This window comes from Isoptericola sp. NPDC055063 (genome assembly GCF_053608125.1).
This window is the reverse complement of record NZ_JBSGUW010000013.1, coordinates 1-55056: the sequence shown is the minus strand read 5'-3', so window position 1 is coordinate 55056 and position 55056 is coordinate 1. Positions and strand designations below refer to the sequence as shown.

The window sequence follows — 55056 nt, the reverse complement described above, 5'->3', positions numbered from 1 at the left end:
AGCAGCGTCGCGTGCCGTTGGCGTCTGGGCTTCCGAGCGTGTCGATGGGCAGCATGCCGCGCGATGGAGGCCACTTGTTGGTCACCCCCGATGAGTACGCGGAGGTCGCCGCCGATCCGATCGCGGCGAAGTACCTTCGCCCATTCCTGATGGGCAAGGAGTTCATCAACGACCTCAAGCGGTGGTGCCTGTGGATGGAGGACCTCGATCCGGCCGACGTTGCGAAGTCTGAGGTGCTTCGCACCAGACTGAAGCTGGTGGCAGACGTCCGTCGTGAGTCGTCCGCGGCATCGACACGAGAGATGGCACAGACTCCGTACCTCTTCGGGCAGCGTTCCCAACCGACCGTTCCCTACGTCGGAATCCCGTCGGTATTCACCGAGTCGCGCCGCTGGGCGACAGTTGCCTACCTCAGTCCTGACATCGTCGCCGGAAACAAGGTCTACAAGTGCGAGGACCCTGACGGGTTCGCGTTCGCCATACTCTCGTCGTCCATGTTCATCACCTGGCAGAAGGCTGTCGGGGGCCGGATCAAATCCGATCCGAACTTCGCGAACACCCTGACTTGGAACACGTTCCCGCTCCCCGCGGTCGACGCCAAGAGGCGTGAGGCGATCTGCGAGGCGGGTCGCGGTGTGCTCGTTGCTCGCGAGCGGCACCCCGAGCGGTCGCTCGCCGAACACTACAACCCGCTCGCGATGGCAGCAGAACTACTGAAGGCCCACCGCGCGCTCGATGCGCACGTCGACCGAGCATTCGGTCTTACGGCGCCGGTCAGCGATGAGGCTCGGCTAACGGCGCTGTTCTCGGCGTACGCGAAGCTCACCGCGGCCGAAACACTCCCTCTACCGAGGGCTCGCCGGAGCAAGCGGGCGTGACCACGCCGACCGCCCGTGGGCCGCGTCGAAGACACCAGTCCGACAGGCGATGGTGCAGGTCGCGGACGCAGTCTGCACCTCCTCAGGAGAAACACAGTGCTGAAGAAACGCTCCGCATTGTCCCTGCATGCAGAGCGCTGGAGTCAAACGAGTAGGGTGTGCCCGCTCCGACGGCAGGAAGCTACATCTCGCGCATCCTGGCGGCATTCCCCGTCGGCTCTTGACCCTCGCCCGTCCACTCAATTCGGTACCCCATCTGCGCTAGTTCTTGAATCGCGTGGCGAGGCGAGTCGTGAACGGCGGCTCGCAACTGAATGGAGCGATAGCGCTCACGCGAGTCTGCGAGCGCATCTCGCCAGCCATCGACACATCGAATCCCGAACTCGACAATCAGGACCTCAAGCACGTCTTCTAAGCATGGCCGGAAACGCCTGCCCCCAACCGGGAAATGCAGTTCTGAGGCCTCGGGAGATTTGCCGCTGTCAACCCTCTTCTTTCGCTGTTTGCCGCGCCGGGTGCCAGCATCTGCACGCGTCATCGCTTGCTCGAGCTCAGGATGTGGTGCATGAAACTGAACGTGGGCCGCCGGAACGTCGCCGATCGGGTCCTCAACAAAGTCATAGCGCACAAGCGGTCGGGCCGGGCCATCCGTCGCCGGAAAAACCTTGATCTCCGACTTGAGGGTCTTCATTTGCCGATCTTTGCCACCGAGGCGGCAGTCGAACTTGGCCTGTAAGGAGAGGACGAGTTCCCCGTCTGTGCGAACAAGCGGGATGGAGGATTCCTTCTGCTTAACAAAGAACACGCCGTTTCCGAGCATGCCATCCGCAACAAACTCAGGGCAGGGAGTTAGAATCACCCTGCTAAGCAGTGATGTGCAACTTGACGCGAAGCATTCGGCTTCGTGCGCTAGTTGCACATCTGGATCGAAAGTCACTGCTCGCTGGTTGCTCCGAGAAGGTACGTCAAGCCCTCGACTTCATCTGCAACGTCGCGCTCGGCGATCGTGAGCTCGTAACGCCGCGCTCGGCCCATGAGCTCCTCTTCGGTCAATCCAAGGCGGCTCAGCAAGTCTGCCCGCCGCTCGACTGCCTGATCCCGCGTTAGCAGTGTGACGCTCACTCTGGCCTCCTGGTCGGATGAGTTCATCATGATGCACGTACCGTCCGACACTCGCCAGAGGGCCAGGCGTGTCCGCGCCGGGTCGTCGGGTGAATTCCCGCCCGGATGAGGCTCCTCAGCTGGGTAAGCCGGTCTCAAGGGTGTCTCCGCGGCTTCGGGTGCGTCTTCCCGAACCCGGGGGAGGGGCAGGTCAGGTCCAAGTCTGCCTTGAAGCGGGACCTGCTTGACGCCGTCATGTCGTGAGGACTTTCTCTACTGACTCAAGGCGCGGCATGCGCCGCGCTCGGCACGCCGGCCGGAGCAGACGTCGGGGCCCCGCGCTTCGCTCGCTCCGCTCGCTGCGCGCACCCCACCGCCCGCTCCGGCCGGCGTACCTCACAGGAACAACGCGGCCTGGCGCTACTTGCGAGGGTCGCTTCCGTGGTTCCGCCGTGGTTGCGCGCCGTACGTCGCGTGCGGGTCACGGCGCATCGCGTTCGCCTAACACTGGCCCGCGTCGAACCGCGCCCGCGCGTGGCCCGCACCCTAAGTGCCGGCGAGCCCCACGATGGCTGTGGCCACGTACCCGGCGATGACGATCCATTCCCACCACGCAGGTCGTATCAGCGACCTGCGGGAGATGTTGTCGCCAGGCTCGGGGACCGAGACCGAGGTGGCCCTGGCATGACGGAGCTCGATTTCACCGACGACCCGGTCGACCCGGGAGCGCCGATTGAGCATTCCAGCGATGTTCGCTCGCTGGACCGCCCAGCACCACCACGTCTGACCGTCGCGCTTGACGATGCCGACCTTCGATCCGGACTCGAGGGCCTCCACCTCGTTCCACGGGACCCACGTCGACGTCAAGATGTTGCGGGTGCTGATCCCCTCATCAGAGACGCGGATCCATCCGCGACCGATCAGGAGGGCGAAGACACCGCCGCCCCCGACGAGGGTGTACCCGAACAGGATGCTGCCAAGCGTGTCATCGGGGTGAAGGGGGACGGTGGTGAGGGCAAGGAACAGGAGTATCCACAGCGGCGCGGCCACAGCGGTGCCCACTCGGAGGCCGGGTGACACGCGATAGATCACGTCTCCGTTGGCAAGCTCCGCACCTCCGGCGGCACCGAGGTTCGCCGACCTTGGCTCGGGACCAGCTTGCTCCATGTCTTCTGTCAACCTTTGCTCCGGGTCCAGGACACCGCGTGTGCTGCTCGAAAGAGGAACTTGCGCGTCTGCGGTGGCGTGCACTGCCTGGGGATCATCGCGGGACCAGCGTCGAGCGTCAATCGCCGGGAGCAGGGCTATGACTCCGGGACCTCGCTCGACGGTGATGCCAAGCGTGTACCGTCCGCAATTCGTGGCTGAGTACGTGCGGCGTCTCGCTGTCCGGCCCCGTACCGACCGCCGAGCATCCGGCCGCCTCCGGCCCGCGTCAAGGGCGCCTGCGGCGTCGCTACGCGATGGCCTGCGGCCACCCTTGACCCGGACCTCCGACGACCTCTTATGCTCCGCTATCGGTACGGCGCCTCCCTGTGCACCGGGCCTCCTGCTGGCGCTGCACGACGGCCGCGGCGTGGGCTCCGACATGGCCCATGTCGGCAGTACTCTTCGCGTCATGCCGATGGACGGGCCGAGCCGGTTGCGCAACGTTTGGCGGCACGTCTTGCTGGGCATGTTCCTCGTCGCCTGGTTCCTCATGATCTGGTGGACCGAAGGAGTCCTGACGGACTGGATTCGAGCGCCCCTCACTGTGCTCTGGCTTCTGGCGGTCATCGGTGCCGTCGGGATGACTGTGGAGTCGCTGATCGCACGACGGCGCGGTCGCAGCACGGACAGCAGCTCGTAGCGGCTAACGGTCGGTAGGTCGCCGAATTGCCTCCTTTTTGGACGGCAGATCGGAGCCGGCGGGTGCAACCCGATCCAACGGACGAAGCCGTAAAAGACCAGGTCAGATGCCAGAACACCCCGAGCGAGCAGGGCGAACCAACGCGCCGTTTTGGAGCCCACCGCTACCGCCACCTGAAGGGCCCACCCGCATCACGCGGGCGTGGGGCCCTTCGTCGTTCTCCGGGGTGTCCAGCGGCGCGGCCAGCGCACGTACGCGCACGAGAACGCCAGCACGACCCAGCCGGCCAGCAGGAGAACCCACTGCGGTTCGTACACCGCCAGCTCGACGCCGTCCGCGTTCACGGTGCCGGGATGCCCCGCGACGAAGGCACCGACGACGAGGGCGACGCCCACCAGCACGCCCAGCAGCATGACTTCCCCGTTGCGCTCCCACCACGAGCGCAGGGGCCGGGCCAAGCGGAGCGGGAGCCCGACGACGAGGACCGCCCCCGTCGTGACGACGGCGAAGACAGCGCTCCAGAACACCCACCCGACCACCGAGAGCAGGTCCTCGTACGGGCCCGACACCACGCAGACCAGCAGGCCCGTCCCGAACATCACGCCCAGGCTGATGACCGTCTCCACCCCGAGCAGGGCGACGGTCGACAGCGCCGCGCGGGCCCGCGTCCAGTCCACCGCCAGCGGAGGAGCCGGAGGGTAGGCGGACATCTCCTGACCTTGCACCGGAGCTCCTGGTCGGTCCACGCTCGCGAGCCTATCGACGTCGGTGCCCCACCGATCGCCGGATCACTCGTCGCACAGCAGCGCGAGCTCGTCCTGGAAGTCCGACGAGTCGCTGGTCAGCGGGCTCTGCCACAGGGTGCCGAGGAGGGCGATGTCGACGTCGCGGGGGACGCCGAGCGACCAGACGGTGACAGGCGCGCTCTCGGCACCCTCCCGGTCGTTGGAGCGCGTCTGGCCGAACACCATGGCGCCGTCGACACGCCGGAACGGGTCGATGATCCACATCGACGCCTCCCGGCCGGGCGGGATGGTGACACGGTCCGACGTCTCCGACTCCGGCGGAGCCCCGTCGGCCGGATCGGCGGGGAAGATCGAGTCGTCCCGGAAGTCGGCCGGCGGCGGGCTGAAGCGGAAGGCCTCTGGCCGCCGGCTGACCACCACGACGGGCCACCGCCCGTCGTTGCGGATGGTCTGGACCGCCACGGGCGCCTCGTCCTGGGCGTACAGGGCCCAGAAATCGTCGTCGGCGTACTTGCACTGGTCCCAGTGCCCCACGCCGGACGACGCTGCGGACCCCATCGCCACCGCCGCCGTTCCCGAGACCGTCCACCACGTCACGAGGAGCACCAGCACGGCGGCGACCGCGATGGCGATCTTCCCGGTCCGTCGGCGGAAGCGGACCTTCAGCTCGACCACGTCGTCGTTCACGACGCGAAGAGTAGCGGTACCACGGGCCGTCGGTGGACGCTACGGTTCGGTCCCATGCCGCAGCAGCTCCGCCTCCGACCGGCCGTCGTGCTCGTGAGCGCCGTCGTGCCACCCGTCGCGGTGACGGCCGCGGCCTTCGGCCTCGCGGCCCTGGTGGGGCCGTCCGGGGTCGCGGGAGCCGTCGCCTTCGGCGCGGTGATGCTCCTGTCGGTCCCGTTCGCCTGGGCGCGGGCCCGGCGCCGCACCCTCACCGTCTCCGACGACGGGCTCGCGGTCCAGCGGGACCGCTACCGGCTCCAGGTCCCCTGGGACCACGTCACCGGGGTGGCGCGTCGGCGCCACCAGCTGCTCCTCGTCGTCGACGAGCTGCAGGTCCGCGACCCCGAGATCCTCGCGCTGGACTCGCGCGGCCGGGCGACGGTCCTTCCTCCCGGTCTGGGCGCGCACCCGGCGACGACCCGCATCCAGGTCAGCCTCTATGACCTCGACTGGCGGGACGGGCCCGTCGGAGCGCACCTCGGACGCGAGGGGATCGTCACCGCGCGCTGACGGCCCGGGCGACGGCTCCCGGTGCGGGCCCGACGCCCCTCAGGGCGTCCGGCCGGACAGCAGGATGATCTGCTCGAGGACGCCGGCGCCGGGGCGGGCCGCACCGCGGACCTCGGCGAACGCGCGGCCGGGGCCGCGGGAGGTGTCGGGTCCGGCCTGCATGCGCCGCAGCACGCGCTGCGCGAGGGCGGGGTCGACGTCGTCGTCCTCGAGGCCGAGGGCGCGGGCGAGGTCCCAGGTGTGGATGACGGTGTCGCACAGCTGCATCTCGTAGAGGTCGGCGACGGCGCGCTCGCCCCGCACGCCTGGTACGGGTCGCCGCTGCTCGGGATCGGTGACGTCGGCGAAGGCGCGCTCCATGAGGCCGGCGGTGCGGCGGTAGGTCGTCTCCAGCCCGGGCCAGGCGGGGCCGACGCGGTCGAGGCCGGGCGGCTGCTCCAGGTCCGACGGCGCACCCTCGGTGCCCGCGACGGCCTGGCCGAAGTGGACGTTCTCGGTGACGACGTGGCGGTAGAGGTCCGCAACGTCCCAGCCCTCGCAGGGGGTGGGCGCGGCGAGGTCGCCGGGCGTCACCTCCGAGACGAGGGCGGCGAACGCCTCGGTAGCCGTGTGCAGCGCGGACGTGTCCATGATCAGCCTCTCGGTTCGGGCCGCGCCCCGACGTGCTCGAGGAGCGACTGCAACGACGCGCGGCCGCCCGCCGGCAGGTGGGCCAGCAGCTCGTCCTCGGCGGCCCAGATGGCCCCCTGGATCTCGGCGACCGTGGCGACCCCGGCGGGGGTCACGTGGATGGCGTTGCGGCGCCGGTCGGCGCCCGCGCGGCGCTCGGCGAGGCCGCGGGCCTGCAGGACGTCGAGGTCGCCGACGATCCGGTTCCGGCTGTACCCGAGCCGGTCGGCGAGCTGGGTCTGGCTCAGCCCCTCCTCCCGCGCGGCGACGGACAGCACCGCGTACTGCCACATCGACAGCCCGGCCGCCTGCGCGCAGCGGTCCTCCGCGCGCCGCAGGCTGCGGTAGAGCGGGCCGAGCAGCCCGAGGAGGTCACGACGTTCCGGCGAGGCCATGACACAAAATTATCACCACTTGGTGATCATTGTCAGGAGGTGACGAATCTCGCCAGGATGGTTGTACTTTCGCGCCTCCGCGCCGGACACTGGTCGGCCAGGCGCCGGCGACCGGCGCCACCCACGACCAGCGGGAGACCACCGACGATGGCAGCGCGACGCACGGACGGCTACGAGCTCGCCGGGGCGGACGCCGACGACCGCGGCGACCGGCTGCTGCGGGCGGCGGCCGTGACGGGCCTCGCGCTGATCCAGGCGGGCGTGGCCGGCCTCTTCGTCAGCGCGTGGTGGCGGCACGTCCTCACCGTCGTCGACGCGCCCTCCGTGGGCGGCGTGGTGTGGCGGCTCCTGACCCTCGTGCTCTTCGTCTGGGTGCTCGGCGCGGAGGTCGGCGCCCTCCGCCGGCGTCGCCGGGCGCCCGTGCTGGTCATCTCGTTGTCGCTCGCCGGGATGGTCGGCGCCATCCTGCTCGAGACGCTCGCGCCCTTCTAGACCGCAGCGAGTCCGCGCTGGTCAGTGGCCCGCCAGTAGCGCGAGCCGTCCGCCTCCCGCTCCAGGATGCCGGTGTCCACGGCGAACCGGCGCAGCCCGGACGGGTCGAAGAACAGCATCGCCAGGCGCGCGTTCAGCTCGACCTCGGTCATCCAGCCGCGTCGCTCGCCCACGAACGCCCGGTCGACGACGGCGCGCGCGAGCCCCGGCCGGTCCTGCTCCCGCGCGGGCCACTCCGAGATCGGCCCGTACGCCAGGATCCCGTGCTCCGACAGCAGCCTGCCGAGCGCCGCGGCGTCATCGGCCAGCCGACGCTGGTCGGGATCCCCGTCGTCGAACCAGCGCAGCGCCGCGACCTGCGGGCCCACGTCCGCGCCGCCGTCGAGCGCCGACGCCAGGTCCTGGCGCAACTTCGGCGCGCGGACCGCACCGATCAGCATCCGACACCGCTTCAGCGTGTCGCGCACGCCCTCGTCGTCCAGCACCCGATCTCCTCCGCTCGTTCCCGGGTCAGGGTATGGGGCGGGCGACGACGACACATGGGCGCAATCGCAGCCTCGACGTAGCACCTGGCGCCACTTCAGCGCCGCTCACCGTCATCGGGTACTACGTCGTGCTCCCGTACGCGAAAAGGACCTGACGGCGTGGGTTGCACCGGCCGATGCTGGGGCCGTGCTCCCGACGATCGACCCCGACGCCACCGCCGACGACGCGCGCGCTGTGCTCGAGGCGCACAGCTGGAGCCTGATCGGTACGGGTGACTGGGCGTGGGTGCTCGCGTCCCCGGACGGTTCCCTGGCCGCGCGGGTCACGCCGTTCGACCCGGCGTACCGGCTCTTCGCCGACGAGTTCGCCGCTCGGCCGCACCCGCTCGTCGTGCGGATCGACGACGTGGTGCCCCTGCGCCACCGCGGCTACGTCGTCGTCATGGAGCGCCTGCACCCCGCGGACGAGGGCCGGGCGCTGGGCCTGGTGAAGTCCCTCGGCATCACCAGCGCCACCGACGCCGCTCCGTCCGACGACGTGCCCGCCGACCTCGCCGACCACCCCGACGTCGTGGACCTGCGCCGCCGCATCGAGGACCTGCTCGCCGCCGGCGCCCGCCGTTACCGCCTCTGGGGCGGCGCCGACATCCGGCCCGGCCACATCCTCCAGGCCGCCGACGGCGGGCTGCGGCTCACCGACCCGGTCTTCGTGCATGGCCCGACGGTCTTCGAGTCCATCCGCGACGGCCGCGCCGACCGGCTCGGCGACTTCTCCCGCGCCGACCTCGAGGACTTCCTGCGCATCCCCGCGTTCGAGCCCGGCCCGGGCACCGCCGCCCTGCGGCGGGCGCTCGCGGACCTCGTGCTCGACGGCGATCAGCGCACGGGCACGCGGGCGTCGACGTCGTAGACCACGTGCACGGCCGTCGTCGACGGCGTCACGGTCCGCTGCACCAGGGCGTGCCGTCGGCCGCCGACGAACAGCGGTGTCCCGGACCCGAGGACGACGGGGGACAGGTGCAGCACCAGGGCGTCGAGCAGCCCGGCGTCCAGCGCCGACCCGACGGTGAGCCCGCCGCCCATGAGGACGACGTCGCGGTCGTCGCCGGCTTCCGCGGCCACGTCGTCGGCGGCAGCGCGCGCATGCTCAACGGCGTCGTGCAGGCCGGTCGTGACGAAGGTCCAGAACGCGAGGCGCGTGCGCGCGGGCTCGTGCCGCGTGACGACGAAGAACGGGGGCGTCCCCACCTCGAGCGCGCCGTAGCCCACCTCGTCGTCCCAGCCCTGCGGCCCGTCGACGACGTCGAACAGGTGTCGCCCGAGCACGACGGCGCCGCTGCGCGCGGTGGCCGACCGGAGCTGCTCCCGGTCGACCGGGTCGTCGCTGAACGCCCACGTGTGGAGGGCCTCGCCCCCGTCGCCCAGCCCGTTCTCGGGGCCCGGGTGCGGCCCGGTGACGTACCCGTCCAGGGAGATCGAGATGTCACCCACCACTCTGGTCATGACGGGTGGACCGCCCCGGCGTCATGGAGTCATCGCCCCCGTGGATCAGCGGACCTCGGGACCAGCCGACCTGGGCTCAGCGGGCGGCCGCGAGGAACGCGTCGACCGCGCCGCGCGACCGCAGCCGGTGGAACTCCAGGTGCGCGTGCGCAGGGTCGGCCATCGCCGCGCCGTACCGCTCGGGGTAGCGCCCCACCTGGTCCCACGACCAGCGCACGATGCCGTCCTTGCGCCAGGGTGCGAAGACGTCGCGCCAGCGCTGCCGGTTGCCGGTGCCCGGCCAGAGCTCGGTCCGGTCGACGGCGCGGGCCACCGTGCGCCGGTACACCTGCGCCATGACGACCCGGCGGGGCGGGTCGAGCCAGACCACGGCGTCCGCCCGCGCCCAGACCTCCGGCAGCAGCGCGGAGTAGTTGCCGTCGATCACCCACGCGTCGCCGGCGACCTCGCGCCGGACGTCCGCCTCGAAGGCGTCGCGCGGGCGGGGGGTCCAGTCCGGCCCCCAGAACAGCGCGTCCACCTCGACGCGCCGCACGCCGAGCCGCACCGCCAGCTCCCGGGTGAGCGTCGACTTCCCGGACCCTGCCGCCCCGACCACCGACACCCTGCGCACCCGCGGCAACCTAGCAGGGCGTGCGGCCCGGGCCGCTCACTCCGCGATCTCGATCAATGCGAACGGGTCCGGCGCGCACGACATGCTCGGGTCGATCTCGCACACGGTCATGGCGTTCTCGAGGTCCACCGAGATCGTCGCCGGGCCGGGCGGCATGTCCTGCGGCACGGCCACGGTGCTGCGCGCGGCGCCGTCCTCGTCCGGGTCGAGGGTGGCGAGGTCGGCTGAGTAGTAGTGGGTGCCGAGGTCGTCGTCTCCCGTCCCGTCCACGCGCGACATGATCCAGATCGTGTACCGGGCGTGGTCCGGCAGGTCGGTCGAGCAGTCGACGCCGCCCCCGCCGGTGATCCGGACGTCGAGCTTGTCGCCGGGTGCCGCCCTCGTGGGCGTGACCACCGGGTCGCTCGAGCCGCAGTACGCGGTCTGCGGGAAGACCCCGCACCCGGCCGACATCCCCGTCGTCACGAGGAGGGCGACGACGCCGAGCACCCGGCCGAGGGCGGAGCGAAGCGTCGTGCCTGGGTGCCGTCGTCGGGCCGACATCACGGACTCCCCGGTGCCTGGACCATGATCGTCACGTCGGTCAGGCCGCCCCCGCCCTGGACGTCCACCTGCGAGGGCAGCGACGTCACCTCGCCCACGTGCGCGACGACCTCGAACGTGCCGACCGAGTCGAGCTCGAACCGGGTCATGCCGTCGGCGTCGGACGTCCCGCGGTCGACGGGGTCCGTGCCGAGGAGCACCTCGACCTCGGCGCCGGCCGCGGGGGCGGTCGTGCACCCGTCGTCGCACCAGGTGGACAGCACCTCGACCTCGAGCGAACCGCCTGCGTGCGACGGGAGGGCGGTGCATCCTGCCGGAGCGAGGACGGCGACGAGCAAGGTCGCGCCCAGGACGGCGCGGCGGGCGGGGCGGAGAGGCGACGGCGGTGTCGGCACGCGCCCAACGTAGCGGTCCGCGCCGCCGTCGTCCCGACCGGCCCGCCGCTTGCTAGGGTCGTCATCTCCGGTCAAGGAACGGCCGGTGTGCTTCATGTGGTCGGAGGCGACCTTGCCCGTAGACACCGTGGCAGCCGAGGGGCAGACGCTCGAGCCCCCGCGCCTGGTCGGTCAGTTCAGGCTCGAGCCGGCGTCCGGCCTGTGGGCCTGGACGGACGAGGTGTACGTCCTGCACGGCTTCGCCCCGCGCGAGGTGGTGCCCACCACCGAGCTTGTGCTCTCCCACGTGCACGCGGAGGACCGCGACCGCACCCGCGAGGCCCTCGAGGCGGCGACGCGCACGGGCGAGGCGTTCTCCGTGGTGCACCGGCTGCTCGACGCGCGTGGCCGCGAGCTCACGATCGCCGTCGTCGGGCGGGGCGTGCGTGAGGAGGCGGCCGGGCCGTTCGTGCTCGAGGGATTCGTCGTCGACCTCACCGCCGTGGTCGCGGAGCGCGCCGACGCGCGCGCGTCGGCCGACATCCGCACCGCGGCCGAGAGCCGCGGGGTGATCGAGCAGGCCAAGGGCATGGTCGCCGTGCTCTACGACGTGGACCCCGACACCGCGTTCGGGATGATGCGCCGTACCTCCAACGACCACAACGTCCCGATCCGCGAGCTGGCCCGCGAGATCGTCGCGGTCGCGCACCGGCAGGACCTGGACCGTCGCGCCACGGTCCAGGGGCTGCTCACGCCGCTCCGGACGGACTGAGCCCCTCAGGTCTCGTCGGAGCGGCGCGACTCGACGGTCTCGGTGCCGGCGAACGACAGCCGCCGCGTCACGACGTCGTGCGCCACGGCCTCCAGCGTCGCCCCCTGCGCGAAGGCGTGCGCCCGGAGCACGGCCAGCGCGTCCGGGGGCGGCAGCCGCAGCTGGATGGCCGCCATCCCCGTGGCCTGGTGCACCTGGGCGCGGGCGGAGGCGCCGTCCTCGTCGGCCTCGCCGAGCACGGCGGTCCCCACGGCGTCGGCGAGGAACTGCGCCTCCTCCAGGCTGCGGGCGAGCGACGACCCCGCGACGTACAGCCCGAGCGCACCGACCGGGATGCCGCCCACCCGCATCGGCACGGCGTACCAGGTGGCGTCCTCGCTGCCCCCGCCGGCGAACAGGGAGAAGACGTCGTCCGGGACGGCGCCGGGCCGCAGGGGCGTGACCACGATCCTGTCCTCGGCGATCGCCACGTGCCCGGGCCCGTCGCCCAGCACCTCCTGCATGGCGCCGAGCTCCGCGGACGTGCCCCCGGAGGTCGTGATCGTGAGCTGCTCGCCGGGCGACGCCGCCACGGTCACGGTGCCGCCCTGCGCCCCCAGGACGGCGACGCACGCGCGGCCGAGGCGCGTCGCGGGGGAGAGGTCGGCCCCTTCGACCTCGGTGAGGGCGCGGGCGAGGAGCCCCAGAAGCTCGGAGGTGTTCACCGCTGGCTCCGTCCTGTCGCGCCGGGGCCAGTTTTCCACCGATGGCCGGTGCTCGTCGTCGTGCCGCGATGTCGGCCTGCGGTGTCAGTGATCGGTCTCTCCGATGACGTCGCCCTCACCGCCGAGGACGAGCGTCCGCACGATCGAGTCGGCCACCTCGCGCAGGGGGAGGTCGCGCGCCTGCGAGGCGGCCCGGAGCACCCGCCGGGCGTCGTCGTCGGTGCAGTCGTTCGCGGCCATCAGCACCCCGACGGCGCGCTCGACGGCGACGTCGTCGGCGATCCTCCGGTGCAGGGCCGCGACGGCGGCCTCGAGGTCGGCGAACTGGAGCTGGAGGCGCACCGCGTCCGCGGTCAGCAGGGCGTAGGCGGTGCAGGTCGCGACGAAGTCGGCGGGCCAGTCCCCGCCGGTGCGCGAGTACACGTTGAGCGCGACCTGGACCCCGGGGCCGACGACGGCCGGCGCGCCCAGCGCCTGCACGAACCCGGCGTCCTTCGCGGCCGTGGCCCACGCCTCCCAGCGCGCGGGCGCCGTGGCGACGTCGGTGGTGAGGGCCTCCCGCACGCGCATCGCGTCGATGCAGGGCCCCGTGTCAGCGCGGGCCTCGGCCTGGTCGCAGCGCGCCGCGGCCCGGGAGCTGCTGCCCGCCTTCAGGGAGATGCCGTGCTCGCGGACCGTCACGCTGACCTCGATCTCGTGCCCGAGGACCAGCGCCGCACGGGTGGCGCACTCGTCCAGGTACTGCGAGAGGGTCATGACAGGCACGGTACTCGGCACCCGGGGCCGCCGGTGTCCCGGGCCGCGTGGTGCGGACCCGGGACGCCGACCGCCCGGGGGTCAGCGGCGCCCGGTGAGGCGGTCGACCTGGAAGAACGTCGTGGTGCCGGACACCTCGTTGGCGACGGCGAGCAGCGGCCGGTGCGTCGGGGAGTCGGACGCGGGGACGAACGCCAGCCCCTCGGGGCCTAGGTCGCCGGCCGAGGCGAGCGCGGTGCCGGGGTCGGCGCCGTCGTCGATCGCGTCCTCGACGGACACCGAGTAGTCGCGGTTCGAGACGTAGGTGACGAACGCGGCCCGCTCGGGCCGCGTGATGTCGTAGACCATGACGCCGCCGGCGCGCTCCAGCCCGACGAAGGCGTAGGTGCGGCCCGACACCTCACCGATCGCGAGGTTCTCCGGTTCGGGGCCCTTGTCGTCGCTGCGGCCGTCGCCCTTGGTCTCGGTGTGGTTGGTGTTGAACGCGTCGCCGAGGGCGTCGGCGGTCACCTGCTCGAACTGGTCGCCGGAGTCGAAGACGAGCTCGCCGCCGGTGCTCCAGATCGAGAACGACCGGCCGCCGAACGCGAAGAGCTGCTCGTAGCAGGAGCCGTCGGCGCGCAGCCCGGACGCGGTGGTGACGGTGAGGCGGCCGAGGTCCTCGTCGCCGAGCAGCCCGGCGGCGGGGGAGTCGGCGCAGACCGGCGCGTGCCCGTCCTTGCCGAGGTCCTTGACCCGGGCGGGCTCGGCGTAGTCACCCCACTCGCGGGCGTCGCCCTCGTTCGCGGTGACGAGGTACGTCCGCCCGCGCGAGGTGTACGAGGCGATCCCGTCGGGCATGTAGAGCCCGCGGACCGGCACCTCGCGGATCGCGGCGACGCCGTCCTTGTCGGACGGGTCGATGCCCTGGCCGGGCTCGGAGTGGTCCTTGCTGCCGAGCGACCACAGGTCCATGGTGCGCGCGCTGCGCAGGTCCACCTCGGCGACGGCGTTCGCCTCCTGCAGCGCGACGTACGCGGTGCGGGAGTCCTTCGACACCGTGACGTACTCCGGCTCGAGGTTGCGCGACACGCGGTGGGCGAGGGACCCGCCGGGTCCCGCGACGTCCGGGCCGAAGACGCGCACGCCGTCGGGCAGCGCGTCGCCCTCGAAGGCGTGGAACGTCGCGGCGCGTACGGCGGACTGCGTGACGGCCGGGAGCTTCTTGCCGGACACGCGGTCGGGGAGCGCGACGACGGAGACGGAGCCCTCGGGGTCGACCGAGAAGTCGTCGGCGGGCTCGCCCTCGTTGGCGACGACGGCGCTGCGCCCGTCGGGCGTGATCGTCACCATGTCGGGCAGGGCGCCGACGCGCCACGCGCCGAGGGCCCGGCCGTCGCCGGCGGCGTCGAACAGCACGAGCCAGCCGTCGGAGACCTTGTCGGGGGACTCGACGGCGACGACCCCGAGGCCGTCGGGCCGCACGGCGACCGAGTTCGCGACCGCGCCGTCGGGCACGGTGCTGCCGTCCGCGGCCCGCACGCCCGTGGTCCGCAGCGCGAAGAGCTTGCGAGGAGCGGACGGCGCGGCGACGTCGAGCACGGTGACCTCGCCCGCCTGCGCGTTCACCGAGAACAGGCGCTGCGAGCGCGCGTGGTAGGCGACGATCTCCGCCGCCGACTCGTCGAAGACCCCCGTGGCGTGCGAGCCGAGGGGCGACAGCGCGATGCGGGCGTCGTCGGCCGAGGTCGTCACCGGCTGCGTGACGACGCCGGCGCCGGGCCGCGCGAGTCCGGTCGTCGTGTCGCGGTGGGCCGACGCGGTGAGCGCGACGGGCACGGCCAGCGCGACGGCGAGCGTCGTCGCGCAGGCGCCGACGACGGTGCGGCGCGGGAGCCGGGGTGCGGGGTTCCGAGGAGCAGAGGGTCGCGGGGTGCGGGCGATGCGCAAGGGGTCCTCCGTGGCGGCCGGTGGCGCGCACCTGCGCGCCCTCGGGGTGACCGTAGGGAGGACGGATGGCGGCCCGGGAAGACCGTGGTGAACGGGTGCCGACCTGCCGGTGAACGCCTGGGACGCGCCTGTTCAGGCGGGCACGTCGTCGCCCACGACGTCCCGCACGCCGTCGCGCCCGAGCTGCGCGATGCGCCAGACGGCGCCGACGAGCAGCACGACGAGCGCCAGGTTCCGCAGCCCCTCGACGACGATCATCGCGGGCTCGCCGGCGAGGAACTCGCCGTAGGCGACGGGGTAGACGATCTGCGTGCCGAGCGCGGCGAGGAGCGCCCCGACGGCGGGCGGCCCCCACAGCCGGCGCGTGCCGCGTCCGGCCAGCGCGAGCGCGGCGGCCAGCGGCGGCCCGATCCACGCGACGAACTGGGGCGAGCCCACCTTGTTGAACACGATGAGCGCGAGCAGCAGGGCGGTGGTGCTGAGCAGCAGGATGTCGCCGGCGTGGTCGGGGCGGCGGTGCGCCGTCCACCAGGTGAGGGCGGCGAGCAGGAGGACGGCGACCGGCAGCAGCACGTCCAGCGTGGACGCGACCTGGCGGGCGGCCTCGCCCTGTACCTCGTAGGTGTAGATGACGTCGTTGTACTCGATCCGCACCGTCGGGTCCCACAGCCGCGCCACGCTGAACCAGGTGGCGAGCACGGACTCGGCCTGCAGCGTGCGCGCCTCCTGCTGGCCGAAGACGGAGAACGCGCGCTCGCCCGCGCCGCCCGCGAGGGCCAGCCCGACGACGACCACGCTGACCGCCGCGCCCGGCACGACGACGTGCCGCAGCAGGTCGCGCCAGCGCGCGCGGGTCGCGGCCAGGGCGACGACGACGGCGCCCGGCGCGATCTTGATCCACGCCCCGGCCGTGGCGATCGCCGTCGCGAGGGCGGGGCGGCGGGAGGCGACCACCAGGGCGACGAGGATGAGCGGCGCGACGACGCCGTCGAGCCGCCCGACGAAGATCGGGCCGAGCGCGACGAGGAACGCGAGCCACCACCAGGCGCCGAGCACGCCGCGCGGGGCGGACCGCACCAGCACGACGGTGGCGACCGCGTCGAGCGCCACGACCATCGCCGTCCAGACGATCTCGTACCCCAGGACGCTCGTCGACAGGAGCGCGGGCAGCGTGACCGGGACCAGCGCGCCGGCGGGGTACACCCAGTCGTAGTCGAGCACCGGCCACTGCCCGGTGGTGAGGCCGTGGCGGGCCCACCACTCGTACAGCGTGACGTCCCCGTAGATGGTGTTTCCCCAGGTGATGGCCTGCTTCACCACCCACGCGTGGACGACGACGAAGCCGAGCGCCAGCAGCCACCGGGACCTGAGCGCCGCGCCGACGGGACCGGGGGCGCTCGGCGCGGAGAGGGGCTGCGTGGTGGGCACGACCGACATCGTGGCAGACCTCCCTCCGCGGCGGCCGCGGAGGCGGGCGAGGATGCGAGATGCGGGTATCAACGTCTAGAGTTTCGGCTACCCGAAAAGATCCGACCGAAGGAGACGTGTGAGCCGACGTGGCCAGGGTGCGCGCCCGGCCCGGATCGTGGCGCTGCTCGGTCCGGCTTTCGTCGCGGCCATCGCATACGTGGACCCGGGGAACGTCGCCGCCAACCTCACCGCCGGCGCGCGGTTCGGGTACCTGCTCGTGTGGGTGCTGGTGGCCGCGAACGCCATGGCGGTGCTGGTGCAGTACCTGTCCGCGAAGCTCGGCGTGGTCACCGGGCGCTCGCTGCCGGAGGTGCTCGGCGAGCGCCTCTCCCGGCGCGGTCGCGTCGCCTACTGGGTGCAGGCGGAGGTCGTCGCGATGGCCACCGACGTCGCCGAGGTGATCGGCGGCGCCATCGCCCTGCACCTCCTGTTCGGCGTCCCGCTGGTGCTGGGCGGCCTCATCACCGGCGGGGTGTCGATGCTGGTGCTCACGGTGCAGCAGCGGCGCGGGCAGCGCGTCTTCGAGTCGGTCGTGACGTCGATGCTCGTGGTGCTCACGATCGGGTTCTGCGCGGGCCTGTTCTTCTCCCCGCCCGACCTGGGCGCCGTGCTGGGCGGCCTGGTGCCGCGCCTCGCCGGCCCCGAGTCGGTGCTGCTGGCGGCGTCGATGCTCGGCGCCACGGTGATGCCGCATGCCATCTACCTGCACTCGTCGCTCGCGCGCGACCGCGTGCGGCACGACGCGCGCGTGCAGCGGCAGCACCTCCTCGCCGCGGGCGTCGCGGGCGTGGACGACATGCCGGACGACGAGCCCGCGCGGCCGTCGCCCGCCGCCGTCCGCCGGCTGCTCGCCGCCACGCGCTGGGACGTGGTCGCGGCGCTCGTGCTGGCTGGCGGGGTGAACATCGCGATGCTGCTGCTCGCCGCCGCGAACCTGCCCGGCCGCACCGGCACCGACTCGATCGAGGGCGCGCACGCCGCCATCGAGTCGTCGCTCGGCCCGGCCGTGGCCGTGCTCTTCGGCGTCGGGCTGCTGGCGTCCGGGCTCGCGTCGACGTCGGTCGGCGCCTACGCGGGTGCCGAGATCATGGCGGGGCTGCTGCGCGTGCGCGTCTCCCTGCTCACCCGCCGGCTGGTCACCCTGGTGCCCGCGCTGGTGCTGCTGGCGACCGGGGTGTCGCCCACGTGGCTGCTGGTCGTGAGCCAGGTGGTGCTGAGCTTCGGCATCCCGTTCGCGATGGTGCCGCTGGTGCGCATCACCCGCGACGCCGGCCTGCTGGGCGGGTTCCGGAACGGGCTCGCCACCCAGGTGGCCGCGTGGGCCGTGGCCGCCGTCATCGTGGCGCTCAACGTCGCCCTGCTCTGGCTGACGTTCACCGCCTGACGCGAGGTGGTCCACCTCTCCGCGAGGTAGTCCCCAACTTCGCGAGGTAGTCCGCAACTTCGCGAGGTAGTTCGCGCTAGGGCCGGAGGGCGGTCTCGAGGCGGTCGACGAGCGCGGCCTGCGCGCTGACGACGACGCGGCGCGCGTCGTCGGGCCCGAACCAGGCGACGCGGTCGATCTCCGGCACCTCGATGCGGCGCCCCGAGCGCGGCGGCCACTCGATCTCCACGGTGTTGCTGCGGACCTGGTCCAGGTCCGGGCCGGGCGGCGGCCACTCGCGGGCCCACGCGACGACGCGTTTGCCGGACTTCTGCCGCACCTCGCCGAGGTCGACGTCCGGGGACGGTGGTGCTGGAAGGGGCAGCCCGAGCTCCTCGGCGGCCTCGCGGAGTGCTGCCGCGTGCGGCTCCTCGTCCGGCTCGAGCTCGCCCTTGAGCACGGTCCACGCGCCCTCGTCCTTGCGCGCCCAGAACGGCCCGCCCATGTGCCCGAGCAGCACCTCGAGCCCGCCGTCGGGCGTGGTCCGGTAGAGCAGGAGGCCTGCGCTGGTCGTCGCCATGGCCACAGTGTGGCCCGCTCCGGGACTACCTCGCCGAGATGCGGACTACCTCGCGGACTTGCGAACTGCCTCGCAGGGATCCGCACTACCTCGGCCGACGGCGGTGAGACGGAGTATCGCTTGACCTGAGACGCCGTCGCGGGTGACGATGGGAGCAGGTCGGCGTCGCCACACCACCAGCCTCGTGGCGGCGTCGGCCCTCCTTCTCCGGGCCCGGAACGCCGGACCCCCGCGCAGAGAGAGGTCGTCGATGACCCGCACCGCCCCCGTCATGCCCGGCGTGACCGCCCCCGACTACGACGTCTCGCAGCCGCTCGACCTCGACTACGTCGGCGCCTTCGCCGACGTCAAGCCCGAGGAGCGCGCCCACCAGCTCGCCGTCCGCGAGTTCGTCCAGGACGAGGTGCTCCCCGTCATCGACGGCTACTGGGAGCGCGCCGAGGTGCCGTTCGACCTCGTGAAGAAGCTCGCCGAGCGCGACCTCCTGCGCGACGGCGTCGACGTCGACGGCCGCCCGAAGATCTCGTTCATGGCCGAGGGCCTGGCGAGCATGGAGATGTCGCGCGGCGACGGCTCCGTCGCCACGATCTGCGGCGTCCAGGGCGGCCTCGCGCTGCGGTCGATCGTCATGCACGGCTCGCCCGAGCAGGTCGCGACCTACGCCGAGCCGATGGCGCGCGGGGAGATCCTCGGCGCGTTCGCGCTCACCGAGCCCACACACGGCTCGGACTCCGTCTCGCTCGAGACCACCGCCCGCAAGGAGACTCGCGACGGCGTCGAGGGATACGTCCTCGACGGCGAGAAGAAGTGGATCGGCTTCGGCTCCTGCGGCGACATCACCGTCGTGTGGGCCCGCCTCGTCGGGGACGACGGCGACAACCAGGTGCACGGCTTCATCGTCCCCCAGGACGCGCCCGGCTACACCGCCACGACCATCGAGGGCAAGGTCTCGCTCCGCGCCATCTGGCAGGCGCACATCGTGCTCAACGACGTGTTCGTCCCCGCGAGCGCGGCGCTGCCCGGCGCGACGTCGTTCAAGGCGACCGCCGCCGTCCTGTTCGCGACACGCCTCGCGGTGGCCTGGTCCGCCGTCGGGCACGCCGTCGCCTGCTACGAGGCGGCCGCCGCGTACGCGACCCAGCGCATCCAGTTCGGCCGACCGCTGGCCAAGAACCAGATGGTGCAGGAGCGGCTCACCCGCATGCTGTCGCTGGTCACGCAGATGCAGCTGCTCGTCGCGCAGATCACGCGCCTCGCCGACGCCGGCACCCTGACCGGCGAGCAGGCGTCCCTCGCCAAGTACACGACGACGCGTCAGGCGCGCGAGGTCGCGTCCATCGCCCGCGACATGCTGGGCGGCAACGGCATCCTGCTCGGCAACCGCGTTGCGCGGCACTTCGCCGACCTCGAGGCGCTGCACACCTACGAGGGCACCGAGTCGATGCAGGCGCTCATCGTCGGCCGCGACATCACCGGGGTCTCCGCCTTCGCCTGAGCCTCCACCTGTTGAGCACGACGGGGACCCGCGCCACCGCGCGGGTCCCCGTCGTCGTCCCCGGTGGTGTCAGAGGTCCAGGTCCACGGGGACGACGTCGGGGAGCCCGAGCCGGGCCCAGAACACGCCCGCGGGCGGCCCGCTGGGCACACGGCCGAGCGCGACCATCCACGCGGTGAGGACCATGCCGTGCGTCGCGACGACGAGGTCGCGCCCGGCGGCGTGCTCCCGCACGGCGTCGCCGAACCGGCGCGCCGCGGCGTCCGGCGTCTCCCACCCGTCGTGCCGGTCGTCGAGGGCGCCCTCGACCCAGGCGCGGCGGGCCGCACGGAAGCCCGGTGCCACGGGCTCGGGTGGGCGCCGGACCTCCCCGAACCTCGGGTCCATGGGGACGTCGGCGACGCCGAGCGCGAGGGCCAGCGTCTCGACCGCCTTGCGCTCGTCGCTCGCGACGGCGGGCGTGCCGGTCGGCAGGCAGACGGCACGGGCCGCCGCGCGGCCGGCGGGGGAGAGCGGCCAGGCGCCCGGTGGCGCGGAGCCGGAGACGGCGGGCGCCGCGTGCCGGACGACGGTGACGCGGACCGTGGCCCGTGCCGTGGCCCGTGCTGTGGCCCGTGCCGCGACCTGCTCCACGGCGTCAGGTCGTCGTGGCGGTCATGGCAGGGATCATGACCGCGACCATCACGGCCGCCTGGACCTCGTCCACGGCCTTCTTCACCGCGGCGCTCGCCCAGCTCCGCGAGGCGAGCTCCTTCGCGCGCGCCTCCGCCCGTCGCCGGTCCTGGGGCGGGACGAGCCCGCGGACCAGCGGGGAGCCGTTCGCCATCGCGAGCAGCGCTGCGGTCCGGGCGTCGGGGTCGCGGCCGCCGAGCAGCACGTCGCGGCACGTCGCGCGCAGCTGCGTCTCGTGGGTGGCGTCGGCGGCGGGCCAGGACGTCGTCGGGAAGACCCAGAAGACCGTCTCGTCCTCGCGCCGCAGCACCCCGCGCTCCGCGAGCCCGGTCAGCAGCTGCGTGCGCAGCCCCTTGGCCAGCGGCGCGACGAGGCTCTTCGGCGTGCGGGGCCGGGTCTGCGCGAAGGCCAGGGCGTGGTCGAGCGCCGGGTGCCCCGTGGGGGACGCGTCGAGCACGGTGACCCGGCCTGCCCCCACCCGCCGGCCGGCGGCGTCCGCGCCCGCGGTCGTGGTGACCTCGACCCGGCCGTCCAGGGCGAGCTCGACGAGCAGGGCGCCGGCCAGTCGGTAGTCCAGCTGCAGGCGGTCGAGCCGCGGTCGGCCCGAGGCGTCGTCGTACGCGAGCAGCAGCAGGTCCTCCGCGATGATCACCCGTCGATCCTCGCGGACCGGGGCGCGGAGAGTCCAGGGTGCGGGGTGCAGAGCGCGAGAGTGGCGCGGGGATCGACGATCCGTCGGCACTCGTGACCACCGGACGCCGGGCGCCGGGCGCGGTCCCTAGTCCGTGTCCTTGCCCGCGGGCAGGTTCGCTCTGAGCGAACAGGCAGAGGGCGCCCGACGGCGGCGCACCGCGCGGACGCTGCGGGCTGCCTGTGGACGGCGGCGGCGCGGCACGAGCCCTTCATTCTTCGAACATGCGTTCGATAGCGTCGTCCGTGCCGGGCGAACGACCCGGCACGTGGCGGACGGAGGGGAGGGGGACCGATGATCGACGTGCTGGATCGTGCCGACGCGACGCTTCCCGCGCCCAGGTCGGGCGCCGACGACGTCACGTCGGCCCTGGTGCTCGTCGCGGCGGGCGTGGACCGCCTCGCGGCGGCGGTACTGGAGGGCGGGCTCGGCGAGCTCGACGGTCGCTCGGCCGCGGACGTCTCCCGGACGCTGCGCGCGCTCGGGCAGCGCCTCGACGCCGCACGCCTGCGCGTCCTGCCCGTGGTGGAGGGCGAGGGGTGGTGGGCGGTCGACGGCGCGCGCTCCTTCGCCCATTGGCTCGCCCTCGCCGAGGGGGTGTCCCCGGCCACCGCCCACCGGGACGTGCGGACGACACGCACCCTGCGCGACGTGCTCCCCGCGACGGCGTCGGCGGCCCTGGCCGGGGAGATCGGCGCCGACCACGTGCGCGCGATGGTCGACGTCGCGCCCACGTCCGAGGCACGACGCGCAGCGCTTGCGGCCGCCGTCGTCCAGCCGTCGCCGGAGGCTGATGCCCCGGAGGAGCCAGGGCCGGTGCCGGGCGTCCCGGCCGGCCCCACGGGGGAGGAGCTGCTCGTCTCGCTCGCCGATCGCCGGTCGGCGGGGCAGTTCCGCCGTCTCGTGAAGCGGTTCGCGCACGTCGCGGACCCGGAGTCGGACGAGCGCGGGTACGCCCGGGCGCGGGAGAAGGAGTTCCTGGAGGTCTCGCCCACCTGGGACGGCTACCACGTCGCCGGGTTCCTCACGCTGGAGCACGGCCAGGCGGTGCGCGCGGCGCTCGACGCGGTGGTCGGACGTCCGGCGGCCGACGACCCGCGGACGCCCACCCAGCGGCGCGGGCAGGGCCTCGCGGACCTCGCGCGCATCGCCCTCGACAATGCGGCGGTCGGTTCCGGGGCGTCCGTGCGCCCGCACCTCCAGGTCTCGGTGTCGTTCACCGAGCTGCAGGCGCTGGCCCGTGAGGTTCGCGGTGCGGACGGGGCCGACGGTCTCGTCGTGACCCGGGCCGGCGAGGGCGGCGCGACCGCGGGCACGCCCGCCGGGATCGACCCGCGGCGGCTTGCCGGCCCCGAGCAGGACTCGCTCCCGACGTTCCCCGACCATGACGCACCGCTGCCGCCCTCCTTGCTGCGCCGCCTGGCCTGCGACAGCGAGGTGACCCGGGTGGTGTTCGGTGCGGACTCGACGGTGCTGGACGTCGGGCGGTCGCGGCGCACCGTCACGGGGCAGTTGCGGCGCGCCGTGATCGCCCGCGACCGTCACTGCTCGTGGCCGGGCTGTGACGAGCCGCCGCAACGGTGCGAGGTGCACCATGCCGTCACGCACTGGGTGGACGGCGGGCGGACCTCCGTCGAGAACGCGGCCCTGCTGTGCTGGCACCACCACGATGTCGTCGACTCTCGGGGCATCACCATGCGATGGGACGCGGAGCCCGCACCAGGTGGGCGTGCGGGCACCCCGGAGGCCGGATGGGTGTTTCGCGACCGGCATGGCCGGCCGATCGTCGCCTGCCCGCGGGGGGCGACGTGACCGGCGTGCCGGGCCGCGCGCCCCGGGGCTCAGGCCGCGATCGTCGAGTCCGCGCCGGCCTTCTCGCGACGGTTCACGCGCCACCAGACGAAGAAGCCCGTCAGCGTGAACGCGCCGTAGAACACGTACATCAGGGCGGTCGCGTAGTACTGCGCCGACCAGAGCAGCGGCACGCCCACGAGGTCCACCGCCACCCAGACCAGCCAGAACTCGACCCAGCCCTTGGCCATGCCGTACGTGGCGATCAGGGATCCCATGAAGATCCAGGCGTCCGACCACACCGGCTCGTACGAGCCGAGCGCGCGGAACAGCGGGGTGAGCAGGAGGGTGCCGCCCACCATCACGACCACGATCCCGACGCGCTCCCGCCAGGACGCCCAGTGGGGGTGCACCGCGGTGCCGCCGTCGGCGGGGATCCGACCGTCCGCGCGGACGTCGAGTGCCGCGCGCTGGGTCCGTCGCCACTGCACCCAGCCGTAGACCGACACGATCAGGAACATCACCTGGCGGCCCGCCTGGCCGAGCATGTCCGCACGGCTGGAGTCGCCGAACCACGAGCCCATGAACACCGTGAACAGGAGCAGGTTCCCGACGATGCCGACGGGCCAGGCCCACACCTTGCGGCGCATGCCGCCCAGCGCGGACGCCAGGCCGAAGCCGTTGCCGACGATCTCGCGCCACGACATGTGCTGGTCGCCGATGGTCAGCGTGGCGTTGAAGAACGCGTCGATCGCGTCCATCGTTCACTCTCCCGGTCCGAGGGTGCGGCGTCCGGGGTGAGGGCTGACGGCCGCCGAGGCCGGGCCCGGGGCCCGCCGTCGACGACACGACGCCCGGCGGCACCCACCCGTGACCGGGCGCGTGCCGCACGTGCTTCCTCCCATCCGGACTTTGACCGTCGGCCCTGGAATCTCACCAGGTCAGCCGGCCCCACCTGCGTAGAGCAGAGGAGGCCGGGTCGCGGGCTGTCACCGCCGGCTCGGAATTTCACCGACCCCGGAGCACGTACGTGCGTGTTGTCTACCGCCGGAGGTCCCGGCGGCGTCCTGCACAACGCAGGATGCCACAGGCGCATTCCAGCGTGCGGTCAGAGGCGCGCGGTCACAAGAGGGCGTCGCGGACGGCGCGGGCCACGTCGTCCGGCCCCGCACCCGGCTCCAACACGGTGACGACGACACGTCGGCCGTCGGTGCCCGTGGTCGTCGTACGGCCACGGTCGGCATGGTCGGCACGGTCGGCACGGTCGACACCCGTTCCGGCAGCGTCGGCGCCGTCGCCGTCGGGGGCGTCGCGGTCGGCACGACCTGCTCGGGCGCCGTTGTCGTCGGTCACCGGGACCTCGGTCGCGGCAGCGAGCTGGTCGTCGGTGTGCGGGAAGGGGGCGATCGCAGCGCGTCGGAGGTCGGCGAAGGCCTCCTCCAGCTCGGGGCGCAGGTCCAGGTGAGGGTTGCGCAGCCAGCGCCGCAGGATGGCGTTGTGCACCGCGACGACGGACGCGGCGAACGCGATCGACATCGTCGTGGTGGAACGGTCCGGGGGGAGGGTGTCGCGCAGGTACGCGGTGAAGGCGCGCTCGTAGCGGTGCGTCGTGACGAGCTCCCGGTCGCGCAGCGCCGGCACCTGCTGCAGCAGCTGGTGGCGGGCGATCGACGTCTCGCGCTGCCCCACGTGGTGGTCGAACACGAGGCGGGCGGCCCGGCAGACCTCGAGGTACGGATCGGTCGTGGGGTCCCACGCACGCTCGGGCGCACGCCCGGACTCCTCGCTGGCGCGGGCCTCGGGCCGGGTCTCGGCGAGCATCACCACGACTTCCTCGAGGAGCAGCTCGTGGTCGGCGAAGACCACGTCCTCCTTGGAGCGGAAGCGGCGGAAGAAGGTGGCACGGCTGACGCGGGCCGCGTCGGCGATCTCCTCGACGGTGGTCTGCTCGTAGCCCTGCCGGGAGAAGAGGTCGATCGCGGCGTCGACGGCCTGGGCGTGGGTGTGCGTCCGGACGGCGGTCATGCCACGGAGGTTACTCCGGCCGAGGGCCCGCACCTGCTGGCGTCCGCCCGGCGGGGACCCTGTGTGGGGCGCCTGATCGGTCGGGCTCAGCGGCGTCGCGCGTCGGGTCCGGGCCCGGGCTCGTCACGCTCCGGTGCCCCGCGCCGCGGCTCGTCGAACCCGGCGTCCGCGGGGCGGCGCGTGCGCTGCAGGTAGCGGATCTCGCGGACGGCTACGGCGGCGGCGATGATGAACGGGATCCAGGCCCACATCCGCCCGCGGAGCACGATCGAGAGCATGGCGACGGCGACGGCGCACGCGCCGAAGACCGTCCAGACGCTCGACCACCGCACCCTGCGCACGGGGTGAGGCTACCGCGCCGCCCTCGCCGCCTGGGTAGGGTGGCGGGCGTGACTTCCGGGACCACCACCGCGCCTGAGACCACGCCCACCTCCTCGACCGCGCCGGTCGTCGACGTCTACGTCGACCCGCTGTGTCCCTTCGCGTGGATCACCTCCCGGTGGGCGCTCGAGGTCGCGGAGCACCGCGACGTGCGCCTCACGTTCCGGCTCATGAGCCTGTACCTGCTCAACGCGGGCCGGGACCTGCCGGCGGACTACCGAGCCAAGATCGATGGGTCACGCGGCATCGGCCGCGTCGCCGCCGCCGTCCAGACCGAGCACGGCCCGGAGGCGTTCAGCGCCTTCTACACGGCGGCCGGCACGCGGATCCATCCCGGCGGCCGGTCCGACCTCGACGCCGTCGCGCGCGAGGCGCTCGCGGAGGCCGGGCTGCCCGCCGAGCTGGCCGACGCCGCGTCGTCGGACGCCTACGACGCGGCCCTCGCCGTCTCGCACGAGGAGGGCATGAAGCCCGTGGGCGAGGACGTCGGTACGCCCACGATCCACGTCGACGGCGTGGCGTTCTTCGGTCCGGTGCTCACGCGCATCCCGCGCGGCGAGGACGCGGTGCGGATCTTCGACGGCGCGGTCGCGCTGGCGTCGTTCCCCGACTTCTTCGAGCTGAAGCGCTCGCGCACCTCCTCGCCGACCTTCGACTGACCGTCCGGCGCCGCGCCGGCCCCCCGCTCCTCCCAGACCCCCGCTCCACCCGAGAGGCGAACCATGACCCTCGACCTGCGTGTCTTCACCGAGCCCCAGCAGGGCGCGTCGTACGACGACCTGCTCGCCGTCGCGAAGGCGACCGAGACGCTCGGCTTCAGCGCGTTCTTCCGCTCCGACCACTACCTGGCGATGGGCGGCGACGGCCTGCCGGGGCCCACCGACGCGTGGACGACCCTGGCCGGCCTGGCCCGCGACACGTCGACGGTGCGGCTCGGCACCCTGGTCACGTCGGCCACGTTCCGGCACCCGGGCGTGCTGGCGATCCAGGTGGCGCAGGTGGACCAGATGTCCGGCGGCCGCGTGGAGATCGGCCTGGGTGCCGGCTGGTTCGCGCGCGAACACGAGGCGTACGGCATCCCGTTCCCGGCGAAGCGGTTCGGCCTGCTGGAGGAGCAGCTCGAGATCCTCACCGGGCTGTGGGGCACGCCGGTGGGTGGCTCGTACTCCTTCTCGGGCGAGCACTACACGCTCACCGACTCCCCGGCGCTGCCGAAGCCGGCGCAGGCCAAGATCCCCGTCATCGTGGGCGGCGGTGGTCCCCGCCGGACCCCGGCGCTCGCCGCGCGGTTCGGCGACGAGTACAACCAGGCGTTCCCCGAGCTCGACACGGTGGCGCCGCGCATCGGCGTCATCAACGAGGCGCTTGCCGAGGCCGGCCGTACCCCGGACTCGATCGTGCAGTCCGTGGCCCTCGTGCTGGCCGTCGGCAAGGACGAGGCGGAGTTCGCGCGCCGGGCCGCGGCGATCGGCCGCGAGCCGGCCGAGCTGCGCGAGCACGGCGTCGCGGGCACGGTCTCCGAGGCCGTGGACCTCCTCGGTTCCCTGCGCGACCAGGGCGTGCAGCGCGTGTACCTGCAGACGCTGGACCTGCACGACCTCGACCACCTGGACCTCGTGGCACGCGAGGTCGCGACGCAGCTCTGACACCGACCCCCGACCCTCGCGCCCAGTACGCTGTGCGGCGGCAATCTTCACCGGACGTTCACTGTCGAGCATCCAGAGTGAGCACGGCGGCCCGCCTCAGGGCCCGACGGACGGAGCACCATGACCCTCGGCTGGACCAAGCACGGCGACGGGAAGCACGTCGGACCCGGCGACGTCGTCGCCCCCGACGAGCGGTTGAGCTGGCCGCGCACCATCGGCATCGGCATGCAGCACGTGGTGGCCATGTTCGGTTCCACGTTCATCGTGCCGCTGATGACGGACTTCTCTCCCGCGACGACGCTGTTCTTCTCGGCGATCGGCACGGCGCTGTTCCTGCTGATCACGCGCAACCGGCTGCCCAGCTACCTGGGGTCCAGCTTCGCGTTCATCGCCCCGATCGTGGCGGCGACGGCGTCGCACGGGCAGTCCGTGGCGGTGGGCGGCATCCTCGTGACCGGCCTCGTGCTGGCCGCGGTCGGTGTGCTGGTGCACTTCGCCGGCGCCCGGTGGATCGACGTCGTCATGCCGCCGATCGTGACGGGCACGATCGTGGCGCTCATCGGCCTCAACCTGGCCCCGGCCGCGTGGGGCAACTTCCAGAAGGCGCCGGTCACCGCGGTGATCACCCTGGCCGCGATCATCCTCGTGACGGTGCTGTTCAAGGGCATCCTCGGGCGGCTGTCGATCCTGGTCGGCGTGCTGGTCGGCTACGTCGCCGCGCTGCTCCAGGGTGAGGTCGACTTCACGGACGTCAGGAAGGCGGACTGGCTCGGCTTCCCGCACTTCGTCACGCCGTCGTTCGACGTCTCGGTGCTCGGCCTCTTCATCCCCGTGGTGCTGGTGCTGATCGCGGAGAACGTGGGTCACGTGAAGTCGGTCGCCGCCATGACCGGCAAGAACCTCGACGGCGTCGCGGGCCGGGCGCTGTTCGCGGACGGCGTCGCGACCACGCTCGCGGGCGTCGGCGGCGGCTCGGGCACCACGACGTACGCCGAGAACATCGGCGTCATGGCCGCCACGCGCGTGTACTCGACTGCGGCGTACTGGGTAGCCGCGGTGACCGCGCTGCTGCTGTCGATGTCGCCCAAGTTCGGGGAGCTGATCGCCACCATCCCGGACGGCGTGCTGGGCGGGGCGACCACGATGCTCTACGGGATGATCGGCATCCTCGGCGCGCGCATCTGGGTGCAGGCCAAGGTGGACTTCGGCAACCCGGTGAACCTCACCACAGCGGCCGTCCCGCTCATCGTCGGCATCGCGAACTTCACGTGGGTCGTGGGCGACCTGTCGTTCGAGGGCATCGCCCTCGGCACGGCGTCCGCGCTGGTGATCTACCACGGCATGCGGGCGATCGCCCGCTGGCGTGGGACCAGCCAGGAGCCGGCCTCGCCGGCCTCGACGCCGGAGCCGGCGCCCGTCGACTGACGGGGCCGCGTCCCCCGGGTGGTCAGCCCTTCTTCTTGGTCACGACCACCTGGGGGATGGGCGTGATCTCGTCAGCGGGCATGCAGCCCTCCACGTCCTCCATGGGGGTGTCGGCGGAGAGCAGCACGCGGTCCTCGCTCAGCGGGGGGCTGTACTGCTCGCCGACGAGCAGGTCGACGGCGTCGCCCTTCCGGTCGTCGAGCACGAGCCGGACGTCGGGGTACTGGGCGGCGAGCGTGTACGCGCGGGTGATGCCCTTGCGGCCGAACCGGACCTCGGACTGCTGGATCTTCTCGGCCTGCCAGTCGCCGCTCGCGATGACGTCGAAGCCGCGGTCGGAGAGCGCGTCGGCGTTCGCCCCCGCGAGGGGCTCGCTGCCGTCGGCGGCGTTGTAGACCCGCACCTTGACGTTCGAGTACGGCACGGGGAGGGCGCCGTCGGGCTGGCCCTTGACCTGCGGCAGGCAGGGCTCCGGCTGGACCGCCTCGGCGACGGGCGTGTAGATGGGGCGCGAGAACGGCGAGCTGAACGCGCCCGTGTACATCGCGAGGGCTGCCAGCCCGGCAACCAGCATGAACACGATGAGGACCCCGAAGACGACGGCCTGCCGCTCGTGCTCGCGCTTGCGGCGCGTCTCGCGGACCGGGTCTGGGGCAGGTGTTGTCACGCGAAGAAAAGTACCTGAGTTCGGGGGAATGTTCGTGGGCGCGTGGCGGCTCAACGGAGCACGAGGACGCGGGCGTGCAGCACGGGCCGCTGCTGCAGCGCGGCGCGGACGGCGCGGTGGAGGCCGTCCTCGAGGTACAGGACGCCCTGGTACTCGACGACGTGCGCGAAGAGGTCGCCGAAGAACGTCGAGTCCTCGGCGAGCAGGTGGTCGAGGTCGAGCGTGCGCTTGGTGGTCACGAGCTCGTCGAGGCGCACCTGGCGCGGCGGCACGTCCACCCAGTCCTTGGCGGTCACGTGTCCGTGGTCGGGGTAGGGACGGCCGTCCCCCACGGCCTTGAAGATCATGGCTGCCATCGTAGGGGCGGCTCCGTCGCCGGCCGGCTCGTTGCCTCGCGATACGGACACGATGTCGTCACGATCCCATCACGACGGCACCGCGGGCCGGGGCGCTGGCCTGCGACGACGTGGCCCGGGCGGTCAGTCGGGGCGGTGGAGCTCCAGCAGGTGGCGCGCCGAGTGGGCGACGAACGGGCCGTCCGCGGCGATCCGCTCGTGGAGGGCGCGCAGCTCCGGCAGGTAGGCGTCGACGGTGAAGCCCGGCACCATCCACACCACCTTGCGGAGGAACCACACGACGGCGCCGACGTCGTGGAACTCGATCCGCAGCCGCTCGGCCCGCAGGTCGACCAGCTCGAGACCAGCCGCGCCGGCCGCCGCCACCTCGTCCTGCGGGTCGCGGCCGCGTCGCACGTCCTCGGGCAGCGGGCCGAGGAAGAACTCGACCAGCTCGAAGACGCTGGCGGGCCCCACGTGCTGCGCCAGGTACGTGCCGCCCGGCCGCAGCACGCGGGCGATCTCGGCCCAGCGGGGCACCACGGGGTGGCGGCTCGTCACGAGGTCGAACGCCGCGTCGCCGAACGGCAGCGGGGAGTCGTCGTCGTGCGCGACGACGGCGACGCCGCGCGGGTGCAGCAGCGCGGTCGCGGCGGCGACGTTCGGCGGCCAGCCCTCGGTGGCGACGAGCAGGCGGGGGAGCGCGGGGGCGGAGCCGAGCACCTCGCCGCCTCCCGTCTGCAGGTCGAGCGCCGCGTCGACCGTGGCGAGCCGCTCGTGCAGCAGGCGGGAGTAGCCCCAGCTCGGGCGCTCCTCCGTGGCGCGGCCCTCCAACCAGGAGAAGTCCCAGCCGGACATCGGTGCGGAGTCTGCCTCGGCGACGAGCTCGTCGAACGTGCGGTCCATGCCTCCCATCCTGCAACCTGTCCGGCACGGCCGTGCCATGATTTGTCCACTTCGAGCGCCGGACGGCCTGCGCCCGCCGAGCCTTCTCGACGAGGGGACCGCGATCACCGATGACGGACACCGTGGTGGGGACGCGGGGTGGGTCCACCGGCCTCGTCGGGCGGGACGACGAGCTGCAGGTCCTGGCGGCCGCGCTGTCCGGAGCCCCAGCGGTCGCGGTCGTGACCGGCGAGCCCGGGATCGGGAAGACCCGACTGGTCGCGGAGCTGCGGGCCCGGCACGCGGAGGCGGGCCGCCCGGAGATCGTCGGCGCGTGCCGCCGCATCGGCGACCCCTTCCCGCTGGGCCCGGTCGTCCAGGGGCTGCTGCGTCACCGCGCCGCGCTCACTGAGCTGGACCTCTCGCCCGTCGCCGGCGCGCTGCGGCCCCTCCTCCCGGAGCTGGCGGACTCCTTGCCCCCGCTGCCGGAGCCGTTGGCGGACCCGCTGGCGGAGCGGCACCGGGTCTTCCGAGGGCTCGTCGACGTCGTGGCGGCGCTCGGGCCCGTGCTGCTGGTGGTGGAGGACCTGCACTGGGCCGACGGGCAGACCGTCGAGTTCCTCGGCCACCTCGCGGCGGACCCGCCGCCCGGCCTCACGCTCGTGGTGACGTACCGCGACGAGGACGTGCCCGCCCGGTACCGGGCGTTCGCGGACGCCGCGCCGCCCGCCGTCGCGCGCGCTCACGTGGACCTGCAGCCGCTGAGCGCGGGCGAGACGCGGGCGATGGCGGCGCGGATCCTGGACTTCGACGGGCTCTCGGACGAGTTCGTCGGGTACCTGTGGGAGCGGACGTCGGGGCTTCCGTTGGCGGTGGAGGAGCTCCTGGCGCTGATGCAGGAGCGCGGCACGCTGGTCCGGCACGGGTCGGCGTGGGTGCGCCGGGCGCTGGACGAGCTCGACGTGCCGCGGCGGATCCGCGACGCGGTGCTGGAGCGGGTCGGTCGTATGTCCGGGGCGGCCCGGGCGGTGGTCGAGGCCGCCGCGGTGCTGCAGGAGCCGCAGCCGCTCGAAGTGCTGGTGGCGACCGCGGGCGGCTCCGAGGGCGACGTCCTCGACGGCCTCGACGAGGCGGTCTCCGCCGGCATCCTGGCGGACGACGACGCACGCCCGGGCTTCCGGCACGTCCTGGCGGCGCAGGCGGTGTACGAGGCGACGCCCGCCTCGCGGCGGCGCCTGCTGCATGCGCGGGCCGGTGCGGTGCTGCAGGACCTCGAGCCCCGGCCCCTGGGTCAGGTCGCGTTCCACCTGCGGCACGCGGGCGCCGCGCAGGCGTGGGTGCAGGCGGCCGAGCGTGCGGCCGACAAGGCGGTCGAGCTGCACCACGACTCGCAGGCGTGCCGCCTGCTCGAGGACGTGCTGCGGCACGCGCCGCTCGACGCGCAGGACCGCGGGCGGCTCGCGGTCAAGCTGGCGCGGGCGGCGACCGAGTCGCTCGACGCCGGCCACGACGTGGCGCAGCTCCTCGCCGACGTGCTCGACGCCGGGGTCCCCGCCGGCGTGCGCGGCGAGCTGCGGTTCCTCGTCGGCACGCACCTGGAGCAGCGCGGCGGCGACCCGGTGGCGCGGCGGCAGATGTACGCGCAGGCGGTCGAGGAGCTCGAGGACCGGCCGGACCTGCGGGCGTGGGCGATGATCGCGCTGGGCATCCCCACGGTGCGCGACGTCCCCGTGGCCGAGCTGCGCGACTGGCTGCACCGGTCGATGCAGATCGTCCCGACGCTCGCCGACCCAGACTTCCGTGTCTTCCTGCGGGGGAAGGCGGCCATGGTGCTGGCGCCGATGGGGGACCCGGCCTGGGCGCCGCTCGTCCGCCGCATCGTGGAGGAGACCGCCGGGGAGCCCGCCACCCGCCGCGCGGTCAAGGCGTGCGAGTCGGTGGCCATCGAGGCCTGCTACGCGGGTCACCACGAGACGGCGGCGTCCCTCGTGCGGGGTGCGCTCGACGGTGCCGCCCGCTGCGGCAGCCGCAAGCTCGAGCTCCGCGTGCGGCGTGCCGCGGCGGTCCTCGACTACTGCACCGGGTCGTGGGACGGGCTCGCGGACCGCGTGCAGGAGCTCGTCGACGAGCTCGCCGAGCACCCGCACCTGCGGGCGTCGCTCGACGCCGTCGCGGGGTGCCTCGCGCTGGCGCGCGGGGACCTGGACGACGCGCGACGGCGCCTGGAGGAGGTGACCGCTCCCGTCGACGACGCCGGGATCTACGTCCTCCTCCCGGTCCCGGCGGCGGCGCTGGTCCGTCTGCACACGGCCCGCGACGCGACGGACGAGGCGGTCCGGCTCGGCACGGCGGTCCTCGAGGGGGCGGAGGCGCACGGGCTGCCGGCCCCGGCCCTGCGGGTCGTGCCGCCGCTGGTGGAGGCACTGGTGCGGTCCGGGCGCGAGGACGAGGCAGAGGCCGTCGTGTCCCGGGTCGCGGCGGCCGTCCGGGACCTCGACGCGCCCCTCGCGGCCCCCGCGCTGCGGCACGCGGAGGGGCACGTGGCCGCCGCCTCGCACGACTGGGCGGCCGCGGCAGGTCACCTCGTCGCCGCCGCGGAGCACTACGCTGCGGCCGGGTGCCGGTACGAGGCGGCGCAGGCGGCCGAGTCCGCGGCTGCCTGCCTGGAACGGGCCGGCGAGCACGCCGAGGCGCAGGCGCGGCTGCGCTCCGCCCTCGCCGCGTACGCGGAGCTGGGCGCCGCGTGGGACGAGGCGCGCGCGGCGCGCACGGCCCGGAGGGTGGGCGTGCCCGTCCCCGGGCGCCACCGGGGTGGGCGGCGCGGGTACGGCGACGACCTGTCGCCCCGGGAGCGGGAGGTCGCGGCGCTCGTCGCCGAGGGGCGGACCAACGAGGAGATCGCGCGCGAGCTGTACCTGTCGGCGAAGACCGTCGAGAAGCACGTGAGCGCCGCGAAGAGAAAGCTCGGCGCGGGGTCGCGCGCCGGCCTGGCGCGTCAGCTGTTCGACGCCGACCTGCGACCCGCCGGGCAGGTCCCACCGCACGCCGGGGACGTCCTCCCGCGATAGATGCGGGTTTCTCCCCATAGCGACGCCGGGTGCCCCGCGCCGAGACTCGGGACGACCTCGAGGTGTCGGGCCGTGCCCGGCGCCCGCCACGTCGCACGTCCCGGAGAGCCGCATGCCGTCGTCCGCCCCGCTCGACCACGACCTGCCCGGCACGGAGGCCGAGCGCCCCGCCGCGGACGTGGCCCCTGAGGCCCCTGAGGCCCCCGGGGCGCACGCACCCGCGGACGAGCCGGCGGAGCCGGACGTCCCGGACGGGTGGTTCCCGGCATGACCGCGCGACACGACCCCGATCGACGATCCCGATCGACTGTCCCCGACGCACACGGTCGGGGACGACAGGACCGGCACGAACCCGCGGACACAGGAGGTAGGCGCATGAGTGGGAACGGACTGCCCCCAGGAGGGCGCTGGCGTGCGGCAGGAGCGCTCGCCGTGGTGGCGGCGCTGGCCGGCACCGCGGCGGTGGTCGCCCCGGCGGCCGCGGCGGACGAGGCCGCGCTGTCGGGGACGGTGCGCGACGGCTCGGGGCACGGGTGGCCCCTGTACGCCCGGGTCTCCGTCGACGGCGACCCGGGGGCGGTGGCGTACACCGACCCGGCGACCGGCGCGTACGCGCTGTCTGCGTCCGGCACCGGCGACCGAAGCGTCACCGTCGACCCGGTCGACCCGGGCTACCCGTCGCGGACCGTCCAGGTCGCGGCGGGTGCCTCGTCGCTCGACGTCGACGTGCCGGTCGACGCCGCCGCGTGCAGGGCGCTCGGCTACACGGCCCTCGACGAGCAGTTCGAGGACGGCGCGCTCCCGCCCGGCTGGGAGGTGCGCGACCATGCCGGGCTGGGCCAGGTCTGGGAGTTCGACGACCCCGGGCGGCGGGGCAACGACACGGGTGGCGGAGGGGGGTTCGCCGTCATCGACAGCCTGAGCTGGGGGCGCGGCGGCAAGCAGGACACGTCGCTGGTGTCGCCGGCGCTGGACCTCCGCGGCGTCTCCGCGCCGCGGGTGCGGTTCGCGACGGACTTCCGTGTGACCGGCCTGGAGACGGCCGACGTCGACCTGTCCGTGGACGGCGGGCAGACGTGGGCGAACGTCTGGCGCAAGCGCCTCATGGACTTCCGGGGGCCGCGCCATGTCACGGTCGGCCTCCCGCAGGCTGCCGGGAAGGACGACGTGCGCGTGCGGTGGCGCTACTCCCTCGGCGACTCCGACTGGTGGTGGAAGGTCGACGACGTGACCGTCTCCGACGCGTCGTGCGCGCCGGTGGACGGCGGGCTCGTCGTCGGTGAGGTCCACGATGCCGTCACGGGGGCGAGGGCCGACGGCGCGCAGGTCGTGGTGGACGGCGTCCGCCGCCCCGTGATCACGGGCGCCGGCAGCGACACGGACGACGGCGCCGACGACGGCGCGGGGTACTTCGCGGCGTTCTCCCGGCGTCCCGGACCGACGACCGTGACCGCGACCAAGCCCGAGTACCGCGCGTCGGAGGCGGAGACCACCGTGGTTCCCGGCACGGTGGTCCGCGCGGACGTGGCGCTGGACGCCGGCCGGCTGGAGCTCGCCGGGAAGGACCTGGCGGCCGCCGTCGGCGTGGGCTCCTCGGGGGAGGCCTCGGTCGACGTCACCAACACCGGCACGGCGCCCGCCACGTTCCGGCTCGTGCCCCGCGACCGCGGCTTCGCGCTCCGTCAGCCGGACGGGACGTTCGGCACGCCGACCTACCCCGTAGCGCGCGGCTCGCAGGACGCCGACCCCGCGGCCGTGTGGGAGGCGGTGCCCGACTACCCGATCTCGATCATGGACAACGCCGCGGGCCTGCACGACGGGACCGTGTACTCGTTCGGCGGGGCGAGCACCACCGGGACCACCGGCCGCTCGTTCGCCCTCGACATGACGACGCGGGTGTGGTCCGAGATCGCGCCGATGCCCGGAGGCGGCCGGGAGAACGCGTCCGGCGCGTTCGTCGACGGGCGCTTCGTCGCCGTCGGCGGCTACTCGAACAACCGCAAGGGCGTCCCGGCGGCCGCCCTCCTCTACGACCCGGCCGCCGACGCGTGGACGTCGGGCGCGGACAGCCCGGCGCCGCGCGCCGCGGCGGGCACGGCCCTGCTGAACGGCTTCGTGTACGCCGTCGGCGGGTGCGACGCCGCGAGCTGCAGCCACACGGACGTCGTGGCCTACGACGCCACCCTCGACGAGTACACCCGCGTCGCCGACTATCCCGAGGCCGTGTCCTTCCCGGCGTGCGCCGGCGTGGACGGGCGGGTCTTCTGCGCGGGCGGGCGCACGGCCGACGGCCAGGACACCCGCTCGGCCTACGTGTACGAGCCGTCCACCGACCGGTGGACCCCCGTCGCGAAGGCCCCGCGCGCCTTCCAGGGCGCGGGTGCGGTCCCCGCCGGGGAGGGCGTCGTCGTCACCGGCGGGACGTCGGGAGGCGCCGCCACCCGGCTCACCTGGGCGTACCGCCCGGCGTCCGACACGTGGACCACGCTCGCCTCCGCCGGCGACACGGTGTCCCGGGGCGGGCTGGCGTGCGGCGTCGTCCGCGTGGGCGGCATGTCCGTGCGGTACCCGACTCGCGGCGTCGAGACCCTGCCCGGCTACGGGCCGTGCGTCGACTCCTCGCCCGCTGCGTCGTGGCTGGTGCTCGACGGCGGCGCCGTCACCGTGCAGCCCGGCGAGACGGTCACCGTGCGCACCGGCCTGGACGCCACGTCGGCGGGGCAGCCGGGGCGCCACCTCGCGGAGGTGCGCCTCCTGGAGGACACGCCCTACGACGTCGCCCGCCCCACCGTCGCGATGGAGACGACCGCGCCCCGCTCATGGGTGCCGCTCAGCGGCACCGTGTCCGGGCGCACGTGCGAGGGCGACGTCGTGTCCCTCGACCGCGTCACCCTCGCCCTGAGCACCCGGTCCGGCCGGTGGGCCCAGGTCACCGGGGAGGACGGCCGCTACCTGCGCTGGCTCGACCGCGCGGACAACCCCGTGACGTGGACCGCCGGACGGGACGGGTTTGCGCCCGGCTCCGGCGAGGTGCGCCTCGGGGGCCGCGCCACGGTGCACGACATCACGCTGACCGAGACCGGCTGCTGAGGGCGGAGAAGACATGTCGACACGACGCAGCACGCCCGCGCACGCGGGCGCGTCACGAGCACGACGGGGCGGCCGTGCCGCCGCGGTCTGGGCCGCGGCCCTCGGGACGGTCCTGGCGCTCGCGGCGCCGGGCTCGGCGGCGACGGCCGCGGCGGGCAGCGTGCCCGGCACGGCCGACGCGTCCGAGGCGGCGGCCGCCGCGGCCAAGGTCCCGCCCGGCCTCGAGCGCCAGCTCGAGCAGGGGAAGCCCGTGGACCTGTGGATCGAGTTCGACGCCCGCGCCGACCTCACCCGGGCCGCCGCGATCGACGACTGGGACGAGCGCGGCGCGGCCGTGGCCGACGCCCTGCGCGCGACCGCAGAGAGGAGCCAGCGCGGCGCGAAGGCGCGGCTGCGCGCCGCGGGCGTCGAGTTCCAGAGCTTCTGGGCGACCAACGCGATCAAGGTCACCGGCGCGGACGAGGCGCTGGCGACGAGCCTGGCGACCGATCACGAGGTCGCGGCGCTGTGGCCCGAGTTCGCGGTCACCGAACCGACCGTGACGGCCGGTGAGGCGGAGGCCACGGTCGACGCGGTCGAGTGGGGCATCGCCAACATCAAGGCCGACCAGGCGTGGCAGGAGGAGGGCGCCCGGGGCGAGGGCATCGTGGTCGCGAACCTCGACACCGGCGTCCAGTACGACCACCCCGCCCTGGTGCGGCAGTACCGCGGCAACAACGGCGACGGCACGTTCACGCACGACTACAACTGGTTCGACGCGCGCGGCGTGTGCCCCACGGACGCGCCGTGCGACGACCACGGCCACGGCACGCACACGATGGGCACGATGGTCGGCGACGACGGCGGCACCAACCACATCGGCGTCGCGCCCGACGCGCGGTGGATCGCGACGAACGGGTGCTGCGAGAGCGACGCCACGATCATCGCGTCCGCCCAGTGGCTGCTCGAGCCCACCGACCTGCACGGCGCCAACCCGAAGGCGTCGATGCGGCCCCAGGTGATCAACAACTCGTGGGGCTCCAACCTGCCGTCCACGCAGCCGTTCCTGGAGGACATCAGCGCCGCCTGGACGGCCTCGGGCATCTTCGTGTCGTGGTCCAACGGCAACATCGGTCCGCAGTGCGCGACGTCGGGCCGGCCCGGCAGCCGCACCATCAACTACTCCGTGGGGGCGTACGACTCCACGAACCGGATCGCCGACTTCTCCAGCCGCGGCGCGGGGCAGGACGGCGAGGTCAAGCCGGACATCGCCGCGCCGGGCGTGAACGTCCGCTCGGCGCAGCCCGGCGGCCAGTACGCGTCGATGAACGGGACGTCGATGGCGTCGCCGCACGTGGCGGGCGCCGTCGCGCTGCTCTGGTCGGCGCGGCCCGCGGCCCGGGGCGACGTCGAGGGCACGCGCGAGCTGCTGGCGCGCACCGCGATCGACACGACCGACCTGTCGTGCGGCGGCACCGCGGAGAACAACAACGTCTACGGCGAGGGCCGGCTCGATGCGCTCGCGCTGGTCGAGGCGGTGCCCGCCGGCCCGGCGGGGAAGGTCGCCGGCACGGTCACGGACGCCGCGACCGGGGAGCCGCTGGCGGCGGCGCAGGTGAGCGTCGCCGGCGCCACCGAGCGGTCGATGACGACGGGCTCCGACGGCGCCTTCGAGTTCCGCCTCCCCGTCGGGACCTACCGGCTGGACGTCACGCGGTTCGGGTACGCCGAGCCGACGTCCGTCGACGTGGAGGTCACGCAGGACGGGACGCTCGACCACGACGTGGCGCTGGACCGCCTGCCGTCGGCTACCGTCTCCGGCACGGTGACGGACGGCTCCGGCCAGGGCTGGCCGCTGTATGCGCGGGTCCGGGTGCCCGGCACGCCGGTCACGGCGTACACGGATCCCGCCACCGGCGAGTACTCGGTGGTGCTGCCGGTGGGGAGCTCGTACGACGTCGTCGTCGAGTCGACCTACCCGGGCTACGCCCCGGCCACCGACGCGGTGACCGTGGCGGGCGACGTCGTCCACGACAAGGCGCTGACGGTCGCGGACTGCGCCGCCGCGGCGGGCTACGCGGCGGACTGCGCCCCGGCGGAGGGCGGCATCGTCGTGGGGCACGTGACGGACGCGCTCACGGGCGACGGCGTCGTCGGCGCCCGCGTGCAGAGCGTGGACGCCCCGGACGACACCACGACGAGCGTCGCCGCCGGCTCCGACCGGGCCCTGGGCGACGGCTTCTACTGGCTGTTCTCGTCGCTGACGGGAGCGCACGACTTCACCGCACGCCTGGGCGGCGCGTACGCGCCGGGGACCACCGGCGCCGACGTGCGGGCGCACGCCGCCACCACGGCGGACTTCGCCCTCGGTGCGGGGCGGCTCGAGGTCGGCACGACCTCCGTGAGCGGTGCCGTCGAGCTCGGCGGGGCCGTCACGCGGGAGGTCGAGGTCCGCAACGTCGGCAACGCGCCGGCGACGTTCGAGCTCGCCGACCGCGAGCAGGGCTTCGAGGTCGCCCTCGCCGACGGCGGCACGGTGACGCCGTGGGACGTCGCGTCCGCGGGGACCACGGAGCCGCGCCGGGTCGAGGCGGATGTGTCGCCGCTGCGCGGCGGCGCGGCGCCGGACGGCGCCGGTCCCGGGTCCGACGAACCGACGGTCGCGGGGGCGCAGGCCGCCCCGTGGGTGGACCTCGCGGACCACCCCACCGCGGTGATGGACAACGTCGCGGCGACGTACCGGGGCGTGACCTACTCCGTGGGCGGCACGTTCGACGGCGTGGACGGGACGGCCGACGTGTACGCCTACGACCCGCGCACGCTGCGCTGGGACGAGAAGGAGCCGATGCCGCAGGCGCGGATGAAGCCGGGCGGCGCGTTCGTCGACGACCGCCTCTACGTCATCGGAGGCTGGGGCGCCCCGGGGAGCATGGTCGACGTCACGGCGATCTACGACCCGCGCACCGACAGCTGGACCACGGGGGCGAAGAACCCGCAGCCGATGGCCGCGGCGGGCGTCGCGGCGCTCGACGGCGTCGTGTACTCCGTGGGCGGCTGCACCGCCACCTGCGGGTCGGCGGTCGTGACGGCGTACGACGTCGCGGCCGACGCCTACCGCACCGTCGCGCGGTACCCGGTCGCGACCGCCTGGACGTCGTGCGGCGCGCTCGAGGACCGGATCGTGTGCGCGGGCGGCGTCGCCGGCGGGACGGCGTCGCGCAGCGCGTACGCCTACGACCCGTCGACGGACACCTGGACGCAGCTCACGGACATGCCCCGGGCGGTCTGGGCGGCGGGCTACGCCGCGGCCGACGGGCGCCTGCTGGTGTCCGGCGGGGTGGCCGACAACGCCCTGACCAACGAGGGCTGGGCGTACGACCCCGACGCCGACGCGTGGACGGGGCTGCCGGCCTCCGGCGACGTCGTCTACCGCGGCGCCGCGGCGTGCGGCTTCGTCCGGGTGGGTGGCTCGAGCGACGGGAACTTCCGGCCGACCGTCGGCGCGGAGATGCTGCCCGGCTACGACGACTGCACCGGGCACTCGTCCGACGCCGCGTGGCTGTCCGCCGGGTCGGGCGAGGTCACGCTCGACCCGGGCGAGTCGACGCGGGTCGAGGTGCGGCTGGACTCGACGGTGCTCGGGCAGCCCGGCGAGTACACGGCCCAGCTCCGGCTCGTCGAGGACACGCCGACCGACGTCGCGCCGATCGACGTCACCCTGACGGTCACGCCGCCGCGGTCCTGGGGCAAGGTGCTGGGCACCGTGTCGGGGGTCTCGTGCACCGGTGCGGCCGCCCCGGCTGCGGGGGCCGCCGTGAGCGTCGCGGGCTCGGCGAGCACGTGGTCGTTCACCGTCCCCGCCGACGGGTCGTACGCGCGGTGGGTGGACCGGGGCGAGAACCCGCTCACGGTCACCGCGCACCTGGACGGGTTCGTGCCGGAGTCCCGGACGGTGCGGGTCGGGTCGCGGCCGACGCAGGTCGACCTCGCGCTCGACCGGCTGGCCTGCTGACCGCTCGACCGACCGCAGGACGACGAAGGGCCCGCACCGATCGGTGCGGGCCCTTCTGCCGCGGAGGATGGGGGATTCGAACCCCCGAGGGCGTGAACCCAACACGCTTTCCAAGCGTGCGCCATAGGCCGCTAGGCGAATCCTCCTGGAGCGCAGCCGGCATCGAGCGCCAGCAGCCTCAGCAGGATAGCGGACACCCGGGGGTCCGTCCGAATCGCGGGGGCGTGACGGTGGTCTCCGTGCGGCGGCGCGCCCGGTGCCGTCCTCGGCCGGTTTCGGGACGGTGCCGGTTTCAGGACGGGGCGGGGTCTCGGTTAGGCTGTCGGGCAGACCCCTCGTGCGGCACCATCTCGCCGAACTCCCCCAGGGCCGGAAGGCAGCAAGGGTAAGTGAGCTCTGGTGGGTGTGCGGGGGGTCCTTACTTTTCCGGTCGCCCGCTGCCCGTGGTGACGGCCCGATCCGCCCCTCGCGAGGACGCGAGAGTGCCGCGGGTCACACAATCCACGATGCGGACACAAATTCGTCCGGTCCGTGAGATTTCTGCCTGGCGGGCTTGGTGGTGGGCCGCCGCGGATGGTCACCTTGACGGCATGCCCCGCATCGCTCCCGCAGCATCCTCGACCGCGCGCTCCTGCCGTCGCGGCGAGATGTGCTGCCGCGCGACCGTCGCGGGCCGAATGTGCGTGCTCGACTGACGACCCCTCGGAATCGCGCCTGACGACGCCCGCCGTCGTCGCCCCGCCCCGGCCGTGCCGGGACCCCCGCACCTCGCCGCCTCGAGCTGATGGCCGTGGCCGCAGCACCCACCCCGCCTCCTCGGCGCCGACCTGGCGCCTGCCCGGAAGGACTCACCATGTCCCGCAGCACCCGCAACCGTCTCCTCACCGTCACCGCGATCGCCGCGGTCACCACGTTCGCGCTGTCCGCCTGCGGCGGCGGCACCGACACCGCCTCGGGCGACGGCAAGCTCCGCGTCGGCGTCGTCGGCGCCGCCGACGACAAGTGGGCCGCGTTCACCCAGGAGGCGAAGGCCGAGGGCCTCGACGTCGAGCTCGTCGACCTCCAGGACTACACGCAGGCCAACCCGTCGCTCTCGCAGGGCCAGCTCGACGCGAACCAGTTCCAGCACCTGCAGTTCCTCGCCGGCTACAACGTCGACGCCGACGACGACCTGACGCCGATCGGCGCGACCGCCGTCTACCCGCTGGGCCTGTACTCGTCGAAGCACGACTCGCTCGACCAGATCCCCGCCGGCGGCCAGGTCGCCGTGCCGAACGACCCGACCAACCTGGCCCGCGCGCTCCTCGTGCTCCAGGAGGCCGGTCTCATCGAGCTGAAGGACGGCGGCAGCGCCGTCTCCACCGAGGCCGACGTGCTGCCCAGCTCCAAGGTGAAGGTGACGCCGGTCGCTGCCGAGCAGACCCCGATCCAGCTGCAGTCCGTGGACGCGTCGATCGTCAACAACGACTTCCTCGAGGACTCCGGCCTCTCCGCGGACGACGCCCTCTTCCAGGACGACCCGGACTCCGCCGCCGCGGAGCCCTACATCAACGTGTGGGTGGCCCGCGCCGAGGACAAGGACGACCCCGACCTGCTGAAGCTCGCGGAGATCTCGCACTCCGACGCCGTCGTCGCGGCCGAGAAGAAGCAGTCGGGCGGCACCGCCGTCATCAAGAAGAACACCCCCGAGGAGCTGCAGAAGATCCTCACGGGCCTCGAGGACGACATCCGCGCCGCCTCCTGACCCGCCGACGGCCGGGGCGCACGGGCGGCCAGCCCGCGCGCCCCGGCCGTCGTACTGGGCACGATGGACGGTGCTGGGCACGAGCCACGGCACGACCGGTCGAGCGGACGACGCGCCGACCAGTGAGGACGAACAGGTGAGCGACAACACGGCCGGCCCCGCCCGCGGGACGCCGGCGATCGAGCTGCGCGGGGTGTCGAAGACGTTCGGCGACGGCGACCGCGCCGTGCACGCCGTGGACGACGTGTCACTCACCGTGCAGGCCGGCGAGATCTTCGGCGTCATCGGGTACTCCGGCGCGGGCAAGTCCACGCTGGTGCGCCTCGTCAACGCGCTCGAGACCGTCACCTCCGGGTCGGTGCTCGTCGAGGGCACCGACATCACCGCGCTCCCCGAGCGGAAGCTGCGGGGCGTCCGCGCCCGCATCGGCATGATCTTCCAGCAGTTCAACCTGCTGACCTCGCGCACCGTCGCGGGCAACGTCGCCTACCCGCTCAAGGTGGCGCGCTGGCCCAAGGAGGAGCGGGCGGCGCGCGTCGCCGAGCTGCTGGAGTTCGTCGGGCTCGCCGACAAGGCCAAGGCCTACCCGCGCCAGCTCTCCGGCGGCCAGAAGCAGCGCGTCGGCATCGCCCGCGCGCTCGCGACGTCGCCGACCATCCTCCTCGCCGACGAGTCCACGTCGGCGCTCGACCCCGAGACCACCCGCGACGTCCTCGCGCTGCTGCGCCGCGTCAACGCCGAGCTCGGCATCACCATCGTCGTCATCACGCACGAGATGGAGGTGGTGCGCTCCATCTGCCACCGCGTGGCCGTCATGGAGCACGGCAAGGTCGTGGAGGTGGGCGACGTCTACGACGTCTTCTCGGCCCCGCGCGCCGACGCCGCCCAGCGGTTCGTCGGGACCGCCATGCACGACCGCCCGTCGCCCGCGGCCCTCGCCCGCCTGCGCGAGCGCCACCCCGGCCGCCTCGTCACCGTCGGCGTCCGCGAGGGCGCGAGCACCGGCACCGACCTGTTTCGCCTGCTGCGCGAGCACGAGGTGGACGGCGCCGTCGTCTTCGGCGGCATCAGCGAGGTCGGGGAGCGGCCGTTCGGCTCGCTCACCGTCGAGCTCGTCGCCCCCGCCGACCGCCTCGCGGCCTTCCTCGCCGCGCTGCGCACGCAGGCCGACGTCGTCGACCTCGGCACCGCCGCGAACCCCGTCGACGACCCGCGCGCCGTCCGCGCCGACCGCGACCCGCAGGGCAAGCGCCCGGAACCCGGCGACGACCTCGGCGACCCGTACGCCGCCGCCCGTGACGACGTCCTTCGTGGCGGCAACCTGCGCAACTTCGGAGGCGCCTGATGAACAAGGACTGGTCCACCCTGTGGCCCCTCCTGTGGGAGGCGTTCGGCCAGACGCTGCAGATGGTGAGCATCGCGCTGCTCACCGGCGGCCTCGCCGGCCTGGCCCTGGGGCTCGCGCTCTACGTGACCCGGCCGGGCAACCTCATGGCCAACAAGGCGGTGTTCGGCGTCCTCAACGTGGTCGTCAACATCGTGCGGCCGATCCCGTTCATCATCTTCGTCACGCTGCTCGGGCCGGTGACGCTCCAGGTCGTGGGCACGACGCTGGGCACGGAGGCGTTCATCTTCCCGCTGTCGGTGATGACGGCGTTCGGCACGTCGCGCATCGTCGAGCAGAACCTGGTGGGGATCGACCCGGGCGTGGTCGAGGCCGCACGGGCGATGGGGGCGTCCTCCTGGCGGATCATCACCACGGTGCTGGTCCCGGAGGCGCTCGCGCCGCTGATACTCGGCTACACGTTCCTGTTCATCGCCGTGCTCGACATGTCCGCCATCGCCGGGCTCATCGGTGGTGGCGGCCTGGGTGACTTCGCGCTGCGGTACGGCTACCAGCGCTACAACTGGATGGTCGTGTTCGTCACCGTCGCCGTGATCATCGTCATCGTCCAGGTGGTGCAGTGGCTGGGGAACCTGCTGGCGCGCAAGGTGCTGCACCGCTGAGCAGCGGCCTCGTCGGTGTCGGCCGCGGCGTCTAGGGTTGGCCGGGTGACGACAGCCCTGTACCGCCGCTACCGGCCCGAGACGTTCGCCGAGGTGATCGGCCAGGAGCACGTCACCGCACCGCTCATGCAGGCCCTGCGCAGCGGGCGCGTCAACCACGCCTACCTCTTCTCCGGGCCCCGCGGCTGCGGCAAGACGACGTCGGCGCGCATCCTGGCGCGCACGCTGAACTGCGCGCGCAACACGCCGGAGAACCCGATCGACACGCCCTGCGGCGAGTGCCCGTCGTGCGTCGAGCTCGGGCGCGGCGGCCCGGGCTCGCTCGACGTCGTCGAGATCGACGCCGCGAGCCACGGCGGTGTCGACGACGCGCGCGACCTGCGCGAGCGCGCCACGTTCGCCCCCGCGCGCGACCGGTACAAGATCTTCATCATCGACGAGGCGCACATGGTCTCGTCCGCCGGCTTCAACGCCCTCCTCAAGATCGTCGAGGAGCCGCCCGAGCACGTGAAGTTCGTCTTCGCGACGACGGAGCCGGACAAGGTCATCGGCACCATCCGCTCGCGCACGCACCACTACCCGTTCCGGCTCGTGCCGCCGGACGTGCTGGGCCCCTACCTGGAGCAGCTCACCGCCGCCGAGGGTGTCGAGCTCGGCGGGGGAGTGGCGCCGCTCGTGACCCGCGCGGGCGGCGGGTCCGTGCGCGACAGCCTGTCCGTGCTCGACCAGCTCATCGCGGGCGCCACCGGCGGCGTCGTCGAGTACGACACCGCGGTCGGCCTGCTCGGGTTCACGCACGCGACCCTGCTCGACGACGTCGTCGACGCCCTCGCCGCGGGCGACGGCGCGTCGATCTTCCGCGTCGTCGACCAGGTGATCGCCACCGGCCACGAGCCGCGGCGCTTCGTGGAGGACGTACTGGAGCGGCTGCGCGACCTGATCGTCATCGCCGTCTCCGGCGACGCGGCGCAGGCGGTACTGCGCGGCCTCCCCGCCGACCAGCTCGAGCGCATGCGTGCGCAGGCCGGCCGCCTCGGCGTGTCCGAGCTGTCGCGCGCGGCCGACCTCGTCAACGTCGCGCTCACGGAGATGACGGGCGCCACGTCGCCCCGCCTGCATCTGGAGCTGCTGTGCGCGCGGCTGCTGCTGCCCGGCGCCGACGACGGCGCGGAGGGCCTCGCGGCCCGCATCGACCGCCTCGAGCGCGGAGTCATCGCCGCGGGCGGCACGCCCTCGCCCGTCGTTCCGCGCGGTGGTGGAGACGCCGCTCCGACGTCCGCGCCGCAGTCGTCGCCCGCGCCTCCGTCGTCCGTGGGCGGGGGAGGCGGACTGAGCGGCGCCGCCGCCGCACGGGCCGCCCTGCAGGCGAGCCGGCGCCCGGTCGCCGAGCCCGACGGCGCAGCCGAGCCCGAGCGCGCCCCCGAGCCCGTGGCGGTCGAGTCCGAGCCCGCGGTCGAGCGTGCGGCGGAGCCCGAGGTCGGGCGTGCGGCGGAACCCGAGCGCACGGTGGAGCCCGAGTCCGCGGCGGTCGAGCCCGGCGAGGACACCCCGCCCGTCGAGCCCGAGCTTGTGGAGACGGAGCCCGTCGACGCATCCTCCCCCGAGCCCGAGCCCGAGCCCGAGCCCGAGCCCGAGCCCGAGCCCGAGCCCGAGCCCGAGCCCGAGCCCGAGCCCGAGCCCGAGCCCGAGCCCGCGCCGTCCGCGCCCGCGAGCGACGTCACGACCGAGGTGGTCCGGCGGCGCTGGCGCGAGGTCCTGGGCGCGATCCAGAGCCCGCAGGCGGCCGCCTTCCTCGGCGCGAACGCCGAGGTGATCACCCTCGAGGGCGACGTGCTGCGCCTCGGGTTCGCGCCGGCCGTCGTCGGGCTGGCTCGCCGCGGACGTCCGGAGACCATCTCGGACGCCGTCTATCAGGCGCTCGGTGTCGCGGTGCGGGTCGAGATCGTCGAGAAGGAGGCCGGGCGGCGTCCCCGGGAGGCGGGCAGCTCCTCGGCCGCGTCCGACCCGGGCGGCGACGCTCCCGAGGATCCCGACGCCGCCGACCGGCCCGACGACGCCGCACCCGGCCAGCGGGTTCCGAGCGGTGGAGGCGGCGGGGCCGACGGCGGCGGACCGGGGGCCGGCTCCCGACCTTCTGCCACCACGTCCGTGGCGAGCGAGCCGCGACCGGACACCGCCGTCGCCGTCCTCGAGCCGCCCGCTCGTCGTCCGGCGCAGGACGACCCGCAGGGCTCCCGGCAGCCCAGGCCCCAGGCGAGTCGGAGCGCGTCGGTCGACGAGGCTGACGCGGCGTGGCTCGCCGGTGTCTCCCTGCGCGAGCCCCCGCCCGACGGTGAGCCCGAGCCGCCGCTCGACGAGCCCGTGGAGGCCACGGTCGCCCGGCCCGTCGTGTCGCCGCGACCCGAGCCCGAGGCGCCGCCGAGCGCGCCGGCCCCGAGCGCGCCGGCCCCGAGCGCGCCGGCCTCGACCGCGCCGGTCTCGAGTGCGACTCCGTCCGCCCCGGCGATGCCGCCCGCGCGCGAGACCCCACGGCAGGCCGCCGAGCGCCGCGTGCGCGAGGCACAGCAGGCCGAGGGCCGGTCGTCGTGGGCGCCGTCCCCCGGCGCGAGCATCGCCGACGACGAGCCGTCCGATGACGACCCCGACATCACCTCCACCGGCGTGGTCGGCGTGCAGCTGGTGGTCAAGATGCTCGACGGCAAGGTCATCGAGGAGATCGCGGAGCAGCCCTGACATGACCGACCCGCAGAGCGCCACCACCACGACGCTGCACATCGTCGCGGCCGTCATCGTGCGCGACGACGGCCGCGCCCTCCTGGTGCGCAAGCGCGGCACCAGCGCGTTCATGCAGGTGGGCGGCAAGATCGAGCCCGGCGAGGATCCGATGGCGGCACTCGTGCGAGAGTGCGCGGAGGAGATCGGCCTCGTCGTCGACCCGCGCGCCGTCCGACCGCTCGGGCGTCGTGCCGCCGTCGCCGCCAACGAGCCCGACCACGTGGTGGACGCGCACGTCTTCGAGGTCGCGCTCCCCGCGGGCTTCGTGGTCGAGACGCGCGCGGAGCTCGAGGAGCACGCCTGGGTCGACCCCGCCGCACCCGTGGCCGGGCACCCGCTGGCGCCGCTGTCGACCGACCTCATGGCCGACGTCGCCACCCGACGATGACGAGCCGACGATGACGAGCCACGATGACGAGCCACGATGACGAGCCGACGTTGACCGGCCCCGTGGACGGCCCGGCGTCGTCCCCGCGCCGGGGCGCGATCCACCACGTCGAGCTGTGGGTGCCGGACCTCGCCCGCGCCGAGCGCTCGTGGGGCTGGCTGCTCGGCGAGCTCGGCTACCGCCCGCACCAGTCGTGGGAGCACGGTCGGTCGTGGCTGCTGGGCGACGCGTACGTCGTCGTCGAGCAGAGCCCGGCCCTCGCCGCGGCCGACCACGACCGCCTCCGCCCGGGCCTCAACCACCTGGCGTTCCACGCCGGCACGGCGGCGCAGCTCGACGCCCTCGTCGACGCCGCGCCCGCGCACGGCTGGGCGCTGCTGTTCGGCGACCGCCACCCGTTCGCCGGCGGGCCCGACCACCGCGCCGCGTACCTCGAGGACGCGGACGGCTTCGAGGTGGAGCTCGTCGCGGGCTGACCTGCCCGGGACGAACTACCTCGCCCGATCTCGGACTACCTCGCGGGGATGTGAACTACCTCGCGGGAAACTGGACTACTTCGCCGGAAACTGGACTACCCCGGCAGGGTGCGGAGGCCGTCCAGCCAGCCGGCGAGGTTGGCGACCGAGTCGGGCATGAACGGCACCTCGTCGAGCATCCGGAGCAGCCGGGCGGGCGCCACCCACGCACCCCAGGCGACCTCCTCGGGCTGCCAGGTCACGGGGCCGTCGTAGGTGCACTCGTAGAGGAACTCGCGCATCCGGGTGTGCTCGTCGGCGTAGTCGGCGACCCCGAGGGACCGCAGCTCCACGCCCGCGACGCCCAGCTCCTCGGCCAGCTCCCGGCGGGCGGAGTCCCGCGGGTCCTCCCCGGCGCGCAGCACGCCTCCCGCACAGAAGTCGTACCGGCCGGGGTACAGGTCCTTGGTGTCGGTGCGGCGGTGCACGTAGACGTCGCCGGCCGGGTTGCGCACCACCACCGCCGTGGCGGCGTGCCGCAGGTTCTCGGCGCGCATCCGGGAGCGCGGAGCGACACCGCAGGGGCGGCCCGCGTCGTCGTACAGGTCCACGAGCTCGTCCTCGACAGGGGGCATGCGGGTCATCCTTCCCGATGGCGCGGCTCACGGCGGCACGTCGGGCGCATGGCGGCAGTTCGAGCTGCCGCGCCGAACCCGAGCTGCCGCGCCGACCGCGTCGCCTGAGCGTGGGCGGCGGCACGTAGGCTGGACCCTCGTGTACGAGGGCGCAGTCCAGGACCTGATCGACGAGCTCGGCCGCCTCCCCGGCGTCGGGCCCAAGAGCGCGCAGCGCATCGCGTTCCACCTGCTCGCGGCCGACACCGCCGACGTGCGCCGCCTCGCGGACGCGCTCATCGAGGTGAAGGCGCGCGTGCAGTTCTGCGAGACGTGCGGCAACGTCGCGGAGTCGGAGCGGTGCCGCATCTGCGCCGACCCGCGCCGCAGCGACGACGTGATCTGCGTCGTCGAGGAGCCCAAGGACGTGGTCGCCATCGAGCGCACCCGCGAGTTCCGCGGGCGGTACCACGTGCTCGGCGGGGCCATCAACCCGATCGAGAACGTCGGCCCCGACGACCTGCGCATCAGCCAGCTCATGACGCGCCTGGCCGACGGCACGGTCACCGAGGTCATCCTCGCCACGGACCCGAACATCGAGGGCGAGGCCACGGCCACGTACCTGTCCCGGCTCATCGCGCCGATGGGCGTCACGGTCTCCCGTCTGGCCAGCGGGCTGCCCGTCGGGGGAGACTTGGAGTACGCGGACGAGGTGACCCTCGGGCGCGCGTTCGAGGGCCGGCGGGTCGTCGGCGGCTGACCAGCCGCGCCGCCCGCAGCGGGCACCGACCGGCACGACCGACGCCGTCGACCACGGCGGAGAGGGGGCAGGACCGTGGGGGAGATCGATCCGGGCTCGGAGTTCCGGGACGTCGCCGAGCAGATGTCCGCGCAGGCGCGCGTGTTCCTGTCCACGACCACGCAGGTGGCGTCGGGCGCGGCGCCGGGCGCCGAGCTCTCCCTGTTGATCCTCGCGACGTCCGACCTGCTCGCCGCCGGCGCGCGGCTGGCGGCGATCGTCGACGTCGTCCCCGCCGAGCGGTGGGAGCCCGACGCGGGCCCCGAGACCGACGTCGACCCGCTGCGCGACGCGCTCGCCCAGATGTTCGACGGCTTCGACGACTACGTCGAGGTGTCCGACCCGGCGCTGAGCGCCGACGTCGCGCCCGCCACGCTGTCGGGCGACCTGGCGTGCGTCGCCGAGGAGATCGCCAAGGGCCTGCAGCACTTCGACGACGGGCACGAGCTCGAGGGCCTGTGGTGGTGGCAGTTCAGCTACCTGTCGTCGTGGGGGGAGCGGGCGTCGTCGGCGCTGCGCGTGCTGCAGGGGGTGCTCGCGCACCTGCGGCTCGACGTCGCGGACGACGTCGCCGCCGAGGCCGAGTACGACGCGCTGCACTCCTGACCGTCGCTGAGCACCCCCGAGCGTCCCTGAGCGCGCGGGCCGCGGCGTGCGAGGATTCCCCGCGTGCCCGACCTCGACACCCTCACCATCGTGCTGCTCGTCCTCGCCGGGCTCACCGCCGGCTGGGTCGACGCCGTGGTGGGCGGCGGCGGCCTGATCCAGCTCCCGGCGCTGCTGCTGGTGCCGGGCATCTCGCCGGTGCAGGCGCTGGCCACCAACAAGCTCGGCTCGATCATGGGCACGTCCACCAGCGCGATCACGTACTACCGGCGCGTGGGCCCGGACCTCACGACGGCGGGCCCTATGGCGCTCGCGGCGCTGGCCGGGGCGTTCGGCGGGGCGGCGCTCGCGAGCCGCATCCCGGCCGAGCTGTTCAAGCCGATCATCCTCGTCGTGCTGATCGGCGTCGCCACCTACACGGTGCTGAAGCCGAAGCTCGGCGCCCACGACAACCTGCGGTGGGAGGGCAACCGGCACCGCTGGACGGCGGCCGGCATCGGGCTGGTCATCGGCGCGTACGACGGGCTGCTCGGCCCCGGCACCGGCACCTTCCTCGTCATCGCGCTGGTGAGCGTGCTGGGCTACGCCTTCCTGCCGGCGACCGCGTTGGCCAAGATCGTCAACTTCGCCACCAACCTCGGCGCGCTGCTGTTCTTCGTGCCGCACGGCGCCGTGCTGTGGGGGCTGGGGCTGATGATCGGCGCCGCCAACCTCGTGGGTGGCTACGTCGGGGCGCGGATGGCCGTGGCGAAGGGCAGCGCGTTCGTCCGCGTCGTGTTCGTTGTCGTGGTGGGCGCGCTCATCGTCAAGCTCGGGTACGACGTCGTCCACGAGTGGACGGCCTGAGGTCGTACGCCGCGGGGCCCGACGGCCCGGTCACGCGTCGAGGGCGTCGACGATCCCGTCGAGGTCCTCGAGCAGGGCGGCCAGCCGCTTCCCCGGGATGCCCGCGACCATGCGGGCCTCGACGGCGTACACGGACGCCTGGGCGGACCGCAGCCGGCGCTCGCCCGCGTCGGTGAGGCGCACCGGGCGGGCCCGGCCGTGGTCGACGACGTCGGGGCGCGTCGTCAGGCCGGCCTCCTGGAGCCCGCGGAGGAGGACGTTCATCGACTGCCGTGTGACGAACGTGGCGCGGGCGAGCTCGGCGTTGGACAGCCCTGGGCGCAGCGCGAGGACCTCGAGGCACGAGTACTGGGGCACGGTGAGGCCGTGCTCGCGGAGCGCCGCGTCGAGGGCGCCGCGCAGCGCGGAGTGCGCCCGCTTGAGGCGGTAGCCGACGTGCTCGGTGACGTCCGAGGCGGGGTGCGGGGGGACCGGCGTCGAGGTCATGTCAACATATTGACACATTGCCGCGCCGGCCGTAACGTCGAAGGTGTCAGCATCCTGACATCGGTGCTGAGAACTCAGGCGACCCGAGATCGACGGAGGAACACCATGTCCACGAACACCCCTACCGTGACCGGCCTCGACTTCCTGGCGCTGCAGGTCCGCGACGTCGCCGCGGCAGCCGCCTTCCTCGAGGAACACCTCGGGCTGCGCCGCACCCCGGCGGCCCCGCCCGGCGCCGTCGTCTTCGCCACCGAGCCCGTCCCGATCGCGGTCCGCGAGCCGCTGCCCGGCACCGACCTCGACGCCGGCCGACCTGGCCTCGGCGTCGCGCTCTGGTTCGCCACGTCCGACGCCTCCGCGCTGCGCGACCGTCTCCTCGCCGCCGGCGTCGAGGTGCTCACCCCCGTCGCCGACACGCCGTTCGGCCCGACGTTCTCCTTCGTCGGGCCCGAGGGGTACGTGCTCACCGCGCACGGCGCGTGAGGTGTTCACGACATGGACCACGCCTTCGGTACGACGCGGCGACCACGTAGCATCGACGGGCAAGCACAAGCCCCGGCGGACCGTTGAGAGAGACGGAGGCCGGCCAGCAGAAGGTTGTGACATGGCACTAGTCGTGCAGAAATACGGCGGCTCGTCCGTCTCCGACGCCCACAGCATCAAGCGCGTGGCGAAGCGGATCGCGGCGACCAAGCGAGCGGGGAACGACGTCGTCGTCGTGGTGAGCGCCATGGGCGACACCACGGACGAGCTCCTCGACCTCGCCGGGCAGATCACCCCGCTGCCCCCGCAGCGCGAGCTCGACATCCTCCTCACCTCGGGTGAGCGCATCTCGATGTCCCTGCTCGCGATGGCGATCACGAACCTCGGGGTGAAGGCGAAGTCCTTCACCGGCCAGCAGGCCGGCCTCATCACCGACGCCGTCCACGGGCGTGCCCGGCTCGTCGACGTCGTCCCGCACCGCGTGCGCGAGACGGTGGAGCGCGGGCAGGTCGCGATCGTCGCGGGCTTCCAGGGCGTGAGCTCGACGAACGACGTGACGACGCTCGGCCGCGGCGGCTCGGACACGACGGCGGTCGCCCTCGCGGCGGGCCTCGACGCCGACGTCTGCGAGATCTACACCGACGTGGACGGCGTGTTCACGGCCGACCCGCGCATCGTCCCGGCCGCGCGGAAGATCGACCGCGTCACCTACGAGGAGATGCTCGAGCTCGCCGCGTCGGGCGCGAAGGTCCTGGCCCTGCGCGCGGTGGAGTACGCGCGCCGCTACGACGTGCCCGTGCACGTGCGCAGCTCGTTCAGCAACACCACCGGCACCCTCGTCACCGGCACGTACGGCGACGCGATCGACCCGAACGCCCCCCAGGGCGACCAGCAGGAGGCAGTGATGGAAGCCCCGATCATCTCCGGCGTCGCGCACGACCGCAGCGAGGCCAAGATCACCGTCGTCGGCGTGCCGGACAAGCCCGGCACCGCCGCGCGCATCTTCGAGGTGGTGGCCGGCGCGGGCGCGAACATCGACATGATCGTGCAGAACGTCTCGGCGGCCCACACCGGCCTCACGGACATCTCGTTCACGCTTCCGCACGCGGACAGCCCCTCCACGCTGGCCGCGCTCAACGCGCTCCAGGAGGAGATCGGGTTCGCGTCGCTGCAGTACGACGACCAGATCGGCAAGCTGTCGCTGGTCGGCGCGGGCATGAAGTCGCACCCGGGCGTCTCGGCGCGGCTGTTCGGCGCGCTGCGCGACGCCGGCATCAACATCGAGATGATCTCGACCTCGGAGATCCGCATCTCGGTGGTGACCCGCGAGGATGCCCTGGACGACGCCGTGCGCGCCATCCACTCGGCGTTCGACCTGGACTCCGCCGACGGCGAGGCCGTCGTCTACGCCGGCTCGGGGCGGTGACGCGCTGATGGCACAGATCAACTCCTCCGGGGTCAACGTCGCGATCGTCGGCGCCACCGGCCAGGTGGGCGGCGTGCTGCGCCGCCTGCTCGCGGAGCGCGCCTTCCCGGTCAAGGAGCTGCGGTTCTTCGCCTCGGCGCGGTCGGCCGGCAGCACCTTGTCGTTCGAGGGCGTGGACGTCGTCGTCGAGGACGTCGCGGCCACGGCCACCGACGACCTCGCGGACGTCGACGTCGCGATCTTCTCGGCCGGTGGCGGCACGTCGCGCGAGCACGCGCCCCGGTTCGCCGAGGCGGGCGCCGTCGTCATCGACAACTCGTCCGCGTGGCGACTCGACCCCGAGGTGCCGCTGGTGGTCTCCGAGGTGAACCCGGAGGCGATCGGCGACGCCGTGAAGGGCATCGTCGCCAACCCGAACTGCACCACGATGGCCGCGATGCCCGTGCTCAAGCCGCTGGCCGACGAGGCCGGGCTGGAGCGGCTGCGCGTCGCGACCTACCAGGCGGTGTCGGGCTCGGGCGTCGGCGGGGTCAAGGAGCTCGCCGACCAGGCGCGCGCGGCCGTCGCCGGAGACCTCGAGGGCCTCGCACACTCGGGCGCCGCCGTGACGTTCCCGGAGCCTGAGAAGTACGTCGCGCCCATCGCGTTCGACGTGCTCCCGCTGGCGGGCAACCTCGTGGACGACGGCTCGGGCGAGACCGACGAGGAGCAGAAGCTCCGCAACGAGTCCCGCAAGATCCTCGGCCTGCCCGACCTCGCCGTGGCCGGCACCTGCGTCCGCGTCCCGGTGTTCTCCGGGCACTCGCTGGCGATCCACGCCGAGTTCGGCGCCGCGATCACCCCCGAGCGGGCGCGCGAGCTGCTGGGCGGCGCGCCGGGTGTGGAGCTCGCGGACGTCCCGACGCCGCTGCAGGCTGCGGGCGCCGACCCGTCGTTCGTCGGCCGCATCCGCACCGACCAGTCCGTGCCCGGGGGCCGCGGCCTCGTGCTGTTCGTGTCCAACGACAACCTGCGCAAGGGCGCGGCGCTCAACGCCGTGCAGATCGCGGAGATCGTCGCGGCGGACCTGGCCGAGCTCGCCGCGCTCGACGACGTCGACGCCGCGGAGGCCGAGACCGCCTGATCCCGGGGCGAAGACGACCCGACCCGCTCGACGCCGAACAGGCGGTTGCGCACGTTCTGGGGGCTCAGAACGTGCGCAACCGCCTGTTCGGCGGAAGCAGCCGGATCCTGGATGCCCGCTGGGGGCGAGGTGCACGGGCCAGTACTCTCCGCGCATGGCCATCTTCGACAAGATCCTCGAGTCCAAGTTCGTGGACCAGTACGGCGCCGACCTCGCGCCGTCGTTCGGCTTCGTGAACTCCTCCGCGTCGGCGGAGGGTGAGCTCGCCGCGACCCCGGAGCAGGTGAACGCGGCCGTGCACGCCGTCATCGCCGCGAACGGGCACCAGCTCGCAGGGGAGAGCGAAGACAAGCGCGCGATCGCCCTGATCACCAAGAAGACGTGGCTGAGCTGGGAGCTCGCCACCGGCATCGACATCACGCCGTCCACGCAGGGCTCGCACGTGGACATCTTCCTCGCGAACATGCCCGGCCGGCCGACGGCGCTGCTCGACGGCAAGAAGAACAAGAAGGTCGCGCAGAAGCTGATCGAGCAGATCCGCGCTGCGCTCTGACCTCAGCGACCCGATCAGGTGACGTAGCGGGGGGGGGGGGGGGGGGTGTGGGGGGGGGTGAAGGTGTTGAAGACGAGCTCCAAAAGTAGGGGGGAGGGGGAGGGGGAGGGTGAGAAGAAGGGAGTGGGGGC

Annotated in this window: 56 protein-coding genes, 1 tRNA gene, 1 other RNA gene and 1 riboswitch (1 of these 59 only partly in view); of the genes, 30 read left to right on the top strand and 28 right to left on the bottom strand. The window is 73.7% G+C overall.

The window, feature by feature from the left end:
• On the top strand, positions 1-878 hold the 3' end of the coding sequence (locus ACWF41_RS16175; RefSeq protein ID WP_380324737.1) for a DNA methyltransferase. 1927 nt of this gene lie to the left of the window's left edge; only the last 878 of its 2805 coding nucleotides appear in the window; its start codon lies beyond the left edge, outside the window; its stop codon occupies positions 876-878.
• A 181-nt stretch (positions 879-1059) separates the two neighbouring features.
• Here the strand turns inward: ACWF41_RS16175 and ACWF41_RS16170 are convergent, their stop codons facing one another.
• The 3 genes from ACWF41_RS16170 to ACWF41_RS16160 all read right to left on the bottom strand — a co-directional run bounded on the left by ACWF41_RS16170 (position 1060) and on the right by ACWF41_RS16160 (position 3146).
• Positions 1060-1815: a hypothetical protein gene (locus ACWF41_RS16170; RefSeq protein WP_452182863.1), complete on the bottom strand. Its 756-nt coding sequence runs from the start codon at positions 1813-1815 to the stop codon at positions 1060-1062.
• A complete protein-coding gene (locus ACWF41_RS16165) occupies positions 1812-2000 on the bottom strand; it encodes a hypothetical protein (protein ID WP_380322112.1) in 189 nt (62 codons plus the stop codon). Before ACWF41_RS16165 ends, ACWF41_RS16170 begins: the two co-directional genes overlap by 4 nt.
• Before the next feature lie 525 nt (positions 2001-2525).
• A complete protein-coding gene (locus ACWF41_RS16160; RefSeq protein WP_380322115.1) occupies positions 2526-3146 on the bottom strand; it encodes a hypothetical protein in 621 nt (206 codons plus the stop codon).
• Between the two features lie 451 nt (positions 3147-3597).
• On the opposite strand from ACWF41_RS16160, the gene ACWF41_RS16155 reads away from it, so the two are divergent.
• Complete coding sequence (locus tag ACWF41_RS16155) at positions 3598-3828, top strand: hypothetical protein (protein WP_380322118.1); 231 nt, start codon at positions 3598-3600, stop codon at positions 3826-3828.
• 191 nt (positions 3829-4019) lie between these two features.
• On the opposite strand, the gene ACWF41_RS16150 is transcribed toward ACWF41_RS16155, so the two are convergent.
• Together ACWF41_RS16150 and ACWF41_RS16145 are read right to left on the bottom strand one after the other, a co-directional pair.
• Positions 4020-4538 (bottom strand): hypothetical protein, encoded by a 519-nt coding sequence (locus ACWF41_RS16150; protein ID WP_380322121.1) that lies wholly within the window; start codon positions 4536-4538, stop codon positions 4020-4022.
• A gap of 78 nt (positions 4539-4616) precedes the next feature.
• On the bottom strand, positions 4617-5261 hold the full coding sequence (locus ACWF41_RS16145; protein ID WP_380322124.1) for a hypothetical protein: 645 nt from the start codon (positions 5259-5261) through the stop codon (positions 4617-4619).
• Positions 5262-5315: 54 nt separating this feature from the next.
• Between ACWF41_RS16145 and ACWF41_RS16140 the strand changes: the two genes are divergently transcribed.
• Positions 5316-5810, top strand: a complete 495-nt coding sequence (locus ACWF41_RS16140; RefSeq protein ID WP_380322127.1) for a hypothetical protein — start codon at positions 5316-5318, stop codon at positions 5808-5810.
• A 39-nt stretch (positions 5811-5849) separates the two neighbouring features.
• On the opposite strand, the gene ACWF41_RS16135 is transcribed toward ACWF41_RS16140, so the two are convergent.
• Positions 5850-6440, bottom strand: coding sequence for a TIGR03086 family metal-binding protein (locus tag ACWF41_RS16135; RefSeq protein WP_380322130.1), 591 nt, complete (start codon positions 6438-6440; stop codon positions 5850-5852).
• Positions 6441-6442: 2 nt separating this feature from the next.
• Positions 6443-6874: a MarR family winged helix-turn-helix transcriptional regulator gene (locus tag ACWF41_RS16130; protein ID WP_380322133.1), complete on the bottom strand. Its 432-nt coding sequence runs from the start codon at positions 6872-6874 to the stop codon at positions 6443-6445.
• A 147-nt stretch (positions 6875-7021) separates the two neighbouring features.
• Between ACWF41_RS16130 and ACWF41_RS16125 the strand changes: the two genes are divergently transcribed.
• Entirely contained in the window at positions 7022-7366 is a 345-nt protein-coding gene (locus ACWF41_RS16125) for a hypothetical protein (RefSeq protein WP_380322136.1), read from the top strand.
• On the opposite strand, the gene ACWF41_RS16120 is transcribed toward ACWF41_RS16125, so the two are convergent.
• Positions 7363-7851, bottom strand: a complete 489-nt coding sequence (locus ACWF41_RS16120; RefSeq protein ID WP_380322139.1) for a DUF2087 domain-containing protein — start codon at positions 7849-7851, stop codon at positions 7363-7365. The two genes, ACWF41_RS16125 and ACWF41_RS16120, sit on opposite strands and share 4 nt — an antisense overlap.
• Before the next feature lie 187 nt (positions 7852-8038).
• Here ACWF41_RS16120 and ACWF41_RS16115 point away from each other — a divergent pair, with 187 nt between their 5' ends.
• The gene (locus ACWF41_RS16115; protein ID WP_380322142.1) at positions 8039-8761 is read left to right on the top strand and encodes a hypothetical protein; all 723 of its coding nucleotides are present in this window, start codon (positions 8039-8041) and stop codon (positions 8759-8761) included.
• Here ACWF41_RS16115 and ACWF41_RS16110 read toward each other — a convergent pair.
• From ACWF41_RS16110 to ACWF41_RS16095, 4 genes are all read right to left on the bottom strand, one after another.
• Complete coding sequence (locus ACWF41_RS16110; RefSeq protein WP_380322145.1) at positions 8728-9354, bottom strand: dihydrofolate reductase family protein; 627 nt, start codon at positions 9352-9354, stop codon at positions 8728-8730. The two genes, ACWF41_RS16115 and ACWF41_RS16110, sit on opposite strands and share 34 nt — an antisense overlap.
• Positions 9355-9430: 76 nt before the next feature.
• A complete protein-coding gene (locus ACWF41_RS16105; RefSeq protein ID WP_380322148.1) occupies positions 9431-9967 on the bottom strand; it encodes a P-loop NTPase family protein in 537 nt (178 codons plus the stop codon).
• Positions 9968-10003: 36 nt separating this feature from the next.
• On the bottom strand, positions 10004-10510 hold the full coding sequence (locus ACWF41_RS16100) for a hypothetical protein (RefSeq protein WP_380322151.1): 507 nt from the start codon (positions 10508-10510) through the stop codon (positions 10004-10006).
• Positions 10510-10905 carry a hypothetical protein gene (locus ACWF41_RS16095; RefSeq protein WP_380322154.1) on the bottom strand — a complete coding sequence of 132 codons (396 nt, stop codon included), beginning with the start codon at positions 10903-10905 and terminating at the stop codon, positions 10510-10512. The genes ACWF41_RS16100 and ACWF41_RS16095 overlap by 1 nt, the downstream gene beginning before the upstream one ends.
• 112 nt (positions 10906-11017) lie before the next feature.
• On the opposite strand from ACWF41_RS16095, the gene ACWF41_RS16090 reads away from it, so the two are divergent.
• Positions 11018-11656 carry a PAS and ANTAR domain-containing protein gene (locus ACWF41_RS16090; protein WP_380322157.1) on the top strand — a complete coding sequence of 213 codons (639 nt, stop codon included), beginning with the start codon at positions 11018-11020 and terminating at the stop codon, positions 11654-11656.
• Positions 11657-11661: 5 nt separating this feature from the next.
• Here ACWF41_RS16090 and ACWF41_RS16085 read toward each other — a convergent pair whose 3' ends face one another.
• The 4 genes from ACWF41_RS16085 to ACWF41_RS16070 all read right to left on the bottom strand — a co-directional run bounded on the left by ACWF41_RS16085 (position 11662) and on the right by ACWF41_RS16070 (position 16473).
• On the bottom strand, positions 11662-12360 hold the full coding sequence (locus ACWF41_RS16085) for an ANTAR domain-containing protein (RefSeq protein WP_380322160.1): 699 nt from the start codon (positions 12358-12360) through the stop codon (positions 11662-11664).
• Between the two features lie 84 nt (positions 12361-12444).
• Complete coding sequence (locus ACWF41_RS16080) at positions 12445-13116, bottom strand: ANTAR domain-containing protein (protein ID WP_380322163.1); 672 nt, start codon at positions 13114-13116, stop codon at positions 12445-12447.
• A gap of 81 nt (positions 13117-13197) precedes the next feature.
• The gene (locus tag ACWF41_RS16075; protein ID WP_380322166.1) at positions 13198-15045 is read right to left on the bottom strand and encodes a choice-of-anchor I family protein; all 1848 of its coding nucleotides are present in this window, start codon (positions 15043-15045) and stop codon (positions 13198-13200) included.
• Positions 15046-15177: 132 nt separating this feature from the next.
• The gene (locus ACWF41_RS16070) at positions 15178-16473 is read right to left on the bottom strand and encodes a glycosyltransferase 87 family protein (RefSeq protein WP_380322169.1); all 1296 of its coding nucleotides are present in this window, start codon (positions 16471-16473) and stop codon (positions 15178-15180) included.
• Between the two features lie 118 nt (positions 16474-16591).
• Here ACWF41_RS16070 and ACWF41_RS16065 point away from each other — a divergent pair, with 118 nt between their 5' ends.
• Positions 16592-17899, top strand: a complete 1308-nt coding sequence (locus ACWF41_RS16065; RefSeq protein WP_380322172.1) for an Nramp family divalent metal transporter — start codon at positions 16592-16594, stop codon at positions 17897-17899.
• A gap of 76 nt (positions 17900-17975) precedes the next feature.
• Here ACWF41_RS16065 and ACWF41_RS16060 read toward each other — a convergent pair whose 3' ends face one another.
• Positions 17976-18458 carry an NUDIX domain-containing protein gene (locus tag ACWF41_RS16060; RefSeq protein ID WP_380322176.1) on the bottom strand — a complete coding sequence of 161 codons (483 nt, stop codon included), beginning with the start codon at positions 18456-18458 and terminating at the stop codon, positions 17976-17978.
• Between the two features lie 250 nt (positions 18459-18708).
• Here ACWF41_RS16060 and ACWF41_RS16055 point away from each other — a divergent pair, with 250 nt between their 5' ends.
• Complete coding sequence (locus ACWF41_RS16055; RefSeq protein ID WP_380322179.1) at positions 18709-19953, top strand: acyl-CoA dehydrogenase family protein; 1245 nt, start codon at positions 18709-18711, stop codon at positions 19951-19953.
• 69 nt (positions 19954-20022) lie between these two features.
• On the opposite strand, the gene ACWF41_RS16050 is transcribed toward ACWF41_RS16055, so the two are convergent.
• Together ACWF41_RS16050 and ACWF41_RS16045 are read right to left on the bottom strand one after the other, a co-directional pair.
• Complete coding sequence (locus ACWF41_RS16050; protein WP_380320919.1) at positions 20023-20586, bottom strand: histidine phosphatase family protein; 564 nt, start codon at positions 20584-20586, stop codon at positions 20023-20025.
• 4 nt (positions 20587-20590) lie between these two features.
• Positions 20591-21277 carry a GOLPH3/VPS74 family protein gene (locus ACWF41_RS16045; RefSeq protein WP_380320921.1) on the bottom strand — a complete coding sequence of 229 codons (687 nt, stop codon included), beginning with the start codon at positions 21275-21277 and terminating at the stop codon, positions 20591-20593.
• Positions 21278-21610: 333 nt separating this feature from the next.
• Here ACWF41_RS16045 and ACWF41_RS16040 point away from each other — a divergent pair, with 333 nt between their 5' ends.
• Positions 21611-23128: an HNH endonuclease signature motif containing protein gene (locus ACWF41_RS16040; RefSeq protein ID WP_380320924.1), complete on the top strand. Its 1518-nt coding sequence runs from the start codon at positions 21611-21613 to the stop codon at positions 23126-23128.
• A 29-nt stretch (positions 23129-23157) separates the two neighbouring features.
• On the opposite strand, the gene ACWF41_RS16035 is transcribed toward ACWF41_RS16040, so the two are convergent.
• From ACWF41_RS16035 to ACWF41_RS16025, 3 genes are all read right to left on the bottom strand, one after another.
• Complete coding sequence (locus ACWF41_RS16035) at positions 23158-23868, bottom strand: nicotinamide mononucleotide transporter family protein (RefSeq protein ID WP_380320927.1); 711 nt, start codon at positions 23866-23868, stop codon at positions 23158-23160.
• A 127-nt stretch (positions 23869-23995) separates the two neighbouring features.
• Positions 23996-24136: riboswitch (FMN riboswitch) on the bottom strand.
• Positions 24137-24229: 93 nt separating this feature from the next.
• Complete coding sequence (locus ACWF41_RS16030) at positions 24230-25132, bottom strand: TetR/AcrR family transcriptional regulator (RefSeq protein WP_380320930.1); 903 nt, start codon at positions 25130-25132, stop codon at positions 24230-24232.
• An 86-nt stretch (positions 25133-25218) separates the two neighbouring features.
• A complete protein-coding gene (locus ACWF41_RS16025) occupies positions 25219-25473 on the bottom strand; it encodes a hypothetical protein (RefSeq protein ID WP_380320933.1) in 255 nt (84 codons plus the stop codon).
• 48 nt (positions 25474-25521) lie between these two features.
• On the opposite strand from ACWF41_RS16025, the gene ACWF41_RS16020 reads away from it, so the two are divergent.
• The 3 genes from ACWF41_RS16020 (at position 25522) to ACWF41_RS16010 (ending at position 28584) form a co-directional block, all read left to right on the top strand.
• A complete protein-coding gene (locus ACWF41_RS16020) occupies positions 25522-26172 on the top strand; it encodes a mycothiol-dependent nitroreductase Rv2466c family protein (RefSeq protein ID WP_380320936.1) in 651 nt (216 codons plus the stop codon).
• A 63-nt stretch (positions 26173-26235) separates the two neighbouring features.
• Positions 26236-27159, top strand: a complete 924-nt coding sequence (locus ACWF41_RS16015) for an LLM class F420-dependent oxidoreductase (RefSeq protein WP_380320939.1) — start codon at positions 26236-26238, stop codon at positions 27157-27159.
• A gap of 120 nt (positions 27160-27279) precedes the next feature.
• A complete protein-coding gene (locus ACWF41_RS16010) occupies positions 27280-28584 on the top strand; it encodes a uracil-xanthine permease family protein (protein WP_380320942.1) in 1305 nt (434 codons plus the stop codon).
• 22 nt (positions 28585-28606) lie between these two features.
• On the opposite strand, the gene ACWF41_RS16005 is transcribed toward ACWF41_RS16010, so the two are convergent.
• The 3 genes from ACWF41_RS16005 to ACWF41_RS15995 all read right to left on the bottom strand — a co-directional run bounded on the left by ACWF41_RS16005 (position 28607) and on the right by ACWF41_RS15995 (position 30492).
• Complete coding sequence (locus ACWF41_RS16005; protein WP_380320945.1) at positions 28607-29251, bottom strand: LytR C-terminal domain-containing protein; 645 nt, start codon at positions 29249-29251, stop codon at positions 28607-28609.
• Between the two features lie 50 nt (positions 29252-29301).
• Positions 29302-29598: a type II toxin-antitoxin system VapB family antitoxin gene (locus ACWF41_RS16000; RefSeq protein WP_380320948.1), complete on the bottom strand. Its 297-nt coding sequence runs from the start codon at positions 29596-29598 to the stop codon at positions 29302-29304.
• Between the two features lie 132 nt (positions 29599-29730).
• Positions 29731-30492: a class I SAM-dependent methyltransferase gene (locus ACWF41_RS15995; RefSeq protein ID WP_380320951.1), complete on the bottom strand. Its 762-nt coding sequence runs from the start codon at positions 30490-30492 to the stop codon at positions 29731-29733.
• Between the two features lie 110 nt (positions 30493-30602).
• Here ACWF41_RS15995 and ACWF41_RS15990 point away from each other — a divergent pair, with 110 nt between their 5' ends.
• The 4 genes from ACWF41_RS15990 (at position 30603) to ACWF41_RS15975 (ending at position 40620) form a co-directional block, all read left to right on the top strand.
• On the top strand, positions 30603-33539 hold the full coding sequence (locus tag ACWF41_RS15990; protein WP_380320954.1) for a helix-turn-helix transcriptional regulator: 2937 nt from the start codon (positions 30603-30605) through the stop codon (positions 33537-33539).
• A 112-nt stretch (positions 33540-33651) separates the two neighbouring features.
• Positions 33652-33810 carry a hypothetical protein gene (locus tag ACWF41_RS15985; protein ID WP_380320957.1) on the top strand — a complete coding sequence of 53 codons (159 nt, stop codon included), beginning with the start codon at positions 33652-33654 and terminating at the stop codon, positions 33808-33810.
• 104 nt (positions 33811-33914) lie between these two features.
• The gene (locus ACWF41_RS15980; protein ID WP_380320960.1) at positions 33915-36629 is read left to right on the top strand and encodes a choice-of-anchor J domain-containing protein; all 2715 of its coding nucleotides are present in this window, start codon (positions 33915-33917) and stop codon (positions 36627-36629) included.
• A gap of 13 nt (positions 36630-36642) precedes the next feature.
• Positions 36643-40620 carry a S8 family serine peptidase gene (locus tag ACWF41_RS15975; RefSeq protein WP_380320963.1) on the top strand — a complete coding sequence of 1326 codons (3978 nt, stop codon included), beginning with the start codon at positions 36643-36645 and terminating at the stop codon, positions 40618-40620.
• A gap of 61 nt (positions 40621-40681) precedes the next feature.
• Here ACWF41_RS15975 and ACWF41_RS15970 read toward each other — a convergent pair.
• Positions 40682-40766, bottom strand: a tRNA-Ser gene (locus ACWF41_RS15970).
• Between the two features lie 180 nt (positions 40767-40946).
• Between ACWF41_RS15970 and ffs the strand changes: the two genes are divergently transcribed.
• The 7 genes from ffs to ACWF41_RS15935 all read left to right on the top strand — a co-directional run bounded on the left by ffs (position 40947) and on the right by ACWF41_RS15935 (position 48010).
• Positions 40947-41043, top strand: an RNA gene (gene ffs, locus ACWF41_RS15965) — signal recognition particle sRNA small type.
• 430 nt (positions 41044-41473) lie between these two features.
• Positions 41474-42364: a MetQ/NlpA family ABC transporter substrate-binding protein gene (locus ACWF41_RS15960; RefSeq protein ID WP_380320966.1), complete on the top strand. Its 891-nt coding sequence runs from the start codon at positions 41474-41476 to the stop codon at positions 42362-42364.
• Between the two features lie 136 nt (positions 42365-42500).
• Entirely contained in the window at positions 42501-43709 is a 1209-nt protein-coding gene (locus ACWF41_RS15955; protein WP_380324321.1) for a methionine ABC transporter ATP-binding protein, read from the top strand.
• Complete coding sequence (locus tag ACWF41_RS15950; RefSeq protein ID WP_380324324.1) at positions 43709-44371, top strand: methionine ABC transporter permease; 663 nt, start codon at positions 43709-43711, stop codon at positions 44369-44371. The genes ACWF41_RS15955 and ACWF41_RS15950 overlap by 1 nt, the downstream gene beginning before the upstream one ends.
• A 45-nt stretch (positions 44372-44416) precedes the next feature.
• Positions 44417-47104 (top strand): DNA polymerase III subunit gamma and tau, encoded by a 2688-nt coding sequence (locus ACWF41_RS15945; protein ID WP_380324327.1) that lies wholly within the window; start codon positions 44417-44419, stop codon positions 47102-47104.
• A 1-nt stretch (position 47105) separates the two neighbouring features.
• A complete protein-coding gene (locus tag ACWF41_RS15940; RefSeq protein ID WP_380324330.1) occupies positions 47106-47534 on the top strand; it encodes an NUDIX hydrolase in 429 nt (142 codons plus the stop codon).
• A gap of 23 nt (positions 47535-47557) precedes the next feature.
• Positions 47558-48010, top strand: coding sequence for a VOC family protein (locus ACWF41_RS15935; RefSeq protein ID WP_380324332.1), 453 nt, complete (start codon positions 47558-47560; stop codon positions 48008-48010).
• 95 nt (positions 48011-48105) lie between these two features.
• Here ACWF41_RS15935 and ACWF41_RS15930 read toward each other — a convergent pair whose 3' ends face one another.
• On the bottom strand, positions 48106-48624 hold the full coding sequence (locus tag ACWF41_RS15930; RefSeq protein WP_380324335.1) for an NUDIX hydrolase: 519 nt from the start codon (positions 48622-48624) through the stop codon (positions 48106-48108).
• 139 nt (positions 48625-48763) lie between these two features.
• On the opposite strand from ACWF41_RS15930, the gene recR reads away from it, so the two are divergent.
• From recR to ACWF41_RS15915, 3 genes are all read left to right on the top strand, one after another.
• The gene (gene recR / locus ACWF41_RS15925; RefSeq protein ID WP_380324338.1) at positions 48764-49363 is read left to right on the top strand and encodes a recombination mediator RecR; all 600 of its coding nucleotides are present in this window, start codon (positions 48764-48766) and stop codon (positions 49361-49363) included.
• A gap of 75 nt (positions 49364-49438) precedes the next feature.
• A complete protein-coding gene (locus ACWF41_RS15920; RefSeq protein ID WP_380324341.1) occupies positions 49439-50008 on the top strand; it encodes a DUF5063 domain-containing protein in 570 nt (189 codons plus the stop codon).
• A gap of 63 nt (positions 50009-50071) precedes the next feature.
• The gene (locus ACWF41_RS15915) at positions 50072-50854 is read left to right on the top strand and encodes a TSUP family transporter (protein ID WP_380324344.1); all 783 of its coding nucleotides are present in this window, start codon (positions 50072-50074) and stop codon (positions 50852-50854) included.
• Positions 50855-50884: 30 nt separating this feature from the next.
• Here the strand turns inward: ACWF41_RS15915 and ACWF41_RS15910 are convergent, their stop codons facing one another.
• Positions 50885-51340, bottom strand: coding sequence for a MarR family winged helix-turn-helix transcriptional regulator (locus ACWF41_RS15910; RefSeq protein ID WP_380324347.1), 456 nt, complete (start codon positions 51338-51340; stop codon positions 50885-50887).
• 105 nt (positions 51341-51445) lie between these two features.
• Between ACWF41_RS15910 and ACWF41_RS15905 the strand changes: the two genes are divergently transcribed.
• The 4 genes from ACWF41_RS15905 (at position 51446) to ACWF41_RS15890 (ending at position 54925) form a co-directional block, all read left to right on the top strand.
• A complete protein-coding gene (locus ACWF41_RS15905; protein ID WP_380324350.1) occupies positions 51446-51823 on the top strand; it encodes a VOC family protein in 378 nt (125 codons plus the stop codon).
• A gap of 121 nt (positions 51824-51944) precedes the next feature.
• Complete coding sequence (locus ACWF41_RS15900; RefSeq protein ID WP_380324353.1) at positions 51945-53249, top strand: aspartate kinase; 1305 nt, start codon at positions 51945-51947, stop codon at positions 53247-53249.
• Between the two features lie 7 nt (positions 53250-53256).
• Complete coding sequence (locus tag ACWF41_RS15895) at positions 53257-54372, top strand: aspartate-semialdehyde dehydrogenase (RefSeq protein ID WP_380324356.1); 1116 nt, start codon at positions 53257-53259, stop codon at positions 54370-54372.
• Between the two features lie 154 nt (positions 54373-54526).
• Positions 54527-54925 carry a hypothetical protein gene (locus ACWF41_RS15890; RefSeq protein ID WP_380346975.1) on the top strand — a complete coding sequence of 133 codons (399 nt, stop codon included), beginning with the start codon at positions 54527-54529 and terminating at the stop codon, positions 54923-54925.
• Positions 54926-55056 lie beyond the last annotated feature (131 nt).

Excerpts from the sequence above, each read along its gene's own strand:
- ACWF41_RS16160 (WP_380322115.1), bottom strand. The coding sequence starts at position 3,146 with ATGGAGCAAGCTGGTCCCGAGCCAAGGTCGGCGAACCTCGGTGCCGCC.
- ACWF41_RS16155 (WP_380322118.1), top strand. The coding sequence starts at position 3,598 with ATGCCGATGGACGGGCCGAGCCGGTTGCGCAACGTTTGGCGGCACGTC.
- ACWF41_RS16150 (WP_380322121.1), bottom strand. The coding sequence starts at position 4,538 with ATGTCCGCCTACCCTCCGGCTCCTCCGCTGGCGGTGGACTGGACGCGG.
- ACWF41_RS16140 (WP_380322127.1), top strand. The coding sequence starts at position 5,316 with ATGCCGCAGCAGCTCCGCCTCCGACCGGCCGTCGTGCTCGTGAGCGCC.
- ACWF41_RS16135 (WP_380322130.1), bottom strand. The coding sequence starts at position 6,440 with ATGGACACGTCCGCGCTGCACACGGCTACCGAGGCGTTCGCCGCCCTC.
- ACWF41_RS16130 (WP_380322133.1), bottom strand. The coding sequence starts at position 6,874 with ATGGCCTCGCCGGAACGTCGTGACCTCCTCGGGCTGCTCGGCCCGCTC.
- ACWF41_RS16125 (WP_380322136.1), top strand. The coding sequence starts at position 7,022 with ATGGCAGCGCGACGCACGGACGGCTACGAGCTCGCCGGGGCGGACGCC.
- ACWF41_RS16110 (WP_380322145.1), bottom strand. The coding sequence starts at position 9,354 with ATGACCAGAGTGGTGGGTGACATCTCGATCTCCCTGGACGGGTACGTC.
- ACWF41_RS16100 (WP_380322151.1), bottom strand. The coding sequence starts at position 10,510 with ATGTCGGCCCGACGACGGCACCCAGGCACGACGCTTCGCTCCGCCCTC.
- ACWF41_RS16080 (WP_380322163.1), bottom strand. The coding sequence starts at position 13,116 with ATGACCCTCTCGCAGTACCTGGACGAGTGCGCCACCCGTGCGGCGCTG.
- ACWF41_RS16060 (WP_380322176.1), bottom strand. The coding sequence starts at position 18,458 with ATGGCGACGACCAGCGCAGGCCTCCTGCTCTACCGGACCACGCCCGAC.
- ACWF41_RS16055 (WP_380322179.1), top strand. The coding sequence starts at position 18,709 with ATGACCCGCACCGCCCCCGTCATGCCCGGCGTGACCGCCCCCGACTAC.
- ACWF41_RS16040 (WP_380320924.1), top strand. The coding sequence starts at position 21,611 with ATGATCGACGTGCTGGATCGTGCCGACGCGACGCTTCCCGCGCCCAGG.
- ACWF41_RS16035 (WP_380320927.1), bottom strand. The coding sequence starts at position 23,868 with ATGGACGCGATCGACGCGTTCTTCAACGCCACGCTGACCATCGGCGAC.
- ACWF41_RS16030 (WP_380320930.1), bottom strand. The coding sequence starts at position 25,132 with ATGACCGCCGTCCGGACGCACACCCACGCCCAGGCCGTCGACGCCGCG.
- ACWF41_RS16015 (WP_380320939.1), top strand. The coding sequence starts at position 26,236 with ATGACCCTCGACCTGCGTGTCTTCACCGAGCCCCAGCAGGGCGCGTCG.
- ACWF41_RS16010 (WP_380320942.1), top strand. The coding sequence starts at position 27,280 with ATGACCCTCGGCTGGACCAAGCACGGCGACGGGAAGCACGTCGGACCC.
- ACWF41_RS16000 (WP_380320948.1), bottom strand. The coding sequence starts at position 29,598 with ATGATCTTCAAGGCCGTGGGGGACGGCCGTCCCTACCCCGACCACGGA.
- ACWF41_RS15995 (WP_380320951.1), bottom strand. The coding sequence starts at position 30,492 with ATGGACCGCACGTTCGACGAGCTCGTCGCCGAGGCAGACTCCGCACCG.
- ACWF41_RS15990 (WP_380320954.1), top strand. The coding sequence starts at position 30,603 with ATGACGGACACCGTGGTGGGGACGCGGGGTGGGTCCACCGGCCTCGTC.
- ACWF41_RS15985 (WP_380320957.1), top strand. The coding sequence starts at position 33,652 with ATGCCGTCGTCCGCCCCGCTCGACCACGACCTGCCCGGCACGGAGGCC.
- ACWF41_RS15980 (WP_380320960.1), top strand. The coding sequence starts at position 33,915 with ATGAGTGGGAACGGACTGCCCCCAGGAGGGCGCTGGCGTGCGGCAGGA.
- ACWF41_RS15975 (WP_380320963.1), top strand. The coding sequence starts at position 36,643 with ATGTCGACACGACGCAGCACGCCCGCGCACGCGGGCGCGTCACGAGCA.
- ACWF41_RS15960 (WP_380320966.1), top strand. The coding sequence starts at position 41,474 with ATGTCCCGCAGCACCCGCAACCGTCTCCTCACCGTCACCGCGATCGCC.
- ACWF41_RS15950 (WP_380324324.1), top strand. The coding sequence starts at position 43,709 with ATGAACAAGGACTGGTCCACCCTGTGGCCCCTCCTGTGGGAGGCGTTC.
- ACWF41_RS15940 (WP_380324330.1), top strand. The coding sequence starts at position 47,106 with ATGACCGACCCGCAGAGCGCCACCACCACGACGCTGCACATCGTCGCG.
- ACWF41_RS15935 (WP_380324332.1), top strand. The coding sequence starts at position 47,558 with ATGACGAGCCACGATGACGAGCCGACGTTGACCGGCCCCGTGGACGGC.
- ACWF41_RS15930 (WP_380324335.1), bottom strand. The coding sequence starts at position 48,624 with ATGCCCCCTGTCGAGGACGAGCTCGTGGACCTGTACGACGACGCGGGC.
- ACWF41_RS15910 (WP_380324347.1), bottom strand. The coding sequence starts at position 51,340 with ATGACCTCGACGCCGGTCCCCCCGCACCCCGCCTCGGACGTCACCGAG.
- ACWF41_RS15905 (WP_380324350.1), top strand. The coding sequence starts at position 51,446 with ATGTCCACGAACACCCCTACCGTGACCGGCCTCGACTTCCTGGCGCTG.
- ACWF41_RS15900 (WP_380324353.1), top strand. The coding sequence starts at position 51,945 with ATGGCACTAGTCGTGCAGAAATACGGCGGCTCGTCCGTCTCCGACGCC.
- ACWF41_RS15895 (WP_380324356.1), top strand. The coding sequence starts at position 53,257 with ATGGCACAGATCAACTCCTCCGGGGTCAACGTCGCGATCGTCGGCGCC.
- ACWF41_RS15890 (WP_380346975.1), top strand. The coding sequence starts at position 54,527 with ATGGCCATCTTCGACAAGATCCTCGAGTCCAAGTTCGTGGACCAGTAC.